Raw genomic sequence first — 55,499 nt, 5'->3', positions numbered from 1 at the left:
CGCAGCTGAAGGCAAAGAACGCCTTCATTCTGCGCTCGTCTTATGCTTGTCGGGGCTGAGCCAGGCGCTTCCGCTTTTCGAGTGTCCAGCTGCAGCGCCTAGCCCCTCGAGGTCATAAGCCAATCGTAGCTGAAGGCAAAGAACGCCTTCATTCTGCGCTCGTCTTATGCTTGTCGGGGCTGAGCCAGGCGCTTCCGCTTTTCGAATGTCCAGCTGCAGCGCCTAGCCCCTCGAGGTCATAAGCCAATCGCAGCTGAAGGCAAAGAACGCCTTCATTCTGCGCTCGTCTTATGCTTGTCGGGGCTAGCCAGGCGCTTCCGCTTTTCGAATAAAAGTAAACATTTTCATCTTTCTTTTTTTATGAATTATGTTATACTATTTACGACCATACGAAATTTAGTATAACACTATATAGGGGGCTCCCGGTTATTATGAAGGCTAATGTTGCAATTAATGGTTTTGGCCGTATCGGCCGCATGGTATTTAGAAAGGCGATTATGGAAGACCGTTTCAACATTGTAGCGGTTAATGCCAGCTATCCAGCAGAAACACTTGCCCATTTAATTAAGTATGACACAACTCATGGAATTTTCGAAGCAGATGTACAGGCAAAAGAAAATTCTTTGGTCGTGAATGGCAAAGAAATAAAATTATTAAGTAACCGTAATCCTCAGGAACTTCCTTGGGGAGAATTGGGTATAGATATTGTCATTGAAGCAACAGGAGCATTTAACTCCCGTGATAAAGCTGCGTTGCATCTCGAGGCAGGGGCAAGAAAAGTTGTTTTGACGGCACCTGGTAAAAATGAAGATGTAACGATTGTCATGGGTGTAAACGATAAAGCCTTGGATATCGATCAACACGATATCATCTCTAATGCATCCTGTACAACAAACTGTCTTGCACCGGTTGCCAAAGTGATTGATGACGAATTTGGCATCGAAAATGGTTTGATGACAACTGTTCATGCATACACAAACGATCAAAAGAATCTTGACAATCCGCATAAAGATCTTCGTCGTGCTCGTGCATGCGCACAATCCATCATCCCTACAACTACAGGAGCTGCCAAAGCATTGGCATTGGTTTTACCGCATTTGAAAGGCAAACTTCACGGAATGGCCTTGCGTGTACCTACTCCCAACGTATCTTTAGTTGACCTTACTGTAGATGTGAAGCGCTCAGTGACAGTCCAGGATGTCAATAAAGCTTTTGAAACAGCAGCAAACGGCCCATTAAAAGGAATTTTGGATTTTACTACGGAGCCGCTTGTTTCCGTGGACTTCAATACAAATCCTAATTCTGCCATTGTGGATGGCCTTTCCACGATCGTTATGGAAGACACTAAATTGAAAGTACTCGCTTGGTATGACAATGAGTGGGGCTATTCTTCCCGCGTAGTTGACCTTGTTTCGTACGTAGCATCCTTACTGGATAAAAAAGAAGCAAAAGCTGGTTAATTCATAAAAGGGACCCATCCAATGTTTTTGGAGGGTCCCTTTCTTATGACCCGCCTCATTCAGAGCTGGAGTGCGCTTCCCCAATCATTGAATCCTCTGATTTGAGTCCACCTGTCCTTTCTCTTCATACGGGGGATCCCCATTACAACAGTATAGGTTCAGGATTTACAGTATTCCGGTCATCTCAGCACATGAGACATCGACTGTAATCCTAGTGTGGTTTTTTTCAGTTACATTAGGTTCCAGAGCAGCATCAGGAGTGTTCCTTTCATCCAGTTTTCCCCTTTTTCTTTCCCACCCTTTTACTGTATAATGAAATGAAGCAAACACCTGAACGGAGCTGAAAAAAATGAGATGCCCTTCATGCAGTCATAATGGTACGCGTGTCGTGGATTCAAGGCCTGCAGACGAAATGAGGTCAATCAGAAGAAGGCGTGAGTGTGAAAAATGTTCCTATCGATTTACCACTTTTGAACGTGTGGAAGAGATGCCGCTGATTGTCATTAAGAAAGAGGGAACCCGTGAAGAATTCAGCCGTGATAAGATTTTACGGGGGTTAATTCGTGCCTGTGAAAAACGGCCTGTGGCCTTGGAACAGCTGGATGCCATTACAAATGAGATTGAAAGAGAATTGCGTAATATGGGGCAGGCCGAAGTAAATTCAGAAGCAATTGGAGAAATGGTGATGGATAAACTTGCCAAAGTGGATGAAGTGGCATATGTCCGATTTGCTTCAGTATATAGGCAATTTAAAGACATCAATGTGTTTCTGGATGAATTGAAAGATTTAATTAAAAAAGAACAGTGAAAGTGTGTTTGGCTTGAAACAATATTGGAATGAAGTACAGCCTGTAGATGGTTTTTATGCAGTAATGAATGGCCAAATTTCTGATCATGACAAGAAAATCATTTCTTTTTTATATCAGCCTTTAATGGGGGTTCTCTCCACGAATCTATATACAACCCTTGCCTATATGGTGGAAGAAAGCCGCCTTTGGTCAGAGGAATGGAATCATTATCAATTAATGGATCTGTTGGGGATGAACTTGGATGAGATATTCCAGGCCCGGTTAAAGCTGGAGGGAATGGGATTATTAAAAACTTTTTTGAAGGAAGAACCAGATCATCGATCTTATATCTATGAGTTGCAGCCGCCATTATCGGCCGAACAGTTTTTTACAGATGGGATGCTGAATATTTATTTATATCAGCAGCTGGGGCACACCCATTTTTCAAAGTTAAAAAGGATTTTTTCAGACGCGGCTGTCAACAAAGAAGAGTTTTCTGAAGTGACCCGTTCCTTTCAAGATGTGTATACATCCATGAACGTGAGGGCACTGAAAAATGCGGAAGGCCAGGAAGCCAGTCTGCCAGATTCCCAGATGAGATTTATACACCGTGAGAGGCCTGAACCTATACATATTTATGAAGACCAATTCCAGTTTGATTTGTTTTTTTCCGGATTATCTGCCGCCATGGTTCCACGGAGAGCTTTTACTGAAACAGTCAGGGATACAATCGTCAAACTCTCTTTTTTATATTCTATTAACGAGATAGATATGCAAAAAATTGTCCTTTCCAGCATGACTCCAGATGACCAAATTGACTTGGATGAATTAAGAAAAGCAGCCAGAGACTGGTATCAATTAGAAAATGGGGACAAGCTGCCACAGTTGGTCTATCGGCACCAATCTCCCATGTACCGTGACATGGTCAGTCCGGGAGAAACAAAGGAAAGCAAACTGATCTTTTACTTGGAAACGACCTCTCCCCGCCAGCTGTTAATTGACCTTTCCGAAGGGGCTCAGCCGGCTGTTTCCGACTTGACTGCGGTGGAGGAAGTTATGCTTGGCCAGCAACTGGAACCGGGAGTCATGAATGTGCTGATCCACTATGTCATGCTAAAGACTGATATGAAACTATCCAAAAACTATATGGAAAAGATTGCGTCTCATTGGGCACGAAAAAAAGTAAAAACGGTCAAAGAAGCAATGGAATTGGCAATCAATGAGCACCGCCAATATCAGAAATGGGCCGCAGATAAAAAAGAAAGCGGACAAAAGCGCCGGAAGCCCATACGGACCGAGAAACTGCCGGACTGGTTTATTATGCAGGACCAGGACCAGGAATCCCCCCCACCCCAGCCACAAGCGGTACAAGCTGTAAACCAGCAGGATTTTGAAGAAAGAAAAAGAAAATTAGAAGCCATCCAAAGAAAATATCGGAAAAACGGAGGTGAAAAAGGTGGAGAGCATTAATCAAACGATGCAAAAGCTGTATCAGACACCCGAATTCCGCAATAGATACGAACAGTTAAAGCAGGAAGTACTCGAAAATCCTGATATCCGTAAGTTTTTGGAAAGTCATCGTCATTTGGTAACCGATCGAATGATCCAAACTCATTTAATGAAACTGTACGAGTACATCTCACAGTCCAAAAATTGCAGTGACTGCCCGGGCCTTTCCCGCTGTGTCAACATGATGAAAGGCTATGAACCGTCCCTTGTTGTTTCACAGAACCAGATTGACATTCATTACAGGCCGTGCCGGGAAAAACGCATAGACGATGAAAGAAGGAAAACGAAAAAGCTGATCAAAAGTTTTTATATGCCAAAGGATATCTTGCAGGCATCCTTTGCTGATTTCGCATTAGACAGTGAGGGACGACTGGACGCATTTGAATATGCTGAGCACTTTGCAGCCGGATATGAGCCAGGAAAGAGTTTAAAGGGGCTGTATTTATACGGAGAGTTCGGTGTGGGTAAATCGTATTTGCTGGGCGCAATTGCGAATCAACTTGCGGAAAAAGGCATCCCTTCACTCGTAGTATATGTCCCTGAGTTTTTGCGGGAAATGAAACAGTCGGTAGGCGATCAGACCCTGAATGAGAAATTGGATACCGTAAAAAAATCTCACGTACTCATGCTGGATGACATAGGGGCTGAAGCAATGTCCAGCTGGACGAGGGATGAGATTCTTGGTTCTATTATGCAATACAGAATGCATGAACAGCTCCCGACCTTTTTCACATCAAATTTTGATTTTGGCGGTTTAGAACATCATTTAACTTATACACAAAGAGGCGAGGAAGAGAAAATGAAGGCTCGCAGACTCATGGAGAGAATTAAATTTTTGTCCATCCCGATTAAATTGGGAGGTCCCAACCGGAGACACCAATAATATACAGCACCCAATGACGTGGGGTGCTTTTTTTGTTTCCTTGGTTATAGCCCGGACATCCTTCCCATATATATGAAACAGGAGAGGAAAGTGTGGCTCAAAGGGGGAACCGGTTGTGGACATCCTATTTACCAGTGAAGAAGAAGCAGTACAGCTGCAAAATTTTTTACTCAAAAACGGCTTTGAACAACCTTTTTCTAAAGAACAGGGATTTTTTGTCTTTTCATTTCCAAAAGAAGGTTTAACTTATATAGATGTATTAGGCCAATTTATTATTCAGGTGAAAAGAGGTGAATTTCTTCACCGGATACTTTTAGAAAGTTTTTTTTATGAAAGCAGGGAAGAGCGAAATCAAATCATAGATATCGTGACCGCTATGTTTAACGGGAACAGAAAAGAGTTAACTTCGATGACAGGACAAGTGAATGAATCAGAAATGGTACAGGAAGCGATCTTATCTTTGCTTCGTTCAACACGATCCATTCATTTTGACACATTGGTCACCTTCAGGCTTAAAGAGTATAAACAGGCCTTAATTAAATACCTTCATGTGGCTATCGATGAATATAAGATGGAGCAGGATTATCAAATGTTTATTCAGATGCTCCGGGATTATTTAAAGCATCGTCCTCCGATCAAAAGGCAAGTCCACCTTTATATCGACGACGGGGAGATTATTTTCTATGATGAACATTTCAAGGAGATGGATAAGGAATGTGTGATGAATATGGTGGACCGCCGGCTGCTTGCGAATCATCCGGTTTATATTGATTCAGCTGTAATCGCACCGCTTCTTTCAATGGCTCCTGAAAAAATCCATCTGTTTACCTCGCAGGAAGAGAAGCCGCTCATCCGCACACTCGTAAACATATTTGAAGAGCGGATGGTCATCTTGCCTTCACAACATTCAGTCGAATAAATGAAACTCTTGATTTTCATTGGTGAACGCACTATAATACGTACATAAATGAAATAAGGTAAAAGTTATGAAAAGGACAAGAGTATTCATTTACGGTTTACAGAGAGGGAAGGCCTGCTGAAAGCTTCCTAACACGAATTGAATGCTTACCACCTTTGAACTCCATCCATGAACTATCAAGTAGTGGATGGCGGACCCTCATCCGTTATGTAAATTCCAAGTCATAAAGCAGCACGGCTGCTTTGTGTAAATTAGGGTGGAACCACGTGTGTACAGCTCGTCCCTTCGTCAGGGACGGGCTTTTTATATTTAACGATAGAAAAAGGAGTAGATTCGTATGTCTGATCAAATCCAAATTACTTTTCCGGATGAATCTGTTAAAGAATATCCCCTCGGTACAACAACCGAAGACATTGCAGCTTCTATCAGCCCGGGGCTGAAAAAAAACGCTGTTGCCGGGAAGTTTAATGGTCATATGGTTGACCTTAGAACTCCCCTTAAAGAAAATGGTGCAATTGAAATCATTACAGCCGACAGCGACGAGGCACTGGAAGTTCTTCGCCACAGTACGGCCCATTTAATGGCCCAGGCGGTTTCTCGTCTTTATCCGCGGGTGAAATTTGGAGTGGGTCCTGTCATCGAAGGCGGATTTTATTATGATATGGACCTCGAACAATCATTGACTCCGGACGACTTGCCTGCCATTGAAAAGGAAATGAATAAAATTATTAACGAAAATCTGGAAATTGTACGGAAAGAAGTAAGCAGAAATGAAGCGAAAGAGCTTTTTGCCCATGATGAGTATAAACAGGAATTGGTTGATGCGATTCCGGAGGATGAAAAAGTAACGATTTATGAACAAGGCGAATTTTATGACTTATGCCGGGGCGTTCATGTTCCTTCTACAAGTAAAATTAAATTTTTTAAGCTTCTGAGTATTGCGGGTGCCTATTGGCGTGGAGACAGTGACAATAAAATGCTACAGCGTGTCTATGGAACAGCCTTCTTTAAAAAGAGCGAGCTGGAAGATCACTTAAAGATGCTGGAAGAAGCCAAAGAACGGGATCACCGCAAGCTTGGAAAGGAGCTCAGCTTATTTACAAACTCCCAAAAAGTGGGGCAGGGTCTCCCGATCTGGCTGCCAAAGGGTGCTACCATCAGGCGGATCATTGAACGCTACATTGTCGATAAAGAAGTGGAGCTCGGCTACGACCATGTATATACATCTGTCTTGGGGAGTGCCGACTTATATAAAACAAGCGGTCACTGGGATCATTATCAAGAGAACATGTTTCCTGTGATGGACATGGACAATGAACAGCTCGTTTTGCGTCCGATGAACTGTCCTCATCATATGATGGTGTACAAAAACGATATTCACAGTTACCGCGAGCTTCCGATCCGGATTGCGGAGCTAGGCACGATGCATCGCTATGAGATGTCGGGGGCATTATCCGGACTTCAGCGGGTTCGCGGCATGACGTTGAATGATGCCCATATTTTTGTGCGTCCTGACCAAATTAAAGATGAATTCATCCGCGTGGTTGAACTAATTCAGGAAGTATATAAGGATTTCGATCTGAAAGACTACTCGTTCCGTCTCTCCTACCGTGATCCTGAAGATAAAGAAAAATATTTTGATGATGATGAAATGTGGGAGAAAGCCCAGTCCATGCTAAAAGAAGCAATGGATGAAATGCATTTGGATTATTATGAAGCTGAAGGGGAAGCGGCTTTCTATGGGCCTAAGTTGGATGTTCAAGTGAAGACAGCCCTGGGCAAAGAAGAAACCCTCTCCACAGTTCAGCTGGACTTCCTGCTTCCGGAAAAGTTTGATTTAACCTACGTGGGCGAGGACGGCAAGCAGCATCGCCCTGTCGTCATTCACCGTGGAGTTGTTTCAACGATGGAACGTTTTGTCGCCTTTTTAATTGAGGAATACAAAGGCGCATTCCCTACTTGGCTGGCACCTGTTCAAGTCCAAGTGATTCCTGTATCACCGGATGCTCACTTTGACTATGCCAAACTTGTGACAGATGAGCTGAAATCACAAGGGTTCCGTGTAGAAATGGATCAGCGCGATGAAAAAATCGGCTATAAAATCCGTGAAGCGCAAATGCAAAAAATACCATATATGCTTGTTGTCGGAGACAATGAAGTAAGTGCAGAGTCCGTGAACGTTCGGAAATATGGTGAGAAAAAGACAGAAACGGTTCCTTTGAAAGAATTTGTCACACGTCTTCAGGAGGAAGTAAAAGCATATAAGTAATGGGTGGTATAGGGATTTTTGAGGGAGAGTCCATTTTAGTAAAAAAACTGTGTAAGCCTTGATGGGTGTATTTCATTTATGCAGAAGCAGGGTACCAGGTTCCTGAGAAATCCACTTGCCCGGATAAAAGGTGAAGGCATTTTGGGAAGGATTGAGGCCAAGAAAGGTTCAATGAGCCCAAACTACGAGCCTGGGCTGTGAAGAGGGCGCCAAGAAAGGATAAAGTCCATATGGTCCTGAAAAGGTAACATATCACGGAAATGCATCCCCGAACGAGGTCCCAATTTCCATGGAAGGTAACACGTCTTGGAGATGCGTGCCTGAATAAGGTGCATTAGCCAGGTCAGGGCTGGCCCCGTATTTGCATTCCGGAGGTCTGCCATGTAAAATATCAAATCATCGATCATGTCCGGTTATCAATGAAGCCAGCCTGATCATTGATGAGGAGCTCCAATAAAAAACCAGGTGAGGGAATTAGCTCTTCACCTGGTTTGTTTATTTCCATCATTTTTTGTCTTCAAACTCTGCTTCTGTTCCATCTTTCAACGTATATTCCAATTCAAAGGAAGTATAATCATCGTCTAATTGGAAGCTTTCAAGGATTTGCCGGATGGCATCTTCTTTAGAAGTATTCTCATCCAGTTGAACATCCTGCAGCAATGTGTATAAGGTTTGGAATGCTTCAACGCCCTCCAGCTTCTTATCGTGGACAGAGTCCTTCAAAATTGCACGGTACTCGGCTTTTTCTTCATCCTTTAATTCATATACAAAATCGTATTCCATATCCGGAGAATATTCGATATCCAGATCAAAATCTTTATATGGGAACTGCTCCACAAATTCCTGATCATCCGGGTTATTATTGTTAACATTGCCGCCATCCGATTTATCAGCGCTGTCGGATGTTTGAATCAGTTCATTATTGTCATTATGCTTTTCGTCCGGGGCAACCATTTGCTCTTTGGGATGGTTGTCGATGGATGGATCATCCGAGCAGGCAGCCAGTCCGAAAGCAAATAAAGGGATTGAAATGGAATATATCCATTTTTTCATAGGTGTTAACCTCCTCATTTCAGTTCCAGTATTTATAAAAAGTTTTACCCAATACCATTAAAATAAACATTTTACAAAAAAACGTTGCTGGTTGACTACAATTTTGGTATGATAAAAAACGTTGCAAACTATGCTTCCTCTTTGCTGTGTTTGACATTGAAATGTTTACATGCTAGACTATATAAGGTAAAATGAATACTTGTTTGTGTAAGAAGGAGCTGCCCGCTTCTCGCCTGTTTGACGCATCAAGCTGTTGACAGGTTATGATTGAATAGCTTATATAATCCACACCTGGGATGGGTGTGGTTAAAGGCGGGTCTCTTTTGCGGCCCGTCTTTTATTTTTGGGCTGTAAAGTTAAAGATAGGCGAAAAGAATGATGTTGAGTACGGAACAAAGTTCAGCCCTATTTTTACTCAAACGCAGTATTCCTGAAAATACCTTGGAGGTGGCTAACTATTAGCAAAGATGTGTTTGTGAATGAAGGCATTCGTGCCCGTGAACTTCGTCTCATTGATCAGAATGGCAATCAACTGGGAGTAAAGTCCCGGAATGAAGCATTGGACATTGCTTCCCGTGCAAATCTTGATCTTGTATTGGTTGCGCCGAACGCAAAACCCCCGGTAGCCAGAATCATGGACTACGGAAAATATCGTTTTGAGCAGCAAAAGCGGGAAAAAGAAGCACGGAAAAACCAAAAAGTGATCAATGTGAAGGAAGTTCGATTAAGTCCTACAATTGATGAGCATGATTTTAATACAAAGCTCCGCAATGGACGAAAGTTCCTTCAAAAAGGGGACAAAGTGAAAGCATCTATCCGCTTTAGAGGACGTGCGATTACTCATAAAGAAATCGGCCAGCAAGTATTGACACGTTTTGCCGATGAGTGCAAAGACTTGGCGACTGTCGAGTCCAAACCACGAATGGACGGCAGAAGCATGTTCCTTGTATTGGCACCGATTAATGAAAAGTAATGGTTTGAGGAGGAAATTCATATGCCAAAAATGAAAACACACCGCGGCGCGGCAAAACGTTTTAAAAAGACTGCCTCTGGCAAATTGAAACGTTCACATGCGTATACAAGCCACTTGGCCGCAAATAAATCTACTAAACAAAAACGTCAACTTCGCAAATCTGCTATCGTTTCCAAAGGAGACTTCCGCAGAATTCGTCATTTATTGGATAACATTAAATAATTTAGGAGCACTAGGAGGGAAATCATATGCCACGCGTAAAAGGCGGAACAGTTACCCGCAGACGTCGGAAAAAAGTATTAAAATTAGCCAAAGGTTATTATGGTTCTAAACATACATTATATAAAACAGCTAATCAGCAGGTCATGAAATCATATATGTATGCTTACCGTGACCGCCGCAATAGAAAACGTGAATTCCGTAAGCTTTGGATTACACGTATCAATGCAGCAGCACGCATGAACGGACTTTCCTACAGCCGTTTAATGCATGGCTTAAAAGTTGCAGGCATCGAAGTAAACCGCAAAATGCTTGCAGATCTTGCTGTTTCTGATGAAAAAGCTTTTGCAGAACTTGCAAATAAAGCAAAAGCAGCTCTTTAATCTTAAAAGCGAGGTACCCCGGCCAGCATAGCTGACACGTCAGCAAAGCCCCAGGCTTCATAGCACCCGCGTGATTCTTTAATAGCATGGCAATGGGGAAGGTCCAGAAGAGTACTCCTTCCCCTGCTTCAACTGGCTTGTGATCTTAAGGGATCAGGCGCAAAAGCTGGACGTATAACTAATCAATGTACTTCATCATAAAAAGCCGCTCTCCACTTTTGGAGGAGCGGTTTTTTTTCTTAAGAAATGGCCCCTTGTCATAACAAAGGTCTGAATCTAATAGGATATAAAAGAAAGCAGGTGATCATCTTGAGTGAACCGTTGCTTGTGATGCTTTCGATTATGCAGGGGAGCGGCCCGTTAGCCCCATTGATGTTTATTTTATTTCATGTCGTCAGGCAGTTTACCTTCATTCCAGTTGCACTCGTTTGTATGGCAGGGGGTATGCTGTTCGGCAGTATTCTTGGCACGCTTTATTCGATGACCGGATTATTGCTATTATCTGCTCTTTTTTATTTTGTTATTAGAAGAATTCCGCGTACGTATCAAAAACTCATGAACATAAAACATCGGTGGTTTGGCCCCCATACCAAAATGACTGTGGGTCAGATTGCCGTATTGCGACTGATTCCATTTTTTCATTATCAATTACTGAACCTCTGTCTATTGGAAAGAAGGCCTGATTTTCGAGGATTTATAAAAGGGTCTGTAGCCACAAACTTGCCCTTGGCATTTTTTTATACAGTATTCGGCGAATATATTACTCAATTTTCCGCAGAAATTGGAGTATTGATCATTCTTGGGTTATTAATCTTATTCTATTTGCTTCGTGAAAAAATGGTCATTATGAAATGGCATGATTTTTTTTCCCACAAATCTCTCTGAAGGATTCATTGACACCGAGGCGGCAATCCATTTGAACCGCTTTTTTTTATTAGAAAAAGCCATGTAACTGATATGGCTTCAATAAAACGCACAAAATGACGATGTTAATGCCTTTCGGGAGAAATAGCCATATAAATCACAATGGGAATTGTGTAAAATAGTTATTGAGAGATATATCATTTTATGATATATTTTTAATTAGATATATCACTAAGTGATATAAAGGAGCGTTAAAATTGAAATCTTTGGAACAACTTACAGACTCTGTATTCTATATCATGGCTGCCCTGACGGAACCAAGACATGGCTATGCCGTCATGAGCTTAGTTGAGGAACATACGAAAGGGGCATTTGTAATCGGGCCGGCTTCCCTTTATACCATTATTAAAAAGCTGCTGAATGAAGAGTTGATCATGCCGCACGCTGACTGGGATTCAAGGCGCAAAGTATATGTATTAACTGAAAAAGGGAGAACGGTATTAAAGGAAGATATTGCCCGTCGAAAAGCCATGATTGAATTGGCAGAAAAAGGTCTGGCAGGAGGGAAGGAATAATGGCACCTACAAAATATTTAATGTCAAACGGCCTTGCTTTTTCCGAAAACAAAGACATGGAAAAGTTACGAAAAAAAGCTTTAAAGGGCTGGAATTTGAAAAAATTTCGTTTTATGGGTTATGAACTGGAAAAAGGTGAATGTGAAGACGTCATTTTCAGTATCGATTACCGGAAGCTGCAGCCAGGTGAACAGGTGGAGTACTTCGATATGTTCTCAGATTCCGGTTGGGAGCATGTTTGTTCAAGTCATGACATGCATATTTTTAAAGCAAAGAAAGGAACAATACCTATATACAGTGATGTAGAAACAAGCAGGGATAAATTGGAGCGTCTGGGAAAGCCTGTTCAGGCGTATACAGTCTTCATGCTTGCGTTGACGGTAATTTTGTGGACTGCGATGACCCTTGCGTCCGGATTTGTCCAGACCATCGTGGAATGGATTTTTCTAACATCCGTAGTCCTTGCAGTACCAGCCATCATGACAACCATGGCGATTACCTATCATAAATGGAAGAATAGGAGAAAATATAAAATGCAGCAGGGATAGGGGACGGGGCATACTCCTGTCCACCTACCCTTTTTTGGTGTCTCTATTTATACCTTATTGTTTCTGTTTTTTTCAAGCAATTCTTTAATGGGGCTTTTCCAGTCAATGACAGCATTAGGATACCTGAGCTTGACTTCATTTTCGATATACATAAAATCCTCGTAGCTGAGTCCCTGCAGTAAATCAGGGTTATGGGGAAATATAAATATGGAGACTACTTCAAATGCTCGATCGGTGGTCCCTAAGTACTTCTCGCCTTCAAACAGGACTCCCTCATACGTGACCAGAAAATTTTTCCGTACATTATCGGGCTGATCATAAAAGAAATATTTCTTTTGTTCATGCGCGCTTTCCAGTTTCCTTTTGGGATCCAGTATAAATTTGACGGCTAAGTAAAAAAGATAAATGATTAAAGCCAATATAACCAGTCTAAAAAATAATATCATGGCAAGCCCTCCAATACATAAATCTCCCTATCAACTCTACGGACAATCAGGATAAAAGGTTTCAACTTTGTTATAATTTTTTATGAGAAGTTGATGCAACCCAAGTTTGGTGGATTGCAAACGGCTAAAGGAGTGAGGACAGTGACATTAAAAGAATGGTTTGCGATGCAGCATGAGTTGGATAGCTACATAGAAAGGGAGCATGAGCTCCAAGGGGAAGATCTGTTTGAGAAGAAATTGCTGGCCCTTTTAGTTGAAATTGGAGAGCTGGCCAACGAAACAAGATGTTTTAAATTCTGGAGCAAAAAACCACCTGCCCCGAGAGAGGATATATTGGAAGAATTTGTGGACGGCATCCACTTTATTTTATCCCTTGGATTGGAGCTGGAGTTTTCAGACCGCGAAATCTCTTTAGTTTCCCAGGAAGCCAACGAAAATTTGGACCGCAGTTTTCTGAAAGTATTCAGGCTGGCAGGGGACTTTAGACAGTCAAAATCAGCCAAGGATTATGAAGAGCTTTTCCGGCAATATATGGTGTTGGGACAAACACTCGGTTTTCAGCTCGATGAAGTGCAGGAAGCGTATAAAAAGAAAAACGAAGTGAATTTTAAGCGCCAGCAAGAGGGTTATTAGAGGGGGCCTGCGCATTTTTTGTGATTAGATTCTCATATGTTTATAATGAATACATGCATGAAAAAATTGTAAATTAAAAAAGTGAGGGATGAATATGCCTAAAATGGATGACACGCTGAAGATGTTAAAAGATCTGACCGATGCAAAAGGGATTCCCGGCAATGAGCGCGAACCCCGTCAAGTCATGAAGAAATACATAGAACCATATGCGGACGAAATTGAAACGGATGGTTTGGGAAGTTTAATCGCGAGAAAAACCGGCGATGAGTCAGGCCCGAAAATAATGGTGGCTGGCCACTTGGATGAAGTAGGATTCATGATCACTCAAATTGACGACAAAGGGTTCCTGCGCTTTCAAACAGTCGGAGGCTGGTGGAACCAAGTGATGCTTGCCCAGCGTGTTACGATTGTTACTTCTAAAGGAGAACTTACAGGTGTAATTGGATCCAAGCCCCCGCATATCTTGTCTGCTGAGGCCCGCAAAAAACCTGTGGATGTAAAAAATATGTTTATTGACATTGGGGCGTCCAGCAGGGAAGAAGCCCAGGAGTGGGGAGTCAAGCCGGGAGATATGGCGGTTCCTTATTTTGATTTCACAGTAATGAACAATGAAAAAATGCTTCTGGCCAAAGCCTGGGATAATCGGATTGGATGCGCGATCGCCATTGATGTACTAAAGAATTTAAAAGGTGAACAGCATCCCAATACTGTATATGGCGTTGGTACTGTCCAGGAAGAGGTAGGACTGAGGGGCGCCAAGACTGCAGCAAATAAAATTCAGCCGGATATTGCTTTTGCCGTTGATGTCGGAATAGCAGGAGATACGCCGGGCATTTCCGATAAAGAAGCGCTGGCAAAAATGGGTGACGGGCCGCAAATCATTATTTATGATGCTTCTATGGTATCTCATAAAGGATTGCGAGACTATGTAACTGATATCGCTGACGAACTTGATATTCCTTATCAGTTTGATGCCATGGCCGGCGGTGGAACGGATGCAGGTGCTACTCACCTGACCGGAACAGGAACCCCGTCGCTTGCGATAACGATTCCTACCCGTTATATTCATACCCATGCTGCCATGCTGCATCGTGATGATTTTGAAAATGCCGTTAAGCTGATCACTGAAGTGGCCAGAAGGCTGGATAAGGAAACGATGGAAAAGATTATTTTTGATTAATTGAATGAGTCGATTTTTTCTAATGGACATGGCCATTTTAGCCGTGTCCATTTTTTTATGGGTTTTAAAAGGCGGTGAAGAAGGGAAAGTGCCTTCTACCCTTTTTTTCAAGGGCTGTCATACTTGTTAAATATTCAAAAAAATTTCCTTGCCGCATCGCTCTCCAGTACGGTTTAAGCTGGTCTGTATGACGGGATCATCCTTGTCGGCGGCAAGGGATTGTTTAAGATAAACGCTGTAGAGTTTGTCAATGACACGTATAAGCACTACAAGACTATAGGTGTGACAAAGGGTGGTTCAGACCTTTTCGAACAATTCATGGGCGGAGAAGGGTCCGGGTATCATCTCATCTTGGAAGACGAACACGGGAACTTCGAAATTTATTGATTGATTCAATTTACAGCATTACTCCCGGGAAATTAATTTTGAGCCACAGCTGTCCCAACAAGCCCTATACAGTATCAGGGAGAGGAAAACCAACGTTTCCTCCGCCCGATTATCTGTCTCCTTGCTTTGAATGCAAAGGCCGATGGTTGCCTTTTTTCTTTTCAAAAAACATATTTTCTTGTATTGTCAAAAGGAAGATATAAATAAAGGAGATTAGTATGGGGCAATTATGGGAATATATCCTTGTGTTTCTTTTGGCTGCAGTGCCATGGATTGAAATAGCTGCTGTCATTCCGCTTGGCATCATCCGTGGTTTGCAGCCGGTGCTTGTTGTTATTCTAGGATTTACTGGAAACTTACTCACAACCGTTATGGTCATTTTTTTATTTGAATCCATTAAAAACTATCTTTTTAAAAAAGGAAAAAGAGAAGGTAACGGCAAAAGGCAAGCACGGGCAAAGAAAATTTGGAATCGATACGGACTCCCGGGACTTACTTTGCTGGGCCCGGTTTTGATCGGTATGCATATCGCGGCATTTATCGGAATGACTCTTGGGGCATCCAAAGGCTGGACTCTTCTTTGGACGGTGATCAGCCTGTTTTTATGGTCAATAATTTTTGGTGTGGCAGCTTATTACGGAGTAGAGGCTTTTAAAGTATTCCTTTAAGAAGTTCAGCCAAGACTGACATTACCCATACACCTGCGCATCAAAAATCCGGAAAATCAGTTTTGAATTGATTTTCCGGACATCCTTTTAGCCTTGTTGTTGCAAGCCGCTTTCGAGGTTGTCAAGCATCATGCTCTTTTCCTGCTCATCTGCATTTTTCCAAATCACTTCAAACAGCACTCCCAAACCCGGCAAATACTTTTCTTCCCTTTTTTGCATGGCATCAATAATTGTATCCCGCAATTGATCCTGGTTATTGTCCGATACATTGTGAATAACTGCTCTTCTAATATTAAGATCCATAACGTCTGACTCCTTTACAAAGATTCTTTTGTTAGCTTTTCGCAAATCGGCCGATTTATGTATAATAAATACAGAAGATCCTGAAAGGAATTGGATTCGATGATGGATGAACTTCAGTCCGCGAAAAATCAGCGGGTGAAAGAATGGAAAAAACTTCTTACAAAAAAAGGGAGAGAGCAAAGCGGGAAATATATCGTGGAAGGAATCCATATAGTGGAAGAGGCACTTTTGGCTGACAAGGTTTTGGAAGTTATGCTACAGCGGAATGTCCATGCAGAATATATGAATCGGATACACTCGGTGCCGGTTACATCTATTTCACCGGAAATCAGCCGTGCCATCTCGTCTACAGAAACTCCGCAAGGAATATTTGCTGTCTGTAAAAAAAATTCAGACCACATTGACCTCAAGCGTCATCGAAAGCTACTTTTGTTGGACGGGGTCCAGGATCCCGGGAATATCGGGACGTTGATCCGAACAGCCGATGCAGCAGGAATCGATGCGGTAATCATGGGAGAAGGAACAGGGGATGTATACAATCCAAAAGTGATTCGATCTGCTCAAGGAAGCCATTTTCATGTACCTGTTCTATCGGGTCATTTGCCGGGTTGGATTCTTCAGCTGAAAGCTGCAGGGATCCCCGTATACGGAAGTGCCCTTGAGAAAGCCGAACCCTATATGAATGTCGGGCCTGCCGATTCATTTGCCTTAATTGTAGGTAACGAAGGAGCCGGAATGGATCCAGCCATACTAAAGGAAACTGACCAAAATTTATTTATTCCGTTATATGGTAAAAGTGAGTCCCTTAATGTAGCCGTAGCTGCCGGCATTTTACTGTATCATTTAAGAAAGCCGATTTGAAATTATTTTCGGGAACGTCTATAATGTGATTAACTTAATATGGTGAATGACAATGATGGAGAAAAGTAGCCGGAGGAAACTTACAGGGAAAAAGTGCCGTGACTGCAAGCACTTTTAGTGAAAATCCAGGTGAAGTTCACCTCCTGAGTCGGCATCGGGACCGCTGTGGGAATCCATGGCGTAAAGATGCACCGGCTGTGCCGTTATGACAATGAAGTGAACATGATAAATGTTAATAAGGGTGGTACCGCGACCATAGCCTCGTCCCTTTTGTGGGGGCGGGCTTTTTTATTGTCTTTATATCTGGAAGCACAGGCCATATATGACCAAACTTTATAAAACGCAAGGAGGAACAGACATGGAGCAAAAATTAAAGGAGCTGGAGCAGCAGGCACTTGATGCGGTTGAAGCAGCTTCCGGCTTAAAAGAATTAAATCAGGTCCGAGTGTCTTATTTAGGGAAAAAAGGGCCGATTACCGAAGTTTTAAGGGGAATGGGCAAACTGTCCGCCGAAGAACGTCCAAAAATGGGGGCATTGGCCAACAAGGTCCGAGAAACGATTGCCGAAGCCATCGAGACTAAGAATCATGAATTGGAACAAGCTGCTGTCCTTAAAAGGCTTGAGGAAGAAACGATCGATGTTACTCTTCCGGGAAGGCCCGTCACAATGGGAAACCGCCACCCCCTGACAAAAATCATAGAGGAAATCGAAGATTTATTTATCGGGATGGGCTTCCAAATTGCAGAGGGACCTGAAGTTGAACAGGATTACTATAATTTTGAAGCCTTGAATTTACCTAAAGGCCACCCTGCCCGAGATATGCAGGATACTTTTTACATTACGGAAGAACTGTTAATGCGTACACATACATCTCCAGTTCAGGCTCGTACAATGGAGAAACATCAAGGTAAAGGGCCTGTCAAAATTATTTGTCCCGGAAAAGTGTACCGCCGTGACAACGACGACGCCACCCACTCTCACCAATTCATGCAAATAGAGGGGCTTGTCGTTGACGAGAATATTACAATGGGTGATTTAAAAGGGACGCTTGAATTGTTTGCAAAGAAAATCTTCGGGGCTGACCGGAATGTTCGTTTCCGCCCAAGCTATTTCCCCTTTACAGAGCCATCCATGGAAATGGATATCTCTTGTAAAATTTGCTATGGAGAAGGCTGCCGCGTTTGTAAACAAACAGGTTGGATAGAAGTATTGGGATCCGGTATGGTTCATCCAAGAGTATTGGAAATGTCCGGTTTTGATCCGAAAAAATACACAGGTTTTGCCTTTGGAATGGGCCCGGACCGTATCGCTATGCTGAAATACGGAATTGATGATATTCGTCATTTCTATACCAATGATGTTCGTTTTCTTAAACAATTCGCTGTTCAAGAATAATTCGGGAGGTTAGCACATGTTAGTTTCATATAAATGGCTGCAGGATTATGTAAATGTGCAAGACTTGACTGCGGCTGATTTGGCAGAAAAAATTACTAGAACAGGTATCGAAGTGGATGGAATTAAACAAATAAGTGCCGGGATCAAAGGGGTGGTTGTCGGTGAAGTGCTTGAATGCAGCCAGCACCCCCAGGCGGATAAACTAAAAATTTGTAAGGTGGATATCGGTGAAGGGGAACCCGTCCAAATTATTTGCGGCGCCCCGAATGTGGCCAAAGGCCAAAAAGTGCCTGTGGCTAAATCCGGAGCGGTTCTTCCCGGCAATTTCAAAATCAAAAAAGCTAAACTCCGCGGGGAGGAGTCCAACGGGATGATTTGCTCGCTTCAAGAGCTGGGGATCGAAGGAAAGCTGGTTCCCAAGGAATTTGCTGACGGTATTTTTGTATTCCCGGAGGATGTTGAAGCGGGAGAAGATGCCCTGTCATTATTGAACTTGGATGATGAAGTACTGGAGCTGGATTTGACCCCAAACCGTGCAGATGCGCTCAGCATGCTGGGAGTTGCCTATGAGATAGCTGCTATCTTGAGTGAAGATGTCCGGCTGCCTGAAGTTTCCGGTGAAACATCCAATGAGAAAGCATCTGATTACATTTCTGTAAAAGTAGAAGCTGTTCAAGAGAATCCTTTATATACAGCGAAAGTGATCAAAAATGTAAAGATCGGCCCTTCCCCATTATGGATGCAAGCCCGGCTGATGTCAGCGGGGATCAGGCCGCACAATAACGTTGTAGATATTACAAACTATATTTTGCTTGAATACGGACAACCGCTCCATGCGTTTGATTATGACCGCTTCGGTTCAAAGGAAGTCGTTGTCCGTATGGCTAAAGAAGGCGAAAAAATAACCACCCTTGATGACACTGAACGCACGCTGACTTCTGATCAGCTTGTCATTACGAATGGCATGGTCCCAGTGGCTCTTGCCGGTGTCATGGGTGGAGCCGATTCAGAAGTTAATGATGATACAACTACTGTTCTATTGGAGTCAGCCTACTTTACAGGCCCGCCGATCAGGAGTACATCCAAATACCACGGCTTAAGAAGTGAGGCAAGCAGCCGATATGAAAAGGGTGTTGACCCGAGTAGGGTGAGGCCGGCTGCGGAGCGTGCAGCACAGTTGATGGCTAAATATGCAGGCGGTGAGGTCCTCGATGGAATCGTAGAAGATGACCATTTAACCACTGAACCGGCTATCGTATCTATATCGCTGGCGAAGATTAACCGAGTTTTGGGGACTGATATCACGGTCGCTGAGGCAGAGAAGATTTTCGCAAGGCTGAAATTTGAGGTAACTGTTGAGGAAGATGTATTGACGGTTACTGTGCCTACACGCAGGGGAGATATTGCCATTGAGGAAGATTTAATTGAAGAAGTCGCCAGGTTATACGGTTATGACCAACTGCCGACTACACTTCCAAAGGGGACGGCAACACCCGGCGGGTTAAGTAAGATTCAGGAAAAACGCAGAGCGGCCAGAAGTTTTTTGGAGGGGGCAGGCCTTTACCAGGCAATCACTTACTCCTTGACAAGTGAAGAAAAAGCGTCCATGTTTTCCATTGAGAAACGACCGCCCGTCACACTTTCCATGCCCATGAGTGAAGAGCGAAGCCGCCTAAGGCTGAGCCTGGTTCCGCAAATGCTTGAATCGATCTCATATAACGTGGCACGAAAAAATGAAGCAGTCGCTCTTTATGAAATTGGTTCAATTTTTTTAAATGAAGGGGAAGGTAAACAGCCCGAAGAAAGGGAGCATATTGCCGGTGCAATGACAGGTTTATGGCTGGACCATACCTGGCAGGGGGAGAAAAAGCCTGTTGACTTTTATGTAGTAAAAGGAATTTTGGAAGGCTTATTCCAAAAGCTGGGCCTGGAAAAAGAAATTTCCTGGCAGGCGGCTCAAATAGAAGGCATGCATCCGGGACGAACAGCGGAAGTGTTGTTTGCAGGCAAAGTAATTGGTTTTGCAGGCCAAATTCATCCTAATCTACAGAAAGAATTGGATGTCAAAGATACTTTTGTTTTTGAAATACAAGCGGATCCCATTTTTGAATATGATGTTCCTTTATTACAATATGTGCCAATCCCTCGTTATCCATCAATTACACGGGACATCGCACTTGTCGTTGATCAAGATATAACGGCAGCGACCCTGGAATCTGTTATTCGGAAGGCTGGAGGAACATTGCTCAAAAGCGTATATGTTTTTGACGTATATGAAGGCAAAAACATGAAAGACGGAAAGAAATCAATCGCGTTTTCATTAACCTATGCAGATCCTCAAAGAACCCTTACGGATGATGAAGTGGTGAAAAAGCACGATAAGGTGCTGGCTGCACTGAAAGACCAAACAGGTGCGGAGTTACGCAGTTCATGAGCTAACCAATCACATCAATGAATGATCTTTAGGCCAAATCAACTATGATTTGGTCTTTCCTTATGATTGAGAATAAAGACATGGACAACTTAGAATAGTATGGTGAGAGGTCATCATTGTGGCAATATTTATAGTTCATGCAGGTTTAAGAAGGATTTTTCATAAAATGTGATAAAATATAATGCAAAGTCTAAGGGACTCGTCATTGAAATAAGGGAGAGGGGATCGCCTTGAATTTGGATGTGTTGAGTACATATACATGGTATGAATTGTGGAATCCGGCAGCTTTTATCATGATTGCGCTTATTTCTTTTTTCTATGCGAAGAAAGTCATACATTCTCCCAATTATACGGTGACAAACAAGCAAAAATTATATTTTTATTTGGCTGCCATCTCTTTGTGGATGATCAAAGGAAGCCCTGTAAAGCTAGCTGCAGATCATTACTTATTCAGTGCCCATGTCATTGAATTAATGACAGTGTTATTTATTGTTATGCCGTTATTTCTTTTAAGTATGCCTGTAACTTGGACAAGGCAAATTTTTTGGAATCACCGACTGAAGCTGGCTATTAAACTGTTCGGTTATCCATGGCTTGCAGCTGTGCTGTTTAATGGAGCATTAACAGCTTACTTTTTACCGGAATTGTTCAATGTCATCCAACAAAATCTGATTCTGTCGGTAATCAGCCAACTGTTTCTGTTGGTGACAGGATTTCTGATGTGGTGGACGATCATTATGCCGGTCCCTGAAATTAGCAGGTACTCTTATTTTACAAGAGTTGCCTACGTTTTTTTAAATGCCGTCCTTCTCATGCCGATTGGAATTTTTCTCCTGGTCGGCATTAGTGAAATCCATTATACACACTACGCATCCGTGGCAGGGCAGCTGTTTCCGGCTTTGACAGCCGCCTATGACCAGCAGCTCGGAGGCGGAATATTGAAAGGGATACAATTGACGAGTTACGGATTTGCTCTCTTTACCTTGATAAGCACGTGGAGCAAAAAAGAAGATGAGCTCGAAGGACAGGTTGATGACAAGAACGTACGCGTTGTCCAGGGAGTAGTTGTCCATTTGCCGAAAAAATAAACCGTTGCTGGGGAGCATCGCCAGCAGCGGCTTTTTCATGTCGAGGCCTCTTCAGCTGTTAATCGGAACCGGAACGCTTGATCTTGTATTGTTCCCCCATCAAAAGTCCTTTCCACAAAATGAACTTCATGTTCCCGGTCAATCAGCAAAACGGTAGAACATCGTGTTCCATAATCAGGACTCTGTATAAATATGGAAGAGAGCATTTTTTCCAGTTCAACTGGAATGCCGGTTTGCGGCAGTTTGTCCGAAGGAGCAGGGTCATGGTCCGCAAGGAGTTTAAAGAGGTCTTCACAATTCCAATTGCTTCTGTTGAGCAGCTGTTGCAGATGCTGCTTTCCTTTTTCTGCTTTAGGCCACGGCGTGTCCAGCTGATCATTGCTTAGCCCATATATTCCGGCTTGCAGTTTCTGAATTTGATTTCCAATATTTGAGTAATAATACAGCTCTTTTTGATCTCCAACCAATATGTTAAACCCTCTGTACTCTTCTTTTTTATGCTGCAGGCGTTTTAGAAATTCAATGGGTGCTTCATTTCCGGCCAGGAAGTCTTTTACAATCTGGCCTCTGGATCGTTTGTACGGCTTTTGAAATTCAGCCGGGCTGCGATAATTGGTCAATGCTGCAAACCGTCCGCTCTTCGTAATGCCCATCCAAGTACCCATCTGCTTTAAATCCCTGCCTGCCAGTATATTCGGCTCATCATCCCAAAAATGCGCTGCCTTCGAAGGACGCCTGTAAAATTCATCACGATTGGCAGCAATAATCAACTCATAATCCGGATGTGAGCGGTAAGCTGCAAAAATAATGCACATATCTCATTCCTCCATTCCCTAGCCTCCGCTGTTCGGCAGCCTTATAGACAACAAAATTACAAACAGACTGAATAGAAGACAGATCCACGCAACATAATGAAAGTGCTGAATGTCCAAATGACTATGGAAAGCCAAGCCCAATAAACTGGAAGACAGAATAGCACCTAAATAACGGCTAGTTTGAAAAAGTCCGGATGCGGTTCCGGTTTCTTCTGGAGCCACATGCCCATATAAAGCGGACTGCATCGAAATATTGTTAAAACCATTACTTATTCCCAGTACAGCCAGGACAACGAGCAGCCATAAGAGAGAGGAAGTCTCCTGGAGTGTGAGCAAGAGCGCAGTCCCGATAAACAACAAGGCGGAACCCGTGATGAGAGCAGGCTTTGGTCCATGCCGGTCAATGAGTCTTCCTGCCAGAGGCGAGAGGATGACTCCGGATCCCGCCAAGGCCAGCATGATGAGTCCCGTTTCTCCAGGGCTGTATTGTTTTGCTTGCTGTAAAAAGGTAGGGACCCCAAAGAAATAACAATAGTAAACAAGATTGATAATTGTAAACTGCAAGTAAATCAGTGAGACATTCGGGTTATTTTTAAGACCTTTGACATCCATGAAGGGTTCTTTCCTGCGTTTTTCATAATAATAAAAAGCTATGGAAAAAGCCAAGAAAAGAATAAACGCCCAGCCATTGATCTCCGAATCCAGGGATAACAGGAATAGTATAAGTCCGACAACGGCAATAATAAACAGAGCAATGCCTGTAAAATCAATACGTCTCAATTCAAATTTTCCTCGGCCTTTATCCGGCAGAATAAAGATCGCCATGGTAAATGACAAGATAATAAAAGGAAAGTTTACAAAAAAGATCGATGGCCAATCCCAGGAATCTATCAAAAAACCTCCGACGGATGGGCCAAAGGCCGAAGATGTTGTTGCGAATATAGATAGCCAGGCCAAAGCCTGTCCCTGTCCTTTTGTAATGCTTGACCGAACAATGCTCATTCCGCTTGGAAATAAAGTGGAACTTCCGATGGCCTGCAATGCCCGGCATGCCAGGAGAAAAATAAAATTGGGTGAGAAAGGAGCAAGAAGGGAAGCGGCCGCAACCGTAACCAGACCTGCCAAAAACATCCTCTTGGGCCCAAACATATCACTTAATTTTCCCATCACAGGCTGTCCCACTGCACTGGCCAGATAGAATATCGATATGAGCCAGGACGCATCGGCAAAGGTGAGGTCAAAGTCCTGCTGCATGCGTGTCAATGCGACAGATATCATGGATGAATTTAATGGATTTAAAAGAGTGCCCAGCCCTACCGTAAGTACGAGAATCCATGAACTATATGTTTTTTTTGTTTGTGCCAAATTCATCACCCGACTCAAAAGATCATGCTAAAATGTAAACTAATGCTACCTATTTATGAACGAATAGTCAATCAATTAGGATTTTTGCCTGCAAACCGGGAGGGTGAAATGAGAAGAAACCGCCTGCTGATTTACCTGTTTTTATTTATGGCGATGGTTGCGGCTTATACTGTTTACAGCGGATCCAATAAAGACGAATTTCCGCAAGATCAAACGATCAGATACCAAAGCAGCATGAGAGCAGCCGCTATTGATATGATCAAGTTCATCAAAATAGAGGACATCCAAAAGGAACATAAAATGTCAAAAGACCGAATAGCTTCTCTGGCAGCTGGAAGTGAGGAGCTTTTATCCAATTATACAGAATTAAATACCATTGCATCTGCTTATTTGGGTACGGATCATGATTCGGGTGATGTTTTTGAATATATGTATCTTTTCTTTCACAACCTCAGTGATTTGGATGAGAGTACGGTATCTTTAAGAGAAAATCAAGTGATATATATTGAAGAGATCCATCACTTTCTAACAGAGATGGTTCAGACAGGGCTGTTTGAAATGGAACTGAAGAAGTCACTTGAGGAAATTGAAAAATTGATATTATCACATCCAAATCTTTCGCAATGGGTGGTGTAAAGTGGGAAAGCTGTACTTGGTGCTTTTGCTGGCAGGCTTCTATTGAATGGGCCACCAATGGACCAGGCATAAACAGACCGGCAACTGTGGCGAAATCAATGGTGGGGAATCAGTTGTTCTTCATTGATGTTCGTCGGTGGCTGAGGTGATCTCGAGAAAGCAAGAAAACCTGTTACTGAAACCCCGTTTGAGGTCCCGTTTTTCAGGTTATAAAAACGGGGACCGGAGGTCTTTTGAGATCCCGTTTTTTGTCCAATTGATTAAAACGGTCATTGGAGGATTTTTCTCGAGTGTCCGTTTTTCGTGCAAGCGATAAAAACGGTTGATGGATTCATTCTCGATCACCTTTTTTCGTCCAAGCAATAAAACCGGTCACTCGAGCCCCATCCCACATTCCTAACCCCGTTCCAAATCACGTTTGAAATTTATCGCGATACTCGAGTTTTATCCCCAGGAAAGCACGAAAAATAGGGACTCTCGGACATGTCCCGAACCAAAAAACAACCGGACCCTATGCCCTTGCCCCTGATCCCATCCAGCCTGGGACCTGACCTTAATAAGTACACCCTACCTTAGCTTGGCAATGTTCTTTGCTTTTTCCGTATTGGCAAAATGGAATTTTGTAAAACTTTTCAGGGTCTCCAAACCTTTTTCACTGATCAGCCTGGCCGCAGCCTGATCAACAAGGGGACCCGCACCTTTCGGGATAGTAAAGCCTGCCTGTTGACTCAATTTGTCAAACGCACGTACGAAGGCATAGCGGGAAAGGATGGAAGCTGCTGCCACAGCCACATGGATGCTTTCTGCTTTTGTACTAAAATATATTTTTTCCTTTTGAATAATCTTCTGCCCTTTTAGATACTGGTAATATACGGGAGCCTTGGCAAACTGATCAACGAGAATAGCGTCGGGCTTTTCGGGTGAAATTTTTTCCAGCAGACGGTAATGGACCTCGTTATGCAGAATGGCTGTCATTTTTCCTTGTGTCATTCCGGATGCCTGTAATTGATTATATTTGGGGTTGTCCAGCTTTAGCAGGCTGTATGGCAAAAAGGTGATGAGATCTTTGGCGATCGTTGAGATCTGCACATCCGTTAAATGCTTGGAATCCTTCACGCCAAGTTCCTTTAACAAAGGAATTTGGTCTTTTTTTACATATGCTGCGGCGACAATGAGCGGTCCGAAATAATCCCCTTTCCCGACTTCATCTGATCCGATGACTGACATGGAACCGATTTGTTCAGGTAAAGGCATGCCTGAAGAGCTTCCTGAAACGGTCGGCTTTTTCTGTTTTGTTGCCGGGCTTCCCCATTGCAGGGCTTCTGCTGCATGGCCTGCTCCCTGAAACAGGACTTTGCCTGAACGGTAGGCCGTAATGGTGCATCCGTTTTTCTTCGCTGAAAAAATACCTCCGGGCGGAATTTTTTCAGATAAACAGGATTGGTAATGTTCCTTCATTTTCTGTATCTCTTCAAGTGTCAATTGAATGACAGTATTAGCCATACATCAGCATCCTCTCTGAATTCTTCGTGGAAAAATGGTTTCCCATCTATTTTCATTCATGATATGATATAAGGTAGGATTTTTAAGAGTTTCGGTGAAAAGCCTTAAAAAGACAGTTATTTGAGAATGGGGGCATCGCTTTGTCATCAAGTGAAAAAGTACGCACTCCAGTTACGATATATGGACAACATTATATCATTACAGGAACGGAGACGTCATCGCATATGAGGCTGGTTGCAGAGCTTGTGGATGAAAAAATGCGGGAGATCCGCTCGGTGAACCCCAGCCTCGACACTAGCAAGCTCGCTGTTTTGACAGCTGTAAATGCTGTCCATGAGCAAATCAAACTTCAAGAGCGCCTGGAAGATTTGGAACAGGAGCTTTCTCGTTTAAAGGACTGAATCACGGATGTTGACATTAGCTTTATTGGTATTGTTAGTTATCGGCTTTTTAGTCGGGTTAAGAAGAGGCTTTATCCTTCAATTGATCCATATGGTCGGTTTTATTATTTCTTTTGTTGTTGCGTACATATATTATGATGATCTGGCACCCAACCTTCGGCTATGGATCCCATACCCTGATATAGATCCCGGAAATACGCTGGAAATGGTGTTTGAGGGTGTCGGCTTGGATGAAGCGTTTTATCGTGCTGTAGCCTTTGTACTGATCTTTTTTGCCGTACGTATCATCCTCGGCATGATTGGATCTGCACTTGATTTTGTTGCAAGCCTGCCGGTCTTAAAAACATTAAATGTGTGGGCCGGAGGGATTCTTGGTTTTCTGGAGACATATTTGCTGCTCTTTATTCTGCTGTATATTGCAGCCTTATTGCCGATTCCCACGATACAAGGTGCGATCAATGGTTCATTCCTGGCACAATGGATGATTCACTATACTCCTTTTCTATCTGAAGGGTTGAGAGAATGGTGGATTGACTATATTCAAAACTGACTTCTCTTTTCGAAAGAGAAGTTTTTCTTTTCATTTATGTATTTGATAAAATGATAGGCGGGAGAATGAAGAACGGTTGGTGACTAAGATGAATGTCAATAAAAAAGATGTCATTCGATTGCTGGAGCAAATCGCTGTCTATATGGAATTGAAAGGGGAAAATCCATTTAAAACAGCGGCCTTTCGAAAAGCTGCGGCTGCGTTGGAAGCGGATGACCGAAGCTTGTCTGAAATAACAGATCTCACAAAAATTCCCTCGATCGGAAAGGGGACAGCCGGTGTCATCGAAGAATATATCGAAACAGGGATGTCCACAGTCCTTCAGGAGCTGCAGGAAACGGTACCCAAAGGGCTTATTCCCCTGCTTCAAATACCCGGTCTTGGCGGAAAAAGTATTGCCAGATTATATAAAGAGCTGGATGTCGTCGATATTGAATCACTGAAAGCAGCCTGCGAAGGCGCAAAAATCAGAGGTTTAAAGGGTTTTGGAAAAAAGACCGAAGAAAATATCAAGAAAGCTTTATCCCAGATGGGAAAACAGCCGGAAAGACTGCCTATTTCCTATATGATACCTTTAGCAGAATTGATTGAAACCTCTTTAAAAGAGATCAGGGAAATCACGAGATTCTCAAGAGCCGGCAGCCTTCGGCGTGTCAAGGAAACCATCAAAGATTTGGATTTCATCATTGCCACCGAAGATCCAAAGGCGGTTAAAGAGCAGCTGTTAGGCCTGGAACAGTTCGGAGAAGCAACAGCCAGCGGGGATACAAAAGTAACATTACTGATAGAAGGCGGACAGTATCGTGTTTCCGTTGATTTTCGGATCGTTGCACCCGATGAGTTTGCATCTGCCCTGCATCATTTTACAGGTTCAGCTGAACACAATGTAAAAATGCGCCAGCTTGCAAAAAGCAGAGGCGAAAAAATTAGTGAATACGGAGTAGAAAATACGGAAACCGGGATCGTTACAACCTTTAAAGCCGAAGCTGATTTCTATCGGCATTTTCATTTGCCTTTCATTCCGCCGGAGATCAGGGAAGACGGAAAAGAAGTGGATGAATATGATGAAAGCCGGCCACTGATTCAAGCGAAAGAGATAAAAGGCGATCTTCATATGCATACAACTTGGTCAGACGGAGCATTTTCTATAGAAGAGATGGTGGAAGCCTGCAGGAAAAAAGGTTATCAATACATGGCCATTACAGATCACTCCCAATTTTTGCGGGTAGCCAACGGCCTGACGGTTGATCGCCTCAAAAGACAAAACGAGGAGATCAAAAAACTCAACGATAAATATGACGATATAATGATTTTATCAGGAATTGAAATGGATATTTTGCCGGATGGCAGTCTCGATTACAAGGATGATCTGCTCGCCGAACTCGATATTGTCATTGCCTCCATTCATTCCAGTTTTTCTCAGTCCCGAGGAAAAATAATGGAACGCTTGAAAAATGCTCTGGAAAATCCACATGTGGATATTATTGCCCATCCAACCGGCAGGCTGATCGGCAGGAGAGACGGGTATGATGTGGATATGGAACAACTGATTGAGATGGCGAAAAAGACGGATACGGCCCTGGAGTTAAACGCGAATCCGGCAAGACTTGACCTGGCTGCAGAACATTTAAGGCATGCGCAGGCAAAAGGGGTCAAACTTGTCATCAATACAGACGCCCACAATATTGAAAATTTGGAGTTTATGGAGCTTGGTGCTTCATTTGCGAGAAGAGGATGGATTCAAAGTGCAAGTGTCATTAATACCTGGACACCTGAAAAACTGAGGGCCTTTTTGACTCGTTATGATTAGGCATAATGGAAAGGGGACAGACAGCCATTCCCATGAATGAAAAAATATTACGTACACTGGAGTTTAATAAAATCCTTTTGCAGCTGGTGGAATATGCAGCTTCCGAACTTGGGGCGGAGAGAATCAGAAGGCTTCGGCCTTCTTCATCTTACGAAGAAGTGGTACACCTTCAGAATGAAACGGACGAGGCTGCTCACGTGCTCAGATTAAAAGGACATGCTCCATTGAGTGGAATTTTCCCGATTTATACTCATATCAAACGATCACAAATTGGCGGTTCATTAAACCCTGCTGAATTAATCAAGATAGCCAGTACCATTCATGCAGGCAGGTCAATGAAGAGATTTATTGAAGAGCTGATAGAGGACAACGACCTTGATATTCCCATTTTAGCGGAAAAGGCCGGACAGGTCGGAGACTTGGGCCCGCTTGAGAAATCCATAAAAAACGCCATTGACGATGGCGGAGAGGTTCTGGATTCTGCAAGTCATGAACTTCGAAATATCAGGCAGCAAAAAAGAAGAATTGAAAATAGGGTCAGAGAAAAGCTGGAAAGCCTGATTCGTGGGCGTAACGCACAAAAAATGCTTTCAGATGCCATCATCACGATTCGGAATGAAAGATATGTCATTCCAGTAAAACAGGAATACCGCTCCAATTATCCGGGCATCGTTCATGATCAATCCTCCTCAGGACAGACTTTGTTTATCGAACCGCAGGCAGTTGTGGAGTTGAACAATGAATTACGGGAACTGCATGTGAAAGAGCAAACGGAAATCGAAAGGATCCTTCAGGAACTTTCAGGACAAGTGGCGGAGTACGCTGATGAATTGTTTGTCTTGGAAAAAGCAGTAGAATCCCTGGATTTTATTTTTGCCAAAGCCCGTTTTGCCAAAGCGATGAAGGCCACCAGGCCTCAGGTGAATAATGAAGGCAGAATTCAGCTGTATAAAGCCCGGCATCCATTAATCCCGCCTGATGACGTCGTGGCCAATGACATTACTTTGGGAGCAGATTATTCTACCATCGTCATCACGGGACCCAATACCGGCGGAAAAACAATTACACTTAAAACGGTCGGGCTTTTAACGTTAATGGGACAGGCCGGTCTTCAAATTCCGGTTTCCGAAGGCTCTGAAGTGTCAGTGTTCAGGGAGGTATTTGCGGATATTGGCGATGAGCAGTCCATAGAGCAAAGTTTGAGTACGTTCTCTTCTCACATGGTGAATATTGTGGAGATCCTGAAGCAGGTCGATCATGAAAGTCTGGTCTTGTTTGATGAACTTGGGGCAGGAACTGACCCGCAGGAAGGTTCCGCCCTGGCCATTTCCATTTTGGATGATGTATACAGCCGGGGAGCCCGGGTCATTGCTACCACCCATTATCCGGAATTAAAAGCATATGCTTATAACCGTAAAGGCGTAATCAATGCCAGTGTGGAATTTAATGTCGAAACATTAAGGCCAACATATCGACTGTTGATCGGTGTTCCGGGCAGAAGTAATGCGTTTGAAATTTCAAGAAGACTCGGGCTTTCTGATGACATTATTACTCATGCTAAATCGCTGATTGATACGGAGAGCAATGAAGTCGAAAATATGATTGCTTCCCTGGAAAGAAGCAGAAAAGAAGCTGAAAAAGATTACGAGGACGCACGTTTTTATTTGAGAAATGCGGAAAAACTTCATCGGGACTTACAAAAGCAAATGGCAGAGTTTTATGAGCGAAAGCAGGAAATGTATGAAAAGGCGGAGAAAAAAGCAGCTGAAGTAGTGGAAAAGGCCAAAGCGGATGCAGAAGAAGTGATGAGCTCCCTTCGGAAAATGAGGCTGGAAAGCGGGGCAAAAGTAAAAGAACATGAATTGATTGAAGCCCGCCGCAGGCTGGATGCTGCCGTTCCTGAAATCGATAAAGGAACCGTCCCGGCCAAACAGTCCAGGCAAAAGCGCAAGTTGCAGCCGGGGGACGAGGTCAAAATACTGACGATTGGGCAAAAAGGAACATTATTGGAAAAAACGGGTGGAGAAGAATGGCAGGTTCAGGCGGGTATCTTGAAGATAAAAGTGAAAGAAAAAGATATGGAGTTTATACAATCTGAGCCGAAACCTGAACCAAAGCCGCTTGCTTCCGTGAAAGGCAAAGACTACCATGTAAGCCTTGAACTTGATATTCGCGGCGAACGGTATGAGGACGCACTGCACAAAGTTGAAAAGTATATTGATGATGCTCTCCTTGCGAATTACCCTCGTGTTTCCATCATTCACGGAAAAGGAACCGGTGCCCTCAGATCGGGAGTTGCAGAATTTTTGAAACATCATCGGTCCGTCAAACGTATAAGGTTGGGAGAAGCAGGTGAAGGCGGAAGCGGTGTGACCATTGTGGAGTTCAAGTAGCACCGTTTAGGGCTTTCTTCTGAAAAAAAAGGGGAATGGTACGGAATGGACTCTTTTTGGGAGAATTCAATTGTTCAAACAGCGGGCTATTATAGTATCACTGTTCTTTGTATCATTTTGTTCCTGTTTATATTCGAAATGGTGACCAAATACAACAACTGGAAAGAAATTAAGAATGGGAACGTCTCTGTTGCGATGGCAACAGGAGGAAAAATCTTTGGGATTGCCAATATTTTCAGGCATTCGATCCTTCATCACGATTCGTTATTTATTATGATCGGCTGGGGGTTGTTTGGTTTTTTTCTATTGTTGACAGGTTATTTTATCTTTGAGTTTCTCACTCCAAAGTTTAATGTTGATGAAGAAATTGAAAATGACAACCGCGCCGTTGGCTTTTTGTCGATGGTTATTTCCATCGGCTTATCTTATGTCATCGGAGCTGGGATATTATAAGGAGGAACAAGTGGATAAACTGGCTAAAGTGCTGTTTGTGGTTTGCAGCATCTTCATCATTGTTGGAATCATTTATTTAATTCGTGCATCTTAAGACCTTACGCTACAGGCCATGACTGCTGTTAAGGAAGCCATAAAAGAAACACGTCCGGGCGAGAATTGAACTCTTGCCTGGATTTTTCTTGAAATGAGGCAGGAATTCTGTTCCCTGTGTTCTGAAAATTTGGGCATTTGGTTGTACTGCGGCCTACGTGTGTAATATAATATGTATAAGTTTGAAATTTTCCAAAGGTTCAACCAAAAGGAGGAGTGTATATATTGAAGCCCTGGCTGGATCTTTATCCTGATGCCATCCCTCATGCCTTGGAATATGAAAGGAAAACAGTTCAGCAATTTTTAACGGATGCTGCAAATCAATACCCGGAAAAAACGGCTATTCATTTTATGGGCAAAAAATTAACGTATCTGGAGTTATATGAAAGTGCCCTGAAGATGGCCCATTATTTGCTTGGACTGGGAGTGAAAAAGGGAGACAGAGTGGCAATTATGCTGCCAAACACCCCTCAGGCTGTAATCAGTTATTATGGGATCCTTTATGCAGGAGCTATAGTAGTGCAGACCAACCCTCTCTATACGGAAAGGGAATTGGAGTACCAGATGAGAGATTCAGGAGCAAAAATGATTATTGGATTGGATTTGCTCTATCCGCGGATCGCAAAAGTAATGGACTCTACAAACCTCCAACATGTCATTGTAACCGCTGTCAAGGACTACTTGCCATTTCCAAAGAACGTGATTTATCCATTCATCCAAAAGAGGGATTCCGGCATGGTCGTCAAGATCATGCATGAAGGAAGACAGCACTTGTTTACCGAAATCATGAAGGATAAATGGACCGGACAAATCCCTGCCATAGATTTTGATTTTGATCACGATTTGGCCCTGTTACAGTATACGGGCGGAACAACAGGAAATCCAAAAGGCGTTATGCTTACCCATAAAAACCTGGTAGCCAATGCAACAGCCTGTGATGCCTGGCTGTACAAAATGAAGAAAGGAGAAGAAAAAATTCTCGGCCTTCTCCCGCTGTTTCACGTATATGGTATGACAACCGTACTGATATTGGGAGTCATGCAAGGATATGAAATGATTCTGCTGCCGAAGTTTGATGCAGGCACAACGTTAAAAACGATTCACAAACAGCGTCCGACTCTTTTTCCGGGAGCCCCTACCATTTATATCGGCCTGCTAAATCATCCGGATATTCATAAATATGACTTGTCTTCCATTAAATCATGTCTTAGCGGATCAGCACCTCTTCCTATAGAAGTCCAGGAAAAGTTTGAGGAAGTGACGGGAGGCAAGCTGGTAGAAGGATACGGTTTGACAGAAACTTCTCCGGTTACACATGCCAATTTCTTATGGGATCGCGAAAGAGTGAAAGGGAGTATTGGTATTCCATGGCCCGACACAGAAGCTATGATTGTCAGTATGGAGGATGGAGAACCACTGCCGCCGGGCGAAGTTGGCGAGATCGCGATTAAAGGGCCCCAAGTAATGAAGGGCTATTGGAATATGCCCGAAGAAACGAAGAAAACCATGAAGGACGGCTGGCTGTTGACGGGAGATTTGGGCTATATGGACGACAAAGGGTATTTCTATGTTGTTGACCGGAAAAAAGATATGATTATAGCAGGCGGATTTAATATTTATCCGCGTGAAATTGAAGAAGTACTCTACGAGCATCCGTTTGTCCAAGAGGTGGTTGTGGCGGGCATACCTGATCCATACAGAGGAGAGACAGTCAAAGCTTATGTTGTTTTAAAAGAAGGAAAAAGCCTTTCCGAAAAACAGTTGGATGATTTTGCCCGCAAACATTTAGCAGCATTTAAAGTTCCAAGAAGTTATGAATTTCGTAAGGAACTCCCAAAGACAGCTGTTGGAAAAATTCTAAGGAGAAACTTGGTAGAGGAAGAAAAAAATAAACAGGAAAAGGAAGAAAAGTTAGGTTAGCCTGAAATAGCGTTTGAACATCATATAGCGCCTATCGGCTGCTTTTCTTAACCCTGCGGCTTTATTCCAGCATGACTCGTCAATGACGGCAGGCGCTAAATGTCTCCTCATCGTGATAGCGCTTCACTTGACAGAATATGGCCGGGAAATTATCATGTTTGGTGAATGAACAATCATTCACTTTACCGGTAGGTGAGACAGATGAGAAGAAACAAGCCAAAGTATAAACAAATTATTGAAGCGGCTGTCGTAGTGATTGCCGAAAACGGCTATCACCAGGCGCAAATTTCAAAAATTGCACGGCAGGCAGGAGTAGCCGACGGGACGATCTATCTTTATTTTAAAAATAAGGAAGACGTTTTATTATCAGTTTTTCGGGAAAAAATGGCCATGTTTGTTGAAAAAATCAACGAAGCCATAGCAGAAAAGGAAACAGCCGCCGACAAGTTGTTCGTAATGATTGAAAACCACTTTAGAATTTTGTCAGAAGATAAGAATCTGGCAATTGTTACTCAATTGGAATTGCGGCAATCCGATAAACAGCTGCGATATAAAATTAACGAGGTGTTAAAAGATTATTTGCAAGTGTTGGATCATATTTTGGAGTATGGGAAAGAACAGGGGGAATTCTCAGCCGGGCTTGATACCAGGCTTGCAAGGCAAATGATATTTGGAACGATGGATGAAACGGCCACTACTTGGGTGTTAAATGAGCATAAGTACGATTTGATTTCCCTTGCACCTCAAGTGCATGGACTCATTTTACACGGATGCAAGGCAAATGGAAAGCTTTCCAAGTAATGATGAAAGGGGCTTGGCTGTGAAATTTTTGTCTGTAACAAGGGAAGACCATGTGGCTTACGTAAAAATGGATAGGCCGCCTGCCAATGCGCTGTCAACAGAAATGATTGCAGAAATTGACCGGGTACTGGATGAGCTGGCAGCTGAACGACAGATAAGAAGCGTTCTTTTGTATGGGGAAGGAAGATTTTTTTCCGCGGGAGCTGACATTAAAGAATTCACGCAAATTAAGAACGGAATGGAATTCTCGAGATTGGCATCCAAGGGCCAGAAAGTTTTTGATAAAATTGAAAACTATTCCAAACCGGTCGTTGCAGCCATACACGGCGGAGCACTGGGAGGCGGCCTGGAGCTGGCCATGGCGTGTCATATCCGGCTTGTCAGTGAGAATGCTACATTGGGTTTGCCGGAGCTGCAGCTTGGTCTTATTCCGGGCTTTGCCGGAACCCAGCGCCTTCCACGTTATGTGGGTGCAGCCAAAGCTGCAGAGATGCTGTTTACCGGTCAACCGGTATCAGGAACAGAAGCGGTTCGTCTGGGGCTGGCCAATCAGTGTTTTCCGCAAGAAGAGTTATTAGATAAAGCAAAAGAATGGGTTCACAATATTTCAAAGAAAAGCCCCTCTTCACTCAAAGCGATCATCGAGCTGCTTCAATATGAACAACAGGACCGTTTTTCCAAAGGGGCAGAAATGGAAGCACAACGATTTGGTGAAATATTTGAAACAAAAGACGCTCAGGAAGGAATCCGGGCATTTCTTGAGAAAAGGGAGCCGAAGTTTACTGGAGAATGATAGATGAGGAGGTTCATAGAATGAATATTTTCGTACTGATGAAAAGAACATTTGATACTGAAGAAAAAATCTCCATATCGAACGGACAAATTGAGGAAGAGGGTGCAGAATTTATCATCAATCCATATGATGAATATGCGATTGAAGAAGCGATACGGATCCGTGATGATCACGGCGGAGAAGTAACGATTGTCACGGTCGGTGAGGAAGAAGCAGAGAAGCAGATAAGAACGGCTTTAGCCATGGGGGCTGATAAAGCTGCCTTAATTAATGTGGAAGATGATCTGGATGATTATGATGAATGTTCTGTTGCAAAATTGCTGGCTGAATATTTAAAAGAACAGGATCCGGATCTGATTTTAGCCGGAAATGTAGCAATTGACGGGGGATCCGGCCAAGTAGCGCCCCGAGTGGCAGATCTCCTCAATTTCCCATGTGTTACAACGATTACAAAAATTGACATTGACGGAGAAACTGTGAATATTGTCCGGGACGTGGAAGGAGATTCCGAAATGATTGAAACATCCCTTCCTTTAGTAGTCACCGCCCAGCAAGGGTTAAACGATCCGCGTTATCCGTCATTGCCGGGGATTATGAAAGCAAAAAAGAAGCCGCTGGACGAATTGGAGCTGGATGATTTGGATCTTGACGAAGGTGATGTTAAGCCAAAAACAGAAACGGTCGACATTTTCCTGCCCCCTGAGAAGGAAGCCGGAAAAATTCTGGAGGGCGAATTGGAGGACCAGGTCAAAGAACTTGCCGGTTTATTGAGCAAAGTCATATAACATCCTTATATATATATAGAAACAGGAGGGGAAAGCAATGGCAAAAAAAGTATTGGTGCTCGGGGAACTCCGTGACGGCAGCTTAAGGAATGTATCTTTCGAGGCCATAGCAGCAGGTAAGAAGATAGCAGAAGGCGGGGAAGTAGCAGCAGTTTTAATCGGTGACTCAATAAAAAGCCAGGCGGATGCCATGATTCATTATGGTGCAGACCGAGTGATTGTTGTCGAGGATGAACAATTGAAACATTACACGCCTGACGGTTTTTCACAGGCATTCATGGCAGTGTGCAATGAAGAAATTCCTGATGCGATCGTATTTGGTCATACATCGCTTGGCAAAGATTTGTCCCCTAAAATTGCCAGCAAGCTCAACACGGGCCTTGTATCAGATGTAACCGATATAGAAGAAGGAGATGACGGGTTTGTGTTCACCCGCCCCATCTACTCGGGAAAGGCATTTGAAAAAAAGGTCATTATCGACGGCATCACATTTATTACAGTCCGCCCAAACAATATTGAACCATTGGAAAAAGATGAATCCAGGAGCGGAGAGGTTCAATCCATTGCGGCAGAAATAAAGGACTTAAGGACAATCGTAAAAGAAGTCATTACAAAGGCGAGCGAAGGAGTCGATTTGTCTGAGGCAAAAGTGATTGTTGCCGGAGGGCGCGGGGTGAAAAGTGCGGAAGGCTTCGAGCCGCTGAAGGAGCTTGCGGAAGTCCTTGGGGGGGCAGTAGGAGCGTCACGCGGAGCCTGTGATGCGGATTACTGTGATTACTCACTTCAAATCGGCCAAACCGGAAAAGTAGTTACGCCCGATTTATATATCGCCTGCGGGATCTCAGGAGCTATCCAGCATTTGGCAGGCATGTCAAATTCCAAGGTCATTGTGGCCATCAACAAAGATCCGGAAGCAAATATATTTAATGTGGCGGATTACGGCATCGTTGGAGACTTGTTTGAGGCCGTTCCTTTGCTGACTGAAGAGTTCCGTAAGCTGAAAACATCCTCCTAATATCATAACGTGTAATCCTGCGTACTTCGGGTATATTAAAAAACAGGCAAATTGTTAGCACAAGGGAGAATCAGGTGGTATACTTGCTGTAAGTTCCGGAGTATATTTAGGAGGTAAAAAAATGGCTATTACAAATGTTACTGATCAAAACTTTAAAGAAGAGACTAGCGAAGGGGTCGTTCTTGTAGATTTTTGGGCACCTTGGTGCGGACCTTGTAAAATGATCGCTCCTGTTCTTGAAGAATTGGATGGCGATTTGGGTGATAAAGCAAAAATTGTAAAATTGAACGTAGATGAGAATCAGGAAACTGCCAGCGAATTTGGCGTCATGAGTATTCCGACACTGTTTGTTATGAAAGACGGAGAAGTCGTTGATAAAACAGTCGGATTCCAGCCGAAAGAAGCACTGGCCAACTTGATCAACAAACACCTATAAGGTAACAAAAATCCGAGCGCACCGGCTCGGATTTTTTAATAGGAAAAAAAGACGGTCTTTTGTGATATTCTTATAATAGTACAGCTCAACAACAGGCTTCCTGGAAAATGTGCTTGTCCAACCAGGGACCGGCAAGGAGCTGATCCACATCTTCTCAGAAACAAAAGGGAGGTTCCTTCCTTGAACCAATTGATAAAACATAAACTGGAAATCCTGCCGGATCAGCCAGGGTGTTACCTCATGAAAGACAGGCAGGGGACCGTGATATATGCAGGAAAAGCGAAAAAGCTGAAAAATCGTGTCCGGTCCTATTTTACCGGGTCGCATGATACAAAGACCCAGCGGCTTGTGTCAGAAATTGAAGACTTTGAATATATTGTGACTTCTTCTGATGTGGAAGCCCTGATTTTAGAAATGAACTTGATCAAAAAATATTCCCCGAAATACAATGTCCTGCTCAAAGACGATAAGAGTTATCCATATATTAAATTAACAAATGAGCGTCACCCGAGGCTGATTATTACAAGAAAAGTAAAGAAAGATAAAGCCAAATATTTTGGTCCATATCCCAATGCGCAAGCTGCACATGAGACGAAAAAACTGCTGGACCGTCTGTATCCGCTTCGCAAATGCCAATCCCTTCCCGACCGAGTCTGTTTATACTATCATCTTGGCCAGTGTCTTGCACCATGTGTCAATCCAGTCAGTGACGAGACCTATAAAGGCATCACTGATGAAATCTCCCGCTTTTTAAACGGAGGGTACAAAACCATTAAAAAAGAATTGCAGGAGAAAATGATTGAGGCGTCTGATCAGCTTGACTTTGAGAGAGCGAAAGAATACCGTGATCAAATTGCTAATATCGAAATGACCATGGAAAAGCAAACAATTATCTCTTCAGATTTTATTGATCGGGATGTATTCGGCTATGCAATGGATAAAGGCTGGATGTGTGTTCAGGTTTTTTTCATCAGGCAGGGCAAATTAATTGAAAGAGATGTCTCGTTATTCCCTGTTTATGGTGAGCAGGAAGAAGAATTCCTTACTTTTTTGGGCCAGTTTTACCTGCAGCCCCAGCATTTTGTACCTAAAGAAATTCTTCTGCCTGAATCAGTTGACGCTCATATGGCCGAAGAGCTTGTCAAAACAAAAATCCTTATTCCAAAACGCGGGCAGAAGAAGGATCTCGTTTTACTGGCCGAAAAAAACGCGAGAGTTTCCCTGCATGATAAATTTGCTTTGATTGAACGTGATGAAGAACGTACCATCAAAGCAGTGGAGAAACTTGGAAAAGCCATGGGTATTTATACACCATACCGGATTGAGGCTTTTGACAACTCCAACATTCAGGGAGCCAATCCGGTATCTGCTATGGTTGTATTTATTAACGGGAAACCGGATAAAAAAGAATACCGAAAATATAAAATTAAAACGGTGGAAGGTCCTGATGATTACGAGTCCATGAGAGAGGTGGTACGCAGAAGATATTCACGCGTGCTCAAAGACGGGTTGCCGCTGCCGGATCTGATTGTGATTGACGGGGGGAAAGGCCAGGCAGAAGCAGCAAAGGATATTTTGGAAAATGAGCTCGGCCTCGACATTCCGGTAGCAGGATTGGCAAAAGATGAAAAGCATAAGACGTCCCAGCTGCTGTACGGTGATCCATTGAAAGCAGTGCAGCTTCCCAGAAACAGCCATGAGTTTTACCTGATGCAAAGAATCCAGGATGAAGTTCACCGGTTTGCGATCTCTTTCCATCGCCAGCTTAGGGGTAAAACAGCCTTCCAGTCTATTTTGGATGATGTTCCGGGAATAGGACCCGCCAGGAAACAGCGCCTTTTAAAGCATTTTGGGTCGCTGAAAAAGATGAAAGAAGCGGAAATGGAGGACATTACCGAACTGGGTATACCAGAGCCGGTGGCCAAAAGTTTAAAAGAAAAGTTAAAAGAGTAGTTGAATCGTGTAAAACTCCATGCTATAATGAAACGCAATTGAACAAGTTGATAGAGGCGCAAACCTTAAAGAGTAGTAATTCGGAGAAGCGTGGGCTTTGATGAAGGGTTATGAAAGGGAAGGATTGCCGAAGTGAAAATGATCCCATGGTTATTTTTGCTGGTTCTGTGATTGAATAAATACAGGACTGTCAGTATGATACTTTTCATACTGGTGAGCTATCCCATGTTGTGACATTTTCACATGAAAAATCGTGACTCACAAGCAATGAGGGGAAAGCTCTCATTGCTTTTTTTATTATGACAGAAAGAAGGTAGATTATGGGTACTGTAGTCATCAAGTTTGGTGGATCGTCTTTAAGTACAACGGATAAAATTAAAAATGCCGCCAGAAGAATTATCGCAGAAAAACAAAGCGGAAAAAATGTAGTGGTAGTTGTTTCAGCCATGGGGAAAACAACCGACCAGCTGCTGACGCTTGCCGGAGAAATTACTGATCACCCGGCAAAGCGGGAAATGGACATGCTTTTGGCAACAGGTGAACAAGTGTCCATTGCCCTGCTGACCATGGCATTAACTGAAATGGGTGAGCAGGCTGTTTCCTTAACAGGCTGGCAGGCAGGAATTATTACAGAGAAAGTCCACAGCAATGCAAGAATTGTAGATGTAAAAACGGATCATTTGGAAGAAATTTTAAATGATGGAAAAATTATTGTAGCAGCGGGCTTCCAAGGTGTAACAGAAGACGGTGAGATCACAACACTGGGCAGAGGCGGTTCCGATACAACGGCTGTCGCGCTGGCAGCAGCCTTAAAAGCAGAGCGTTGCTCTATCTGTACAGACGTTACAGGTGTATTTACGTCTGATCCGCGCTATGTTCCGAAAGCCCGCAAGCTATCGGCCATCTCGTACGATGAGATGCTGGAACTTGCCAATCTGGGGGCCGGCGTACTGCATCCGCGTGCAGTTGAATTTGCAAAAAACCATTCGGTACCCCTTGAAGTCAGATCAAGCACGGTAAATGAAGAAGGTACAGTCATTGAGGAGGAAGCAACTATGGAAAAGAATTTAATTGTGCGCGGTGTCGCATTTGAAGATGATATCACAAGAATGACAATTTTTGGATTGAAAAGTGAAATTACCGGTCTCCCGTCAGTCTTTTCAACATTGGCTGAAAATCAGATCGATGTGGATATCATTATCCAGAGCCAAACCGACAGCCAGACAAATCTATCTTTTTCCATTAAAGATAAAGACCGTCAGGAAGCAATTGATGTACTGGAAAGGAAAAAAGACGCCATTGGCTTCGACCATATTGAGTGTGAGACAGGCCTCTCCAAAGTGTCCATTGTCGGATCGGGCATGGTATCCAACCCGGGGGTAGCAGCCAAAATGTTTGAAGTTCTGGCTGAAAACGGAATTCAGTCCAAAATGGTCAGCACTTCTGAAATTAAAGTATCCGTACTTGTGGATTCTAAACAAATGAAACCAGCGGCCCAATATTTGCACGATGCTTTCGAATTGGGCGCTCTTGAGGATACGGCTGCTAAGTAAGCAAAAAGCCTGCTCTGAAAAAAGGAGCAGGCTCTGCTTATGGAGAAACAGGGGGAAATGATGTTGCCGGGAAGCTTAGGCATCCCACTGGATACGGAATAATACCTTTAGTTCTTTTTTATGGATTTCTTCAAATGTTTCTGCAGCTGCTTCTTTCATGCTTTGAACTTGCTCGGCCAGGAAGCCTGCTTCAAGACGAAAGCATGGTTCCGAGGCCATGGTAAGGCGTCGTTCAATGATGTCGCCGCTCAACTCCAAAAGAAATTCATTTTTCTTTTCACGTACAATATACAGGTGGCCCCAGCCGGCTTCTTTGAAGAATTCAGCGGCTTCATCTATGGAAAGAAGCGGAAACCGGCGTGCAATGTATTTCCCTGCCCAATAAGAGATTTCAGGTGTGTCACTGCCGAGGAGTTCAGGTATGAGGACATCCCTAAGAAGTTCATACGCGAAGACGGGAACTGTTGAGTGTTCTTCGGCTTTTATGGATGGCTGGTTATCTTTTGGTAGAGATTTCACTGTTCTTTTCCTCGCTTTCAATATGAGTATATTATAAACGAAATTAAGGGTTAATTGGTAAAGATTTCTATTATGAATTGGATGAATTATTCAGTTCAGCATAAATAAGAAATCGCCTGTCTTGACGAGGCATGTCGACGGGGGTAGAATGAAATATGGTTACAATGTCGTGACAAACAATTATCATGTTCGACAAGCCCATCGGACAAATCTGAGCAGACGCTTATTTAACTACTGAGGGGGGTAAAACGTGGCAGTAAAAAATGAGTTTTATTGGCGCAGGCTGCATTCATTGCTGGGTGTCATACCAGTAGGGGTTTTCCTGGTGCAGCATTTATTCATTAACCACTTTGCTACAATGGGTGAAGAAGCATTTAACAATGCGGCAGGATTTGTAGGTGGTTTACCGTTTGTAATTATTTTGGAATTTGTAGTGATCTACATACCTTTGGTATTCCATGCGATTCTTGGAATCTACATTGCATTCACTGCAAATAACAACGCTGTAAGATTGAGTTATTTCCGAAATTGGATGTTCACTTTGCAACGCATTTCCGGAATTATACTATTGTTTTTCATTGCGTGGCATGTGTGGGAGACAAGGATCCAAAAGGCATTGGGAGCCGAAGTGAATTTTGATATGATGGCGGACATATTATCCAATCCGATCATGCTGATCATTTATATTATTGGTGTTTTATCTGCCACATTCCACTTGGCAAACGGACTATGGAACTTTCTTGTCAGATGGGGAATTACTCAAACACCTACATCCCAGCGTATTTCTTCATGGGTGATGGGAATTTTCTTCGTCTTAATTTCTATTGTCGGTATTCGCGCTGCTCTTGCTTTTGCCTATCCACATTGGTTCTTCTGATAAGCATAAAGTGACTTTGTAGCGAATAAACGATACAATTTGGAGTAGAAAAGGAGTGTAAACTTCACGATGAGCAAGGGCAAAATTATTGTCGTCGGCGGCGGCTTAGCCGGGCTGATGTCAACTATCAAAATTGCAGAACAAGGACATTCGGTTGATCTTTTCTCACTTGTACCCGTTAAGAGATCCCACTCTGTATGTGCGCAGGGCGGAATCAACGGTGCGGTTAATACAAAAGGTGAAGGCGACTCGCCTTGGATTCACTTTGACGATACAGTATATGGCGGAGACTTTCTCGCCAACCAGCCTCCTGTTAAAGCAATGTGTGAAGCAGCTCCGGGGATTATTAATCTTCTGGACAGAATGGGTGTCATGTTCAACAGGACTCCTGAAGGTTTGCTTGATTTCCGCCGTTTTGGAGGAACTCAGCACCATCGTACAGCATTTGCGGGTGCTACAACAGGGCAGCAGCTTCTGTATGCTTTAGATGAGCAGGTCCGCCGGCATGAAGTGGCAGGACTTGTTACAAAGTATGAAGGATGGGATTTCCTTGGCATTGTCCAGGATGACAACGGTGTTTGCAGAGGTATCGTTGCACAAAACCTGAACACGATGGAAATTCAATCATTCCCGGCAGATGCGGTGATTATGGCAACTGGAGGACCGGGAATTATTTTCGGTAAATCAACAAACTCTGTGATCAATACTGGGTCAGCAGCATCCATTGTTTACCAGCAGGGTGCAACATATGCGAATGGGGAATTCATCCAAATTCACCCGACTGCGATTCCAGGGGATGACAAACTCCGATTAATGAGTGAGTCTGCCCGTGGGGAAGGCGGCCGCGTTTGGACTTATAAAGACGGAAAGCCATGGTATTTCCTAGAAGAGAAATATCCTGCATACGGAAACCTTGTACCGCGTGACATTGCCACACGGGAAATTTTCCATGTCTGCGTTGACTTGAAACTTGGTATTAATGGAGAAAACATGGTATATCTGGATCTTTCACATAAAGATCCGAAGGAACTGGACATTAAACTTGGCGGGATTATTGAAATCTATGAGAAGTTTACCGGGGACGACCCTCGTAAAGTTCCAATGAAAATCTTCCCTGCAGTTCACTACTCCATGGGCGGCTTGTGGGTTGATTATGAACAGCATACAAACATCAAAGGATTGTTTGCAGCAGGGGAATGCGATTACTCACAACACGGTGCGAACCGTCTTGGAGCCAATTCACTGCTTTCAGCGATTTACGGCGGTATGGTTGCAGGTCCTGAAGCAGTTAAATATGTCAGCGGCCTTCAAAATAGTGCAGAAGATTTACCGTCTTCCTTATTTGATGGAGCTGTTAAAAAAGAAGAAGAAAAATGGGCGGATATTACATCCTTGGACGGAACTGAAAATGCGTATGTCCTCCACAAAGAGCTTGGCGAATGGATGACCAACAACGTGACGGTTGTTCGTGAAAATAAAAACCTGCAGGCAACGGACGATAAGATCCTTGAACTGATGGAGCGCTGGAAGAATATCAACATTAATGATACATCCAGCTGGAGCAATCAGGGTGCGATGTTTACAAGACAATTGTGGAACATGATGCAGCTTGCCCGTGTGATCACCATCGGTGCTTTGAACCGTAATGAAAGCCGCGGTGCTCACTACAAACCTGAATTCCCTGACCGTAATGATGAAGAGTGGCTCAAGACAACAATGGCCGACTTTAATGCTTCGAAAAACCAGCCGGAATTCAGCTACGAGGATGTGGATGTTTCCTTAATCAAGCCGCGTAAAAGGGACTATACTAAAAAGAAAGAGGAGAACTAAGGATGGGCGAAAAGAAAACTGTCAAATTTATTATTACCCGACAAGATCATCCTGATTCCCAGCCTTATGAGGAAGAGTTTGAACTGGAATATCGTCCAAATATGAACGTCATTTCAGCTCTGATGGAAATCCGGCGTAATCCGGTCAATGCCAAAGGGGAAAAAACATCACCGGTTGCATGGGATATGAACTGTCTGGAAGAAGTTTGCGGAGCATGTTCCATGAAAATAAACGGAACTCCGCGTCAATCCTGTACAGCTTTGGTTGATAAACTGGAGCAGCCTATCCGTTTGCAGCCAATGGACACATTCCCTGTAGTCCGTGACTTGGTCATCGACAGAAGCAGAATGTTCGATTCCTTGAAGCGAATTAAAGCATGGATTCCAATTGACGGAACGTATGATCTGGGACCGGGTCCTCGGATGCCGGAAAGAAGACGCCAATGGGCATATGAACTATCTAAATGTATGACTTGCGGAGTATGTTTGGAAGCCTGCCCGAACGTAAACAGTAAATCAGACTTTATGGGGCCTGCTCTCCTTTCATTGCCACGTCTCTACAATGCGCACCCAACGGGGGCCATGAATAAAGACGAGCGTCTGGAAGCACTTATGGATGACGGAGGAATTGCAGGATGCGGAAACTCCCAAAACTGCGTACAGGTTTGTCCGAAAGGCATTCCGCTGACAACTTCGATTGCCGCCATGAACCGTGCGACAAACGTTCATATGTTTAAGAAATTTTTCGGCAGCGACCATATGGTGGATAATCAGTAACCCTGCCCTTTATGGTTCGCATCCAAAACAGCAGCTGTCCAAACGTGACAGCTGCTGTTTTTTTAGGAGAGGAGATTGGCGATGCCGCGTATATCCTATATGGATGATGTGGAAAAATGAAAACGTGAATTTTCTTTTTATAGCAAAGTCAAAGCACGTTTTTCGGAAACTGACATGTTCGGCCATTTGAATAATACAGTCCCCATTGTTTAATTTGAACAGGCACGTACCTATTTTCTAAAAAAAGATAGGGCTCATGGAAAGGTGGCTTTCAGGTGAGTACGGCATGATTCCAGTTGCAGCGGATATACAATGCGACTATTGGTCACAGGTTTATTTTGATGAATTGCTGAAGATTTATGTTAAGGTCAGCAGGATAGGAAATTCTTCTGTTGATTTGCACTATATGGAAGTCAGGGAGGACGGCTCCATTTGCTTTACAGGCAGGGGGGCCATCGTACAGGTGTCCAAATCATCCGGAAAAAGCGTCCCCTGGACGGAAGAAGGCAGGAACATATTGTTAACCCACTTGTCTGATGAAAATTTATAAAAAGGAAGTTGAACGGTGAAAAGACTTTTACTTTACCCTTTACCCATAGCAGTCATCGTATATGTAATGTCGGCCTGGTGGCTAAATAGGAACTACACGGATATCGAATCCCCGACCCGTACTTATATTGCAATCGGTGCTGCGATTTTTTCCGGAATCATTTCTTATTTTCTTTTCGGAGATGATTCCGAAAAAGAAGAGAAGCATGATAAAAAATAAGCCTGTTTGAGTGGATATATATGGGCTGGGCCATGTTGGAATGATGACGTACATTTAACGAAAACCTGGCTTACATGATGCGGATTGTCCCATGAGAGAAGAATTTAATAAAATGATGCCTATTTATCTTTTTCCCCGCCTTCTCATGTCACTCCCATTATTTCATTCACATATGATGGTGATGACAAAGTGAATACCCATCCCCACGGTTGAAGCTGGCGAAGGCAAGGAGGGTTACAATAATTGAAGGAGAACGAATTCACTCATAAACCGCTGCTCACGAAAAGAGAAAAAGAAGTATTTGAGCTGTTAGTTCAGGATAAAACAACCAAGGAAATCGCGAACGAACTGTTCATCAGCGAAAAAACGGTTCGCAATCATATATCCAATGCCATGCAAAAGCTTGGTGTCAAGGGGCGTTCTCAAGCTGTTGTCGAACTTTTGCGCATGGGTGAACTAAAGCTGTAATCGACAAAACCGGCTTCTGGATGGGGCCGGTTTTGTTGTTGCGAGATCTGGTTTTCTAAGTGGATGGTAATGGAAAAGTAACCAGTTAAACTTAATCGGCATTCAGAAGATGCCAGAGTCTTCATTCAGCTCGAGAAAATAGGAAAGTACAGCGGCAAATAAGATATTTGAAAGGGGCAATAATCAACATGTCAAGGGACGACAGAAGATCATAACCGACAGTGAGAATACAGAAATGTCTCCGGATCGAGCTTTACTGAATTGCCGGGTATGTAAAGGGAGTATAAATAATTTTGTGTAATTGGAATTTTCAACATCAGCTGTGGTAATACTTCTAACAAGGTCTTGCCCATTAGGGGGATAAGGCAATGCTGGGGAGCAACCCGAGCACCTAATGGGATTATGCCAAAAAGGGAGGGACAATCTCTTCCTCTTTTTTGTTTCCTTTTTGGGAGAACCAAAAGCGAAAAACCCATTGGGCGGTAGCCCAATCCTTAAATGATTAGTTCATTTTTAATTCTTTCTTCGAAGATAATAGCTAATTGTGATATACATTCTTTCCATGCCCTTACAGGCATAGTCTACTTCTTTGAATTTTCCATTGTTGCCAAATAGATAATCTACTTTAGGTAGGGATTCATCAGTTGGATAAGCTGTTTTCGTTTTAGTTACTTTTCTAAGCTGTCTGTGATAGCCTTCTATAGTATTGGTTGTATAAATGAGTCTTCTAATCTCTGTAGGGAAGCTAAAATAAGAAGTAAGTTCCAACCAGTTGGCTTCCCAGGACTTAATAATAATCGGATGTTTCTTGCCCCATTTCTCTTTGAAGTTGGAAAACTCAAGTTCTGCTTCTTCCAGAGTGAGCGCCTGATAGACTTTCTTTAAATCAACCATGACCTCCTTTTGTTCTTTATACGATACGTCTTTCAACAAAGTGAATGGCATCCAAAAATACGATACGATAAACCCGATCCAATGGACGAGATTGCCACTCAGCTATCAAAGGCATAATTTTATCGGTCACCTTGCTTACCATGGCTGCTGAGACGTCAATCCCATATAAATCCCTCATCTGGTCTCAATGTCCCTCGTTGACATTCCTTTGGAGTAAAGACGGATAATTTGATCTTCCAATCCGTTGGCGGTTGTTACATATTTCTTGACAATTTGAGGCTCATACTCACCTTTTCGATCCATGGAAATTCTCAACTCAGCCTTGCCGAACTTTGTTTTCATTGTCTTTTTACTGTACCCATTGCGGCTATTTCCAGAATGGTCACCGGTATTATCATGTTTTATATAACCTAAATGTTCATTGATCTCAACTTCAAATACCTGCTGGATGGAATCCTTAAAAAGCCCATTAATTTCTCCTGAATATCTTCAACTGTACGGCAATCCTTGGCTAATTCCTTCGCTAAAGCGTTTGTTTTGCATAATTGACCAACCCCTTAATTGGTAAGTTTAACCAATTACACAAAACTTTTTACATTATCTAAATATCACTCAGCTCCAGCCTCTTGTATCACAGTTGCCTAAGGCCGTTATTCTTGTTCATGGTTATAGGAAGTGTATTCATCTACTGTCTTCCGCTTCAAAACTCCGGTCTTTTCTCAGGTAGCATTTCTCGCATTTCAGTCCTCCCCAAAGGTCTCCATAGGACAATTGTCAATACATCTCCCACCCTGGACATTCATTCTACCTTATATAGTTGTTCTATAATATATTGAAATCCCGAGCTGTGTACCCGGGGACTTCCTATTGCACGCAATACTTTAACACCGATTTGTCAGGACAACAAATCAATTACATTTTAGGAATTTTTATTCCTTTTATAAAAATAAGTGGTTGACTAAAGTACCAATTCAGACTATTATGTATTTATAAATCTTGAAAAAGCAAACTAAAATAATATCTCTAAAACCAGGCCGATGATTAACAAACTCATAAGGGATCTTTGGAGGAAGGAAACTCATTTACACGTAAAAAGTCAAATGGCAATCATAGAAAGACAGACTGAACTTATTTAAAAACAGTGTATTTGTAACAGTTTACATGAATTGGATTTACAACTGGGTCGACCATTACGGATTTGCAGGAGAAATAGCCACATTAGTCAAGAAACATGGGGCTGGCAGCCCGCTCGCTATGGATGGAATCCCTCCCATATCAGTCATGGCTCTTTTAGATAAAGGGATTAAAGTAGTTGATGGGCGAACCCCCATTGAACTGGCCCGTGCTGTAAAATCAGAAGAAGAAATAAAATGTTTACGCATTTCTATGAAAATTGTTGATAAAGCATTGGTCAAGATAAGAACAGCACTCCAACCCGGTATCACAGAAAACGAACTATGGTCTATTTTACATCAAACGAATATTTCAAACGGCGGGAACTATAACGATACAAGATTGCTAGCTTCGGGACCGCGAACGAACCCTTTTTTCCAGGAGTCAAGCGACCGTGTGATTCAGGCAGGAGAGTTGGTCACATTGGATACAGATACAGTAGGTCCTTTTGGGTATTATGCAGATATTTCTCGAACATTTTATTGCGGGGACGGCGATCCGACAGAAGAACAAAGGCAATTGTATAATACGGCATTTGAGCAAATTGAATGGAATGCGTCGATTATTAAATCCGGCATGACGTTTAGAGAATTTGCCGAGAAAAGTTGGAAAATACCAAAGGAATTTTTTGCTAATCGATACTCGGCCATTGCCCATGGAGTCGGATTTAGTAGTGAGTACCCTTATATCGTACCCAGGGAAGACTTCGACGAAAGAGGATTTGATGGGGAAATTATGGAAAATATGGTTTTAAGTGTTGAGAGTTATATTGGAGCAAAAGGCGGAGCAGAAGGTGTGAAACTTGAACAGCAGTATTTAGTAACCGCGGATGGTTCAGTAAGGTTTTCGGATTTTCCATTTGAAGAAAAATTGTTGTATTAAATAAAATCCGCTTTTTTTGCTAATACATGATTAGATGTTTTTTGGGTTAACAATCTGATTTGATACGGCTCTAGGCGGGTGTAACAGCGGCGGACATAAAAGTGATCAAAAAATAAAGCTTCAGCTGGATAATCGAAGCGCCGGGTCAGTTGCGTCATCTAGTTTTTAATTGAAATCCGCAATAGAGCTCCCCATATTAAATGACCGATGAGACTATAGAAAGGGGCTTTTGGTGAATGTCTGTAAAGTTGTTCGAACCATATGAAATAAACGGTGTAACATTAAAAAATCGCATTGCCATGTCACCTATGTGCATGTACTCCTGCCATAACGAAGACGGAATGGTAAATGATTGGCATTATATCCACTATACAAGCCGAGCTGTAGGGCAAGTCGGCTTGATCATGACAGAGGCGACAGCCATTACACCTCAAGGAAGAATCAGTCCGCAAGATTTGGGAATATGGAGTGATGACCATATTGGGGGACTTAAGAAGCTTGTTGGCATGATCAGGGCTCACGGAGCAAAAGCGGGTATTCAACTCGCCCATGCCGGGAGGAAAGCGGTACTGGAAGGTGAAATTGTGGCTCCTTCGGCCATTCCTTACGATGAAGAAACAAAAAAACCAAAAGAAATGAGTATTTTAGATATAGAGGAAACGGTCAAAGCCTTTGGGAAGGCTGCTATACGAGCCAAACAAGCGGGCTTTGACATCATCGAAATTCACGGAGCCCATGGCTACCTGATTAATCAATTCCTCTCACCACTCTCAAACCATAGGACTGATGAATATGGAGGATCCATAGAGAACCGTTACCGTTTTCTGAAGGAAGTCATCGCCGAGGTAAAAACAGTTTGGGACGGTCCTCTCTTCGTCAGGGTTTCAGCCAATGACTTTCTGGAGGATGGCTTGAATCCTTCACATTATGTAACCATGGCTAAATGGATGAAAGAAGAAGGTGTCCATTTGATTGATGTCAGTGCAGGTGCTGTCGCTCCGGCAAAAATTTCCGTTTATCCGGGCTATCAGGTGAGTTTCGCTGAAAAAATAAAACATGAAGCTGATATTCCAACCGGAGCTGTCGGTTTAATCACAACGGGAATTCAAGCCGAGGAAATTTTGCAGAACAATCGTGCCGACCTTATATTCCTTGGACGGGCCCTCCTAAAGGATCCCTACTGGGCCAGAACAGCAGCAGATGAGTTGGGTCATGAGATCGTTCCCCCGATTCCATATGAACGTGGATGGAAATTTCGGGGTATGAATCGAATCATACTTCCGGCAAAGCCTCCTGTTCAAAATATACGGTAAGCATAGCTGAAATAGAAAAGCGGCGGAGGCTGTCCTGCCCCGAGAAGCATCAGGCGATGCCCGAGGAGCCCTTCAGTCTCCACAGGGAAGCAGCTATAACCATGAGAGGAGGGGACGGGAAAGCGGAGTTAGTTGATAACGTTATCAGAGAAAAGCGACCCGACTTCCCGCTGAAGGCTATGTGGGAGACATTATACCTTCCATGATCACACAATATAACTCATGCCTTTGGCTTAGTTGGACTAATCATGGTGGAAGCATAGCTGTCCGGGCGGTCAGTTGATTTAAAAGGAATATTTATAACCGCTTAAAAGAAAAAAGATGAATTGTAATTTCTTTATTATTCGTTTTGTAAATTCAAAGACGGTAAGGTTGTAAAAGGAGAGTCATGATGATGGCCATACCCAGAAAAATGCGTGGAGTATATCTAACAGGTAATGGTGGATTTGAAACATTAGAGTATCGCACAGATATTGATGTTCCAACACCAAAAGCGGGAGAAGTATTGGTGAAAATTGGTGCAGCAGCTGTAAACAATACCGATGTAAACACACGTATAGGATGGTATTCAAAGAGTATAAAATCAGAAACCAATAAAGGTGGGGAATCGGGATTTAAGGAAGAAGTTAAAGACGATGGTTCATGGCTTGGGCAAGCTATGGAATTCCCCAGAATTCAAGGAGCTGATGGCTGCGGTACGATTGTCGCTGTAGGAGAGGGGGTTCGTCAAGACAGAATAGGTGAAAGAGTATTAATTCGTTCTGTTCAGGAACGTCCGTCAAGTGAAAACGGTATCGAATGTATTACTTTTGGTTCAGAATGTGATGGAACTTTTGCCGAATATGCAGCTGTACGTTCAGAAGAAGCCTTTGTCATCGATTCAAATTTATCTGATAAAGAGTTGGCAACATTTCCTTGTTCCTATGGAACAGCTGAAAACCTCATTTGTAGAGTAGGGGTTGAAAAAGATGATGTAGTTTTAGTAACCGGGGCATCAGGCGGAGTGGGTTCTGCACTTGTGCAATTAGTAAAAGTACGGGGGGCCAAGGTGATTGCCGTTTGTGAACAAAGTAAAGCAGAAAGGGTAAAGAGCTACGGTGCTGATGAATTTATTTTTAGGGGAGAAAGCTATGTTGAAAAGATTGGAAAAATGAAAGTGGATGTAGTTTTAGATGTGGCTGCAGGAAGCCAGTGGTCGGAATTTTTAGATATCCTCAAAAAAGGAGGGAAATACGGAGTCATTGGAGCCATCGGTGGACCTATTGTAGAGATGGATGTCCGTGATCTTTATTTGAAAGATTTAAGTCTATTTGGAAGTACATATCAAACTAAAGAATCCTTCCTGAATCTGATTAGCTATATCGAAGAAGGAAAAATCAAACCAATCATAGCCAAAGAATTTCCACTAAAAGATATGGCAGAAGCACAAAAAGCTTTTCTTTCTAAAACACACGTTGGCAAAATTGTCATTGACGTTACTGCTGAATAGGGCCTGGCCTGCCCATATCCCGAGACAGGTTTGATATATATTTTTGGCTATATTGCATATGTACATTCACCTTCGGTAAAGGGTTTTGGAAGTATAAGGTCCATTTGTCATTGTTCAAAGAGAGGGACTTTTCCCGACAGTCACATCACAGAACATGGTTACCGCTGATGTAAGCTGATTATGTATTTATGGAACTATATTTCCAATCAATCCAAAAGAATAAAGTTTGGTGGAAGATGGGATGCCTTTATTCAGGATGCTGTTGAATTCTGGGATGTTACCCGTTTACAAGATTGGAAGACATGCGAACTTACAATATTGCTGCACTGAAGAAATTGACAGCCAAGAATTATGAAAGGAGGGAATCCATGGAGAAGTTAGAGGGTAAAACTACACTTATTTAATGAGAAGAGTCCCTTGGTGAAAATGAACCCGTAGAAGTTGTTCTGAAAAGGCAATATCAAAGTAGCAGCAAGAGTAGATGGACAAATTTATGTTGTGGATGGGACCTGTACCCATGCATATGCGGAACTGACAGATGGTGGTCTGGACTGCCGCTGTCTAACCTCCCATGATATCCGGGATGGATCTGTTATGGAAGGTCTTGCAGATGGGCGTTGAAAGCATATGAGGTTAAAGTGGTAGATGGGGAAATTTAATGAAATTTTTAATGGGAAGGGGCCTATTATCCTTCGAAACAAAGAAGATGGATGCTCAACAATAAGTTATAAAAACCGGTAATTCTGGAGATCAATACATTCATTAAAACAACTGTGAAATTGTCAGTATTTAATGATGGAAGAACGAAAGACTGGAAAGATTGAATAAGGGCTGCATCCCTGGTATACATTATGAATTCGCCCTGTTGATAAATTGAAGAAATAAACGGTATAGAAGTAAAGTAATCTATCAAAAATATAAAGGGGCGAGATGTGATGTTTAAAAATAATCCGGTTCTCAGTTACGCTGTTGGTCTTTCCATGTTATTTGTTATTTTAGGATTTTTCTTTACAGACACATTGTATAGTTTAGCATCTGGTTTATTAAACTTTCTACTCACTTACTTTGGCTGGTTTTACTTGCTGACCGGTTTCATATTTGTGGCATCATTAGTTTTGTTAGCGTTTTCAAAATATGGAAATCTACGTTTAGGAAAGGATTCTGACAAGCCGACTTATAGCACGTTTTCCTGGATATCTATGTTGTTTGGAACTGGTATGGGGGTGGGGCTTGTATTTTTCGGGGTAGCGGAGCCGGTCACTTTTTATAATTCACCCCCATACGGAGAACCTCTCACTTCAACTGCAGCTGAAGTAGGAATGAAACATGTATTTTTTCATTGGGGGATCCACCCATGGGCAATCTATGGGATTTTGGGATTGGCGTTGGCTTATTTTCAATTTAGAAAAGGACTGCCATCTTTAATAAGTTCTGTATTTCACCCTGTTTTAGGGGATAGAATTCATGGTCCTATTGGGAAATCCATTGATATTTTAGCAATATTTGTTACTGCCATTGGTGTTGCCTCTACCTTTGGATTAAGTACATTGCAAATAGCTGCTGGTCTTAATAATCAGTATGGCATACCCAACACATTAACCACTCAATTAATTATAATAGCGGTCGCTACAGCCATTTTTATTACATCTGCCAGTACAGGAATTAACAAGGGAATTAAATATCTATCCAATTTTAATATTTTACTGGTTTTAACTCTCATTTTATTTATTTTCATCGTAGGCCCGACCAATAAAATTTTTAATATTTTTATGACCACTTTAGGCAGTTATATGAATGATATTGTCGGAATGAGTTTAAGATTGGCACCATTTAATGGGGATAGCAATGCCTGGGTATCCGGGTGGACTGTTTTTTATTGGGCATGGTGGACGACATGGGCGCCATTTGTAGGATCTTTCATTGCAAGGATTTCCAAAGGCAGGACCATTCGGGAATATGTTTTAGGCATCGTATGCGTTCCATCACTGATTGGTTTTATCTGGTTTTCCGTCATGGGAGGATCAGCCCTTCACCTGATTCATGACTTGGGCCATACCATTTTGCTGGATAGTATTAATACGGATATGGAAGCTGCCTTATTCTTGTTCTTTGAATATTTCCCGTTAAGCTCAATCATCAGCATCATTGCAATGCTTTTAATGGTTACCTTTTTTGTTACATCGGCAGACTCGGCAACAGTTGTTTTAGGAATGTTCAGTTTTAAGGGTGCTCTAAATCCATCTGTGAAAATCAAAGTAATGTGGGGAATTATCGTTTCATTGGCAGCTATCGTGTTTTTATTAAGCGGGGGGCTGGATGCAGTTAAAACGTTCTCGATTGTCATCGCCTCTCCATTTACAATTATCTTGCTTATGATGACTTTTACAACATTTAAAGCGATACGAAAAGAGCCTGTAGAAAGCTTATCTGCCAGGAGAAAAGAGGTTAAGGAGCCGATAAGAGTTTCAACTCAAAAGTCTGTTTAACTCTATTGCAAGAAAGCAACTGGCATGATCGTTGATATTACATTCTTCATATACTTCGATAAAAATATAAGAGGAATAATAACATGGTAAATAATAAAATTATTGGCTACTCCTGCTTAGCTGTAGCCGCCAGCTTTTGGGGGGCTATGTATGTTGTGGGGAAATTTGTAATGGCTCATATTTCCCCTTTTGTTGTTCTGTGGTTACGATATTTAGTTGCATTTACCATACTATTTTTTATTTCGTATGTCATAAAAAAAGAACGAATTCATAAATCGGATCTTCCTTTTATGGCTTGGCTTGGATTTGTGGGATATTTTTTATCCAATGGAGGGGCTTTTGTCGGGACACATCTGTCTTCTGCACAGCTAGGTTCTTTGATTGCGGCCACTCCTCCAGTGTTTACGATGTTTCTGGCAGCTTGGATATTAAAAGAAAAATTGACAGTGACAAAAATAATCTCCATTTTGCTTGCGGTTTTGGGTCTTTTTATAGTTGTAGGGATAAGGTTTGAACATACACAGGAACAATTTATTTTGGGTGCGTTCATCTTAATTTTGGGTTCGCTTGCATGGGCACTATATACTGTTTTTGTAAAGGGAGTGAGGTACTCAGCTCTTCTTGTTTCAACATATGCAACCGGTTTCGGTATTGTTTTCACTACACCTGTCATGATCTGGGAGTTTCAAAGAGAGGATCTTGTTCATCTTATGGATCTGAGCAGTGTGTTATCTATTCTTTACTTGGGTATCGCCGCCACAGCTTTGGCTTTTTTCCTTTGGAATACAGGCATGCAATATGTTGAGGCGGGAGTTGGCTCCATATTTACATTTCTTAATACCGTTGTAGGTGGATTTCTTGGATGGTTATTTTTAAAAGAACCTCTTAACTGGAATTTCTTTGTTGGAA

Annotated in this window: 52 protein-coding genes, 2 pseudogenes, 1 riboswitch and 3 other annotated features (1 of these 58 only partly in view); of the genes and pseudogenes, 46 read left to right on the top strand and 8 right to left on the bottom strand. The window is 42.8% G+C overall.

Translation table 11 applies throughout. The features are described 5' to 3' along the window. The first annotated feature begins 431 nt into the window (after window positions 1–431). The 6 genes from ACFSCZ_RS06445 to thrS all read left to right on the top strand — a co-directional run bounded on the left by ACFSCZ_RS06445 (window position 432) and on the right by thrS (window position 7,828). Window positions 432–1,460: a glyceraldehyde-3-phosphate dehydrogenase gene (locus ACFSCZ_RS06445; RefSeq protein WP_380772986.1), complete on the top strand. Its 1,029-nt coding sequence runs from the start codon at window positions 432–434 to the stop codon at window positions 1,458–1,460. Between the two features lie 349 nt (window positions 1,461–1,809). Further along, on the top strand, window positions 1,810–2,268 hold the full coding sequence (gene nrdR / locus ACFSCZ_RS06440) for a transcriptional regulator NrdR (RefSeq protein ID WP_380772985.1): 459 nt from the start codon (window positions 1,810–1,812) through the stop codon (window positions 2,266–2,268). Window positions 2,269–2,281: 13 nt separating this feature from the next. After that, complete coding sequence (locus ACFSCZ_RS06435) at window positions 2,282–3,718, top strand: replication initiation and membrane attachment family protein (RefSeq protein WP_380772984.1); 1,437 nt, start codon at window positions 2,282–2,284, stop codon at window positions 3,716–3,718. Continuing rightward, a complete protein-coding gene (gene dnaI / locus ACFSCZ_RS06430; protein WP_380772983.1) occupies window positions 3,705–4,640 on the top strand; it encodes a primosomal protein DnaI in 936 nt (311 codons plus the stop codon). The genes ACFSCZ_RS06435 and dnaI overlap by 14 nt, the downstream gene beginning before the upstream one ends. A gap of 115 nt (window positions 4,641–4,755) precedes the next feature. Further along, window positions 4,756–5,559 carry a putative sporulation protein YtxC gene (locus ACFSCZ_RS06425; RefSeq protein ID WP_380772982.1) on the top strand — a complete coding sequence of 268 codons (804 nt, stop codon included), beginning with the start codon at window positions 4,756–4,758 and terminating at the stop codon, window positions 5,557–5,559. A 58-nt stretch (window positions 5,560–5,617) separates the two neighbouring features. Further along, window positions 5,618–5,847, top strand: a binding site (T-box leader). 49 nt (window positions 5,848–5,896) lie between these two features. Beyond that, the gene (gene thrS, locus ACFSCZ_RS06420; protein WP_380772981.1) at window positions 5,897–7,828 is read left to right on the top strand and encodes a threonine--tRNA ligase; all 1,932 of its coding nucleotides are present in this window, start codon (window positions 5,897–5,899) and stop codon (window positions 7,826–7,828) included. Window positions 7,829–8,332: 504 nt separating this feature from the next. Here thrS and ACFSCZ_RS06415 read toward each other — a convergent pair. After that, window positions 8,333–8,881 carry a YusW family protein gene (locus tag ACFSCZ_RS06415; protein ID WP_380772980.1) on the bottom strand — a complete coding sequence of 183 codons (549 nt, stop codon included), beginning with the start codon at window positions 8,879–8,881 and terminating at the stop codon, window positions 8,333–8,335. 203 nt (window positions 8,882–9,084) lie between these two features. Next, window positions 9,085–9,229: a sequence feature (ribosomal protein L20 leader region), on the top strand. Window positions 9,230–9,311: 82 nt separating this feature from the next. Here ACFSCZ_RS06415 and infC point away from each other — a divergent pair. The 6 genes from infC (at window position 9,312) to ACFSCZ_RS06385 (ending at window position 12,443) form a co-directional block, all read left to right on the top strand. Then, complete coding sequence (gene infC, locus ACFSCZ_RS06410) at window positions 9,312–9,854, top strand: translation initiation factor IF-3 (protein ID WP_380772996.1); 543 nt, start codon at window positions 9,312–9,314, stop codon at window positions 9,852–9,854. Between the two features lie 21 nt (window positions 9,855–9,875). Continuing rightward, window positions 9,876–10,076 carry a 50S ribosomal protein L35 gene (gene rpmI / locus ACFSCZ_RS06405; RefSeq protein WP_380772979.1) on the top strand — a complete coding sequence of 67 codons (201 nt, stop codon included), beginning with the start codon at window positions 9,876–9,878 and terminating at the stop codon, window positions 10,074–10,076. A gap of 26 nt (window positions 10,077–10,102) precedes the next feature. Continuing rightward, window positions 10,103–10,456, top strand: a complete 354-nt coding sequence (rplT, locus tag ACFSCZ_RS06400; protein ID WP_380772978.1) for a 50S ribosomal protein L20 — start codon at window positions 10,103–10,105, stop codon at window positions 10,454–10,456. A 309-nt stretch (window positions 10,457–10,765) separates the two neighbouring features. Then, entirely contained in the window at window positions 10,766–11,341 is a 576-nt protein-coding gene (locus tag ACFSCZ_RS06395; protein WP_380772977.1) for a TVP38/TMEM64 family protein, read from the top strand. 236 nt (window positions 11,342–11,577) lie between these two features. Beyond that, window positions 11,578–11,895, top strand: a complete 318-nt coding sequence (locus ACFSCZ_RS06390) for a PadR family transcriptional regulator (protein WP_380772975.1) — start codon at window positions 11,578–11,580, stop codon at window positions 11,893–11,895. Continuing rightward, a complete protein-coding gene (locus tag ACFSCZ_RS06385) occupies window positions 11,895–12,443 on the top strand; it encodes a DUF2812 domain-containing protein (protein WP_380772974.1) in 549 nt (182 codons plus the stop codon). The genes ACFSCZ_RS06390 and ACFSCZ_RS06385 overlap by 1 nt, the downstream gene beginning before the upstream one ends. A gap of 47 nt (window positions 12,444–12,490) precedes the next feature. On the opposite strand, the gene ACFSCZ_RS06380 is transcribed toward ACFSCZ_RS06385, so the two are convergent. After that, window positions 12,491–12,889 (bottom strand): sigma-w pathway protein ysdB, encoded by a 399-nt coding sequence (locus ACFSCZ_RS06380; protein ID WP_380772973.1) that lies wholly within the window; start codon window positions 12,887–12,889, stop codon window positions 12,491–12,493. Window positions 12,890–13,030: 141 nt separating this feature from the next. Between ACFSCZ_RS06380 and ACFSCZ_RS06375 the strand changes: the two genes are divergently transcribed. The 4 genes from ACFSCZ_RS06375 to ACFSCZ_RS06360 all read left to right on the top strand — a co-directional run bounded on the left by ACFSCZ_RS06375 (window position 13,031) and on the right by ACFSCZ_RS06360 (window position 15,757). Then, on the top strand, window positions 13,031–13,522 hold the full coding sequence (locus tag ACFSCZ_RS06375; protein WP_380772972.1) for a dUTP diphosphatase: 492 nt from the start codon (window positions 13,031–13,033) through the stop codon (window positions 13,520–13,522). Between the two features lie 94 nt (window positions 13,523–13,616). Beyond that, on the top strand, window positions 13,617–14,702 hold the full coding sequence (locus tag ACFSCZ_RS06370) for a M42 family metallopeptidase (protein WP_380772971.1): 1,086 nt from the start codon (window positions 13,617–13,619) through the stop codon (window positions 14,700–14,702). 219 nt (window positions 14,703–14,921) lie between these two features. After that, complete coding sequence (locus ACFSCZ_RS06365) at window positions 14,922–15,089, top strand: type 1 glutamine amidotransferase family protein (RefSeq protein ID WP_380772970.1); 168 nt, start codon at window positions 14,922–14,924, stop codon at window positions 15,087–15,089. A 218-nt stretch (window positions 15,090–15,307) separates the two neighbouring features. Next, window positions 15,308–15,757 carry a small multi-drug export protein gene (locus tag ACFSCZ_RS06360; protein ID WP_380772969.1) on the top strand — a complete coding sequence of 150 codons (450 nt, stop codon included), beginning with the start codon at window positions 15,308–15,310 and terminating at the stop codon, window positions 15,755–15,757. An 87-nt stretch (window positions 15,758–15,844) separates the two neighbouring features. On the opposite strand, the gene sspI is transcribed toward ACFSCZ_RS06360, so the two are convergent. After that, window positions 15,845–16,060 carry a small acid-soluble spore protein SspI gene (sspI, locus tag ACFSCZ_RS06355; protein ID WP_380772968.1) on the bottom strand — a complete coding sequence of 72 codons (216 nt, stop codon included), beginning with the start codon at window positions 16,058–16,060 and terminating at the stop codon, window positions 15,845–15,847. Window positions 16,061–16,162: 102 nt separating this feature from the next. Here sspI and ACFSCZ_RS06350 point away from each other — a divergent pair, with 102 nt between their 5' ends. From ACFSCZ_RS06350 to ACFSCZ_RS06335, 4 genes are all read left to right on the top strand, one after another. Further along, entirely contained in the window at window positions 16,163–16,921 is a 759-nt protein-coding gene (locus ACFSCZ_RS06350; RefSeq protein WP_380772995.1) for a TrmH family RNA methyltransferase, read from the top strand. 43 nt (window positions 16,922–16,964) lie between these two features. After that, window positions 16,965–17,193, top strand: a binding site (T-box leader). A gap of 86 nt (window positions 17,194–17,279) precedes the next feature. Continuing rightward, window positions 17,280–18,317, top strand: a complete 1,038-nt coding sequence (pheS, locus tag ACFSCZ_RS06345; protein WP_380772967.1) for a phenylalanine--tRNA ligase subunit alpha — start codon at window positions 17,280–17,282, stop codon at window positions 18,315–18,317. 16 nt (window positions 18,318–18,333) lie between these two features. Beyond that, a complete protein-coding gene (gene pheT, locus ACFSCZ_RS06340) occupies window positions 18,334–20,751 on the top strand; it encodes a phenylalanine--tRNA ligase subunit beta (protein WP_380772966.1) in 2,418 nt (805 codons plus the stop codon). A 230-nt stretch (window positions 20,752–20,981) separates the two neighbouring features. Beyond that, window positions 20,982–21,839, top strand: coding sequence for a cytochrome c oxidase assembly protein (locus tag ACFSCZ_RS06335; RefSeq protein WP_380772964.1), 858 nt, complete (start codon window positions 20,982–20,984; stop codon window positions 21,837–21,839). 35 nt (window positions 21,840–21,874) lie between these two features. Here ACFSCZ_RS06335 and ACFSCZ_RS06330 read toward each other — a convergent pair whose 3' ends face one another. Both ACFSCZ_RS06330 and ACFSCZ_RS06325 read right to left on the bottom strand, forming a co-directional pair. Continuing rightward, window positions 21,875–22,654 (bottom strand): NRDE family protein, encoded by a 780-nt coding sequence (locus ACFSCZ_RS06330; RefSeq protein WP_380772963.1) that lies wholly within the window; start codon window positions 22,652–22,654, stop codon window positions 21,875–21,877. An 18-nt stretch (window positions 22,655–22,672) separates the two neighbouring features. Next, entirely contained in the window at window positions 22,673–24,019 is a 1,347-nt protein-coding gene (locus ACFSCZ_RS06325) for an MFS transporter (RefSeq protein WP_380772961.1), read from the bottom strand. Window positions 24,020–24,127: 108 nt separating this feature from the next. Between ACFSCZ_RS06325 and ACFSCZ_RS06320 the strand changes: the two genes are divergently transcribed. Then, window positions 24,128–24,655, top strand: coding sequence for a hypothetical protein (locus ACFSCZ_RS06320; protein WP_380772959.1), 528 nt, complete (start codon window positions 24,128–24,130; stop codon window positions 24,653–24,655). 567 nt (window positions 24,656–25,222) lie between these two features. On the opposite strand, the gene rnhC is transcribed toward ACFSCZ_RS06320, so the two are convergent. Then, window positions 25,223–26,158, bottom strand: coding sequence for a ribonuclease HIII (rnhC, locus tag ACFSCZ_RS06315; protein ID WP_380772957.1), 936 nt, complete (start codon window positions 26,156–26,158; stop codon window positions 25,223–25,225). A gap of 140 nt (window positions 26,159–26,298) precedes the next feature. On the opposite strand from rnhC, the gene zapA reads away from it, so the two are divergent. From zapA to ACFSCZ_RS06250, 13 genes are all read left to right on the top strand, one after another. Further along, the gene (gene zapA, locus ACFSCZ_RS06310) at window positions 26,299–26,559 is read left to right on the top strand and encodes a cell division protein ZapA (protein WP_380772956.1); all 261 of its coding nucleotides are present in this window, start codon (window positions 26,299–26,301) and stop codon (window positions 26,557–26,559) included. 7 nt (window positions 26,560–26,566) lie between these two features. Further along, the gene (locus tag ACFSCZ_RS06305; RefSeq protein WP_380772955.1) at window positions 26,567–27,109 is read left to right on the top strand and encodes a CvpA family protein; all 543 of its coding nucleotides are present in this window, start codon (window positions 26,567–26,569) and stop codon (window positions 27,107–27,109) included. 88 nt (window positions 27,110–27,197) lie between these two features. Beyond that, a complete protein-coding gene (polX, locus tag ACFSCZ_RS06300; RefSeq protein WP_380772994.1) occupies window positions 27,198–28,919 on the top strand; it encodes a DNA polymerase/3'-5' exonuclease PolX in 1,722 nt (573 codons plus the stop codon). A gap of 32 nt (window positions 28,920–28,951) precedes the next feature. Then, a complete protein-coding gene (locus ACFSCZ_RS06295; protein WP_380772993.1) occupies window positions 28,952–31,312 on the top strand; it encodes an endonuclease MutS2 in 2,361 nt (786 codons plus the stop codon). A 45-nt stretch (window positions 31,313–31,357) separates the two neighbouring features. Continuing rightward, the gene (locus ACFSCZ_RS06290; protein WP_380772954.1) at window positions 31,358–31,765 is read left to right on the top strand and encodes a DUF350 domain-containing protein; all 408 of its coding nucleotides are present in this window, start codon (window positions 31,358–31,360) and stop codon (window positions 31,763–31,765) included. A 318-nt stretch (window positions 31,766–32,083) separates the two neighbouring features. Further along, window positions 32,084–33,778, top strand: coding sequence for a long-chain-fatty-acid--CoA ligase (locus tag ACFSCZ_RS06285; protein WP_380772953.1), 1,695 nt, complete (start codon window positions 32,084–32,086; stop codon window positions 33,776–33,778). 201 nt (window positions 33,779–33,979) lie between these two features. Continuing rightward, entirely contained in the window at window positions 33,980–34,579 is a 600-nt protein-coding gene (locus ACFSCZ_RS06280; RefSeq protein WP_380772952.1) for a TetR/AcrR family transcriptional regulator, read from the top strand. A 19-nt stretch (window positions 34,580–34,598) separates the two neighbouring features. Beyond that, window positions 34,599–35,372, top strand: a complete 774-nt coding sequence (locus tag ACFSCZ_RS06275) for an enoyl-CoA hydratase (protein WP_380772951.1) — start codon at window positions 34,599–34,601, stop codon at window positions 35,370–35,372. Between the two features lie 20 nt (window positions 35,373–35,392). Then, window positions 35,393–36,157: an electron transfer flavoprotein subunit beta/FixA family protein gene (locus ACFSCZ_RS06270; RefSeq protein WP_380772949.1), complete on the top strand. Its 765-nt coding sequence runs from the start codon at window positions 35,393–35,395 to the stop codon at window positions 36,155–36,157. A gap of 37 nt (window positions 36,158–36,194) precedes the next feature. Continuing rightward, window positions 36,195–37,172, top strand: a complete 978-nt coding sequence (locus tag ACFSCZ_RS06265; protein ID WP_380772947.1) for an electron transfer flavoprotein subunit alpha/FixB family protein — start codon at window positions 36,195–36,197, stop codon at window positions 37,170–37,172. 121 nt (window positions 37,173–37,293) lie between these two features. After that, window positions 37,294–37,608: a thioredoxin gene (gene trxA / locus ACFSCZ_RS06260; RefSeq protein WP_380772945.1), complete on the top strand. Its 315-nt coding sequence runs from the start codon at window positions 37,294–37,296 to the stop codon at window positions 37,606–37,608. 180 nt (window positions 37,609–37,788) lie between these two features. Further along, a complete protein-coding gene (uvrC, locus tag ACFSCZ_RS06255) occupies window positions 37,789–39,561 on the top strand; it encodes an excinuclease ABC subunit UvrC (protein WP_380772944.1) in 1,773 nt (590 codons plus the stop codon). Window positions 39,562–39,604: 43 nt separating this feature from the next. Beyond that, window positions 39,605–39,790: riboswitch (Lysine riboswitch) on the top strand. 91 nt (window positions 39,791–39,881) lie between these two features. Then, window positions 39,882–41,114 carry an aspartate kinase gene (locus tag ACFSCZ_RS06250; protein WP_380772943.1) on the top strand — a complete coding sequence of 411 codons (1,233 nt, stop codon included), beginning with the start codon at window positions 39,882–39,884 and terminating at the stop codon, window positions 41,112–41,114. A gap of 75 nt (window positions 41,115–41,189) precedes the next feature. Here ACFSCZ_RS06250 and ACFSCZ_RS06245 read toward each other — a convergent pair whose 3' ends face one another. Next, complete coding sequence (locus ACFSCZ_RS06245; RefSeq protein ID WP_380772942.1) at window positions 41,190–41,633, bottom strand: YslB family protein; 444 nt, start codon at window positions 41,631–41,633, stop codon at window positions 41,190–41,192. Window positions 41,634–41,883: 250 nt separating this feature from the next. Here ACFSCZ_RS06245 and ACFSCZ_RS06240 point away from each other — a divergent pair, with 250 nt between their 5' ends. The 6 genes and pseudogenes from ACFSCZ_RS06240 (at window position 41,884) to ACFSCZ_RS06215 (ending at window position 46,353) form a co-directional block, all read left to right on the top strand. Further along, on the top strand, window positions 41,884–42,510 hold the full coding sequence (locus ACFSCZ_RS06240) for a succinate dehydrogenase cytochrome b558 subunit (protein WP_380772941.1): 627 nt from the start codon (window positions 41,884–41,886) through the stop codon (window positions 42,508–42,510). 69 nt (window positions 42,511–42,579) lie between these two features. Further along, window positions 42,580–44,340, top strand: coding sequence for a succinate dehydrogenase flavoprotein subunit (gene sdhA / locus ACFSCZ_RS06235; protein WP_380772940.1), 1,761 nt, complete (start codon window positions 42,580–42,582; stop codon window positions 44,338–44,340). A 2-nt stretch (window positions 44,341–44,342) separates the two neighbouring features. Beyond that, the gene (gene sdhB, locus ACFSCZ_RS06230; protein ID WP_380772938.1) at window positions 44,343–45,116 is read left to right on the top strand and encodes a succinate dehydrogenase iron-sulfur subunit; all 774 of its coding nucleotides are present in this window, start codon (window positions 44,343–44,345) and stop codon (window positions 45,114–45,116) included. An 81-nt stretch (window positions 45,117–45,197) separates the two neighbouring features. After that, window positions 45,198–45,666 (top strand): annotated as a pseudogene (locus ACFSCZ_RS06225) (acyl-CoA thioesterase). Between the two features lie 15 nt (window positions 45,667–45,681). Further along, window positions 45,682–45,885 carry a histidine kinase gene (locus tag ACFSCZ_RS06220; protein WP_380772937.1) on the top strand — a complete coding sequence of 68 codons (204 nt, stop codon included), beginning with the start codon at window positions 45,682–45,684 and terminating at the stop codon, window positions 45,883–45,885. Between the two features lie 243 nt (window positions 45,886–46,128). Next, complete coding sequence (locus tag ACFSCZ_RS06215) at window positions 46,129–46,353, top strand: helix-turn-helix domain-containing protein (protein WP_120075451.1); 225 nt, start codon at window positions 46,129–46,131, stop codon at window positions 46,351–46,353. A 494-nt stretch (window positions 46,354–46,847) separates the two neighbouring features. Here the strand turns inward: ACFSCZ_RS06215 and ACFSCZ_RS06210 are convergent. Continuing rightward, window positions 46,848–47,768: pseudogene (locus tag ACFSCZ_RS06210) on the bottom strand (transposase); the annotation flags it as partial. Window positions 47,769–48,408: 640 nt separating this feature from the next. Between ACFSCZ_RS06210 and ACFSCZ_RS06205 the strand changes: the two are divergent. From ACFSCZ_RS06205 to ACFSCZ_RS06180, 6 genes are all read left to right on the top strand, one after another. Beyond that, window positions 48,409–49,302 (top strand): M24 family metallopeptidase, encoded by an 894-nt coding sequence (locus tag ACFSCZ_RS06205; RefSeq protein ID WP_380772935.1) that lies wholly within the window; start codon window positions 48,409–48,411, stop codon window positions 49,300–49,302. Window positions 49,303–49,538: 236 nt separating this feature from the next. Further along, window positions 49,539–50,615 (top strand): NADPH dehydrogenase NamA, encoded by a 1,077-nt coding sequence (namA, locus tag ACFSCZ_RS06200; RefSeq protein ID WP_380772934.1) that lies wholly within the window; start codon window positions 49,539–49,541, stop codon window positions 50,613–50,615. Window positions 50,616–51,006: 391 nt separating this feature from the next. Beyond that, window positions 51,007–52,104 (top strand): alcohol dehydrogenase family protein, encoded by a 1,098-nt coding sequence (locus tag ACFSCZ_RS06195; protein WP_380772933.1) that lies wholly within the window; start codon window positions 51,007–51,009, stop codon window positions 52,102–52,104. Between the two features lie 459 nt (window positions 52,105–52,563). Continuing rightward, window positions 52,564–52,725 (top strand): Rieske (2Fe-2S) protein, encoded by a 162-nt coding sequence (locus ACFSCZ_RS06190; protein ID WP_380772992.1) that lies wholly within the window; start codon window positions 52,564–52,566, stop codon window positions 52,723–52,725. A gap of 314 nt (window positions 52,726–53,039) precedes the next feature. Continuing rightward, on the top strand, window positions 53,040–54,590 hold the full coding sequence (locus ACFSCZ_RS06185) for a BCCT family transporter (protein ID WP_380772932.1): 1,551 nt from the start codon (window positions 53,040–53,042) through the stop codon (window positions 54,588–54,590). Between the two features lie 83 nt (window positions 54,591–54,673). Next, window positions 54,674–55,499, top strand: the 5' portion of a protein-coding gene (locus tag ACFSCZ_RS06180) for a DMT family transporter (RefSeq protein ID WP_380772931.1). The gene runs 128 nt beyond the window's last position; the window shows 826 of its 954 coding nt (coding positions 1–826); the start codon lies at window positions 54,674–54,676; its stop codon lies beyond the right edge, outside the window.

The organism is Siminovitchia sediminis (genome assembly GCF_042680885.1).
Classification (GTDB): Bacteria; Bacillota; Bacilli; order Bacillales; family Bacillaceae_C; genus Siminovitchia; species Siminovitchia sediminis.
The sequence above is the reverse complement of the archived record's forward strand: the minus strand, read 5'-3'. Positions and strand labels throughout refer to the sequence as shown.

Bases quoted from the DNA above. Each gene is read 5' to 3' on its own strand.
- ACFSCZ_RS06445 (WP_380772986.1), top strand. From the start codon at position 432: ATGAAGGCTAATGTTGCAATTAATGGTTTTGGCCGTATCGGCCGCATG.
- nrdR (WP_380772985.1), top strand. From the start codon at position 1,810: ATGAGATGCCCTTCATGCAGTCATAATGGTACGCGTGTCGTGGATTCA.
- thrS (WP_380772981.1), top strand. From the start codon at position 5,897: ATGTCTGATCAAATCCAAATTACTTTTCCGGATGAATCTGTTAAAGAA.
- ACFSCZ_RS06415 (WP_380772980.1), bottom strand. From the start codon at position 8,881: ATGAAAAAATGGATATATTCCATTTCAATCCCTTTATTTGCTTTCGGA.
- rpmI (WP_380772979.1), top strand. From the start codon at position 9,876: ATGCCAAAAATGAAAACACACCGCGGCGCGGCAAAACGTTTTAAAAAG.
- rplT (WP_380772978.1), top strand. From the start codon at position 10,103: ATGCCACGCGTAAAAGGCGGAACAGTTACCCGCAGACGTCGGAAAAAA.
- ACFSCZ_RS06385 (WP_380772974.1), top strand. From the start codon at position 11,895: ATGGCACCTACAAAATATTTAATGTCAAACGGCCTTGCTTTTTCCGAA.
- ACFSCZ_RS06380 (WP_380772973.1), bottom strand. From the start codon at position 12,889: ATGATATTATTTTTTAGACTGGTTATATTGGCTTTAATCATTTATCTT.
- ACFSCZ_RS06370 (WP_380772971.1), top strand. From the start codon at position 13,617: ATGCCTAAAATGGATGACACGCTGAAGATGTTAAAAGATCTGACCGAT.
- ACFSCZ_RS06360 (WP_380772969.1), top strand. From the start codon at position 15,308: ATGGGGCAATTATGGGAATATATCCTTGTGTTTCTTTTGGCTGCAGTG.
- sspI (WP_380772968.1), bottom strand. From the start codon at position 16,060: ATGGATCTTAATATTAGAAGAGCAGTTATTCACAATGTATCGGACAAT.
- ACFSCZ_RS06350 (WP_380772995.1), top strand. From the start codon at position 16,163: ATGGATGAACTTCAGTCCGCGAAAAATCAGCGGGTGAAAGAATGGAAA.
- pheS (WP_380772967.1), top strand. From the start codon at position 17,280: ATGGAGCAAAAATTAAAGGAGCTGGAGCAGCAGGCACTTGATGCGGTT.
- pheT (WP_380772966.1), top strand. From the start codon at position 18,334: ATGTTAGTTTCATATAAATGGCTGCAGGATTATGTAAATGTGCAAGAC.
- ACFSCZ_RS06330 (WP_380772963.1), bottom strand. From the start codon at position 22,654: ATGTGCATTATTTTTGCAGCTTACCGCTCACATCCGGATTATGAGTTG.
- ACFSCZ_RS06320 (WP_380772959.1), top strand. From the start codon at position 24,128: ATGAGAAGAAACCGCCTGCTGATTTACCTGTTTTTATTTATGGCGATG.
- rnhC (WP_380772957.1), bottom strand. From the start codon at position 26,158: ATGGCTAATACTGTCATTCAATTGACACTTGAAGAGATACAGAAAATG.
- ACFSCZ_RS06305 (WP_380772955.1), top strand. From the start codon at position 26,567: ATGTTGACATTAGCTTTATTGGTATTGTTAGTTATCGGCTTTTTAGTC.
- polX (WP_380772994.1), top strand. From the start codon at position 27,198: ATGAATGTCAATAAAAAAGATGTCATTCGATTGCTGGAGCAAATCGCT.
- ACFSCZ_RS06295 (WP_380772993.1), top strand. From the start codon at position 28,952: ATGAATGAAAAAATATTACGTACACTGGAGTTTAATAAAATCCTTTTG.
- ACFSCZ_RS06290 (WP_380772954.1), top strand. From the start codon at position 31,358: ATGGACTCTTTTTGGGAGAATTCAATTGTTCAAACAGCGGGCTATTAT.
- ACFSCZ_RS06280 (WP_380772952.1), top strand. From the start codon at position 33,980: ATGAGAAGAAACAAGCCAAAGTATAAACAAATTATTGAAGCGGCTGTC.
- ACFSCZ_RS06270 (WP_380772949.1), top strand. From the start codon at position 35,393: ATGAATATTTTCGTACTGATGAAAAGAACATTTGATACTGAAGAAAAA.
- ACFSCZ_RS06265 (WP_380772947.1), top strand. From the start codon at position 36,195: ATGGCAAAAAAAGTATTGGTGCTCGGGGAACTCCGTGACGGCAGCTTA.
- trxA (WP_380772945.1), top strand. From the start codon at position 37,294: ATGGCTATTACAAATGTTACTGATCAAAACTTTAAAGAAGAGACTAGC.
- ACFSCZ_RS06250 (WP_380772943.1), top strand. From the start codon at position 39,882: ATGGGTACTGTAGTCATCAAGTTTGGTGGATCGTCTTTAAGTACAACG.
- sdhA (WP_380772940.1), top strand. From the start codon at position 42,580: ATGAGCAAGGGCAAAATTATTGTCGTCGGCGGCGGCTTAGCCGGGCTG.
- sdhB (WP_380772938.1), top strand. From the start codon at position 44,343: ATGGGCGAAAAGAAAACTGTCAAATTTATTATTACCCGACAAGATCAT.
- ACFSCZ_RS06205 (WP_380772935.1), top strand. From the start codon at position 48,409: ATGAATTGGATTTACAACTGGGTCGACCATTACGGATTTGCAGGAGAA.
- namA (WP_380772934.1), top strand. From the start codon at position 49,539: ATGTCTGTAAAGTTGTTCGAACCATATGAAATAAACGGTGTAACATTA.
- ACFSCZ_RS06195 (WP_380772933.1), top strand. From the start codon at position 51,007: ATGATGGCCATACCCAGAAAAATGCGTGGAGTATATCTAACAGGTAAT.
- ACFSCZ_RS06185 (WP_380772932.1), top strand. From the start codon at position 53,040: ATGTTTAAAAATAATCCGGTTCTCAGTTACGCTGTTGGTCTTTCCATG.